This is a genomic window from Sphaerisporangium rufum, from assembly GCF_016863395.1.
Lineage (GTDB): Bacteria > Actinomycetota > Actinomycetes > Streptosporangiales > Streptosporangiaceae > Sphaerisporangium > Sphaerisporangium rufum.
Genome location: NZ_BOOU01000010.1, coordinates 1 through 57,671, shown reverse-complemented (window position 1 = coordinate 57,671; position 57,671 = coordinate 1). Strand labels below are relative to the sequence as shown.

At 71.7% G+C, this 57,671-nt stretch carries 44 protein-coding genes (1 of these 44 running past the window's edge); 22 read left to right on the top strand and 22 right to left on the bottom strand.

The genetic code is table 11. The annotated features are described in order from the left end of the window. Both Sru01_RS03495 and Sru01_RS03490 read left to right on the top strand, forming a co-directional pair. On the top strand, positions 1–4,063 hold the 3' portion of the coding sequence (locus Sru01_RS03495; protein WP_203982370.1) for an nSTAND1 domain-containing NTPase. Its footprint begins 368 nt before the window's first position; only the last 4,063 of its 4,431 coding nucleotides appear in the window; the start codon falls outside the window, past its left edge; its stop codon occupies positions 4,061–4,063. Positions 4,064–4,575: 512 nt separating this feature from the next. Continuing rightward, positions 4,576–5,115, top strand: a complete 540-nt coding sequence (locus Sru01_RS03490) for a nitroreductase family protein (protein ID WP_203982369.1) — start codon at positions 4,576–4,578, stop codon at positions 5,113–5,115. 111 nt (positions 5,116–5,226) lie between these two features. Here the strand turns inward: Sru01_RS03490 and Sru01_RS03485 are convergent, their stop codons facing one another. Together Sru01_RS03485 and Sru01_RS03480 are read right to left on the bottom strand one after the other, a co-directional pair. After that, the gene (locus tag Sru01_RS03485) at positions 5,227–6,579 is read right to left on the bottom strand and encodes an MBL fold metallo-hydrolase (RefSeq protein WP_239136852.1); all 1,353 of its coding nucleotides are present in this window, start codon (positions 6,577–6,579) and stop codon (positions 5,227–5,229) included. A 30-nt stretch (positions 6,580–6,609) separates the two neighbouring features. Further along, positions 6,610–7,071, bottom strand: a complete 462-nt coding sequence (locus Sru01_RS03480) for a hypothetical protein (protein WP_203982368.1) — start codon at positions 7,069–7,071, stop codon at positions 6,610–6,612. A gap of 262 nt (positions 7,072–7,333) precedes the next feature. Between Sru01_RS03480 and Sru01_RS03475 the strand changes: the two genes are divergently transcribed. Then, positions 7,334–7,888 (top strand): hypothetical protein, encoded by a 555-nt coding sequence (locus Sru01_RS03475; protein WP_203982367.1) that lies wholly within the window; start codon positions 7,334–7,336, stop codon positions 7,886–7,888. Between the two features lie 150 nt (positions 7,889–8,038). On the opposite strand, the gene Sru01_RS03470 is transcribed toward Sru01_RS03475, so the two are convergent. The 6 genes from Sru01_RS03470 to Sru01_RS03445 form a co-directional block, all read right to left on the bottom strand. Next, a complete protein-coding gene (locus Sru01_RS03470; RefSeq protein WP_203982366.1) occupies positions 8,039–8,260 on the bottom strand; it encodes a helix-turn-helix domain-containing protein in 222 nt (73 codons plus the stop codon). After that, positions 8,260–8,757 (bottom strand): DUF2975 domain-containing protein, encoded by a 498-nt coding sequence (locus Sru01_RS03465; protein ID WP_203982365.1) that lies wholly within the window; start codon positions 8,755–8,757, stop codon positions 8,260–8,262. Before Sru01_RS03465 ends, Sru01_RS03470 begins: the two co-directional genes overlap by 1 nt. 121 nt (positions 8,758–8,878) lie before the next feature. Then, positions 8,879–9,745 carry a sulfite exporter TauE/SafE family protein gene (locus Sru01_RS03460; RefSeq protein ID WP_203982364.1) on the bottom strand — a complete coding sequence of 289 codons (867 nt, stop codon included), beginning with the start codon at positions 9,743–9,745 and terminating at the stop codon, positions 8,879–8,881. Positions 9,746–9,761: 16 nt separating this feature from the next. Continuing rightward, on the bottom strand, positions 9,762–10,355 hold the full coding sequence (locus tag Sru01_RS03455) for a rhodanese-like domain-containing protein (protein ID WP_203982363.1): 594 nt from the start codon (positions 10,353–10,355) through the stop codon (positions 9,762–9,764). Between the two features lie 42 nt (positions 10,356–10,397). Further along, positions 10,398–11,732 carry an MBL fold metallo-hydrolase gene (locus Sru01_RS03450; protein WP_239136850.1) on the bottom strand — a complete coding sequence of 445 codons (1,335 nt, stop codon included), beginning with the start codon at positions 11,730–11,732 and terminating at the stop codon, positions 10,398–10,400. Positions 11,733–11,924: 192 nt separating this feature from the next. Then, complete coding sequence (locus tag Sru01_RS03445) at positions 11,925–12,194, bottom strand: metal-sensitive transcriptional regulator (RefSeq protein ID WP_203982362.1); 270 nt, start codon at positions 12,192–12,194, stop codon at positions 11,925–11,927. Between the two features lie 515 nt (positions 12,195–12,709). Here Sru01_RS03445 and Sru01_RS03440 point away from each other — a divergent pair. From Sru01_RS03440 to Sru01_RS03400, 9 genes are all read left to right on the top strand, one after another. Beyond that, complete coding sequence (locus tag Sru01_RS03440; protein ID WP_203982361.1) at positions 12,710–13,324, top strand: hypothetical protein; 615 nt, start codon at positions 12,710–12,712, stop codon at positions 13,322–13,324. Positions 13,325–13,498: 174 nt separating this feature from the next. Beyond that, the gene (locus Sru01_RS03435; RefSeq protein ID WP_307811950.1) at positions 13,499–14,548 is read left to right on the top strand and encodes a DUF2293 domain-containing protein; all 1,050 of its coding nucleotides are present in this window, start codon (positions 13,499–13,501) and stop codon (positions 14,546–14,548) included. A 272-nt stretch (positions 14,549–14,820) separates the two neighbouring features. After that, positions 14,821–15,096, top strand: a complete 276-nt coding sequence (locus tag Sru01_RS03430) for a hypothetical protein (protein ID WP_203982359.1) — start codon at positions 14,821–14,823, stop codon at positions 15,094–15,096. Continuing rightward, on the top strand, positions 15,093–15,941 hold the full coding sequence (locus tag Sru01_RS03425; RefSeq protein WP_203982358.1) for a S8 family serine peptidase: 849 nt from the start codon (positions 15,093–15,095) through the stop codon (positions 15,939–15,941). Before Sru01_RS03430 ends, Sru01_RS03425 begins: the two co-directional genes overlap by 4 nt. Further along, the gene (locus Sru01_RS03420; RefSeq protein WP_203982357.1) at positions 15,938–16,213 is read left to right on the top strand and encodes a hypothetical protein; all 276 of its coding nucleotides are present in this window, start codon (positions 15,938–15,940) and stop codon (positions 16,211–16,213) included. Before Sru01_RS03425 ends, Sru01_RS03420 begins: the two co-directional genes overlap by 4 nt. 195 nt (positions 16,214–16,408) lie before the next feature. After that, positions 16,409–17,263 (top strand): cyanobactin maturation protease PatG family protein, encoded by an 855-nt coding sequence (locus Sru01_RS03415; RefSeq protein ID WP_203982356.1) that lies wholly within the window; start codon positions 16,409–16,411, stop codon positions 17,261–17,263. A gap of 46 nt (positions 17,264–17,309) precedes the next feature. Continuing rightward, the gene (locus Sru01_RS03410) at positions 17,310–17,645 is read left to right on the top strand and encodes a hypothetical protein (protein ID WP_203982355.1); all 336 of its coding nucleotides are present in this window, start codon (positions 17,310–17,312) and stop codon (positions 17,643–17,645) included. Between the two features lie 368 nt (positions 17,646–18,013). Then, positions 18,014–19,195, top strand: coding sequence for a cellulose binding domain-containing protein (locus Sru01_RS03405; protein WP_203982354.1), 1,182 nt, complete (start codon positions 18,014–18,016; stop codon positions 19,193–19,195). Positions 19,196–19,562: 367 nt separating this feature from the next. Continuing rightward, a complete protein-coding gene (locus Sru01_RS03400) occupies positions 19,563–20,408 on the top strand; it encodes a fibronectin type III domain-containing protein (RefSeq protein ID WP_203982353.1) in 846 nt (281 codons plus the stop codon). A gap of 270 nt (positions 20,409–20,678) precedes the next feature. Here the strand turns inward: Sru01_RS03400 and Sru01_RS03395 are convergent, their stop codons facing one another. Continuing rightward, positions 20,679–22,097, bottom strand: a complete 1,419-nt coding sequence (locus tag Sru01_RS03395) for an alpha/beta hydrolase family protein (RefSeq protein WP_203982352.1) — start codon at positions 22,095–22,097, stop codon at positions 20,679–20,681. Positions 22,098–22,175: 78 nt separating this feature from the next. Between Sru01_RS03395 and Sru01_RS03390 the strand changes: the two genes are divergently transcribed. The 5 genes from Sru01_RS03390 (at position 22,176) to Sru01_RS03370 (ending at position 25,875) form a co-directional block, all read left to right on the top strand. Further along, positions 22,176–22,739: an ArsR/SmtB family transcription factor gene (locus Sru01_RS03390; protein WP_203982351.1), complete on the top strand. Its 564-nt coding sequence runs from the start codon at positions 22,176–22,178 to the stop codon at positions 22,737–22,739. Positions 22,740–22,951: 212 nt separating this feature from the next. Further along, positions 22,952–23,197: a hypothetical protein gene (locus Sru01_RS03385; RefSeq protein WP_203982350.1), complete on the top strand. Its 246-nt coding sequence runs from the start codon at positions 22,952–22,954 to the stop codon at positions 23,195–23,197. Further along, positions 23,194–23,532, top strand: a complete 339-nt coding sequence (locus tag Sru01_RS03380; protein ID WP_203982349.1) for a YlcI/YnfO family protein — start codon at positions 23,194–23,196, stop codon at positions 23,530–23,532. Before Sru01_RS03385 ends, Sru01_RS03380 begins: the two co-directional genes overlap by 4 nt. After that, the gene (locus tag Sru01_RS03375; protein ID WP_203982348.1) at positions 23,529–23,825 is read left to right on the top strand and encodes a hypothetical protein; all 297 of its coding nucleotides are present in this window, start codon (positions 23,529–23,531) and stop codon (positions 23,823–23,825) included. The genes Sru01_RS03380 and Sru01_RS03375 overlap by 4 nt, the downstream gene beginning before the upstream one ends. A gap of 412 nt (positions 23,826–24,237) precedes the next feature. Further along, positions 24,238–25,875, top strand: a complete 1,638-nt coding sequence (locus Sru01_RS03370; protein WP_203982347.1) for a serine/threonine-protein kinase — start codon at positions 24,238–24,240, stop codon at positions 25,873–25,875. A gap of 77 nt (positions 25,876–25,952) precedes the next feature. Here Sru01_RS03370 and Sru01_RS03365 read toward each other — a convergent pair whose 3' ends face one another. Both Sru01_RS03365 and Sru01_RS03360 read right to left on the bottom strand, forming a co-directional pair. Further along, positions 25,953–26,354: a hypothetical protein gene (locus Sru01_RS03365; protein WP_203982346.1), complete on the bottom strand. Its 402-nt coding sequence runs from the start codon at positions 26,352–26,354 to the stop codon at positions 25,953–25,955. Further along, positions 26,351–26,779, bottom strand: a complete 429-nt coding sequence (locus Sru01_RS03360; RefSeq protein WP_203982345.1) for a hypothetical protein — start codon at positions 26,777–26,779, stop codon at positions 26,351–26,353. The genes Sru01_RS03365 and Sru01_RS03360 overlap by 4 nt, the downstream gene beginning before the upstream one ends. 204 nt (positions 26,780–26,983) lie before the next feature. On the opposite strand from Sru01_RS03360, the gene Sru01_RS03355 reads away from it, so the two are divergent. Together Sru01_RS03355 and Sru01_RS03350 are read left to right on the top strand one after the other, a co-directional pair. Further along, the gene (locus Sru01_RS03355) at positions 26,984–28,309 is read left to right on the top strand and encodes a helix-turn-helix domain-containing protein (RefSeq protein ID WP_203982344.1); all 1,326 of its coding nucleotides are present in this window, start codon (positions 26,984–26,986) and stop codon (positions 28,307–28,309) included. A gap of 323 nt (positions 28,310–28,632) precedes the next feature. Beyond that, positions 28,633–29,334, top strand: coding sequence for a helix-turn-helix domain-containing protein (locus tag Sru01_RS03350; RefSeq protein ID WP_203982343.1), 702 nt, complete (start codon positions 28,633–28,635; stop codon positions 29,332–29,334). Here the strand turns inward: Sru01_RS03350 and Sru01_RS03345 are convergent. The 6 genes from Sru01_RS03345 to Sru01_RS03320 all read right to left on the bottom strand — a co-directional run bounded on the left by Sru01_RS03345 (position 29,324) and on the right by Sru01_RS03320 (position 41,302). Next, a complete protein-coding gene (locus Sru01_RS03345; RefSeq protein ID WP_203982342.1) occupies positions 29,324–29,902 on the bottom strand; it encodes a dihydrofolate reductase family protein in 579 nt (192 codons plus the stop codon). The two genes, Sru01_RS03350 and Sru01_RS03345, sit on opposite strands and share 11 nt — an antisense overlap. A gap of 253 nt (positions 29,903–30,155) precedes the next feature. Next, positions 30,156–30,920 (bottom strand): hypothetical protein, encoded by a 765-nt coding sequence (locus tag Sru01_RS03340; RefSeq protein ID WP_203982341.1) that lies wholly within the window; start codon positions 30,918–30,920, stop codon positions 30,156–30,158. Beyond that, a complete protein-coding gene (locus tag Sru01_RS03335) occupies positions 30,913–31,806 on the bottom strand; it encodes a HipA domain-containing protein (RefSeq protein WP_203982340.1) in 894 nt (297 codons plus the stop codon). Before Sru01_RS03335 ends, Sru01_RS03340 begins: the two co-directional genes overlap by 8 nt. A gap of 197 nt (positions 31,807–32,003) precedes the next feature. After that, complete coding sequence (locus tag Sru01_RS03330; RefSeq protein ID WP_203982339.1) at positions 32,004–32,408, bottom strand: hypothetical protein; 405 nt, start codon at positions 32,406–32,408, stop codon at positions 32,004–32,006. 196 nt (positions 32,409–32,604) lie between these two features. Further along, positions 32,605–34,791, bottom strand: a complete 2,187-nt coding sequence (locus tag Sru01_RS03325; protein ID WP_203982338.1) for a UvrD-helicase domain-containing protein — start codon at positions 34,789–34,791, stop codon at positions 32,605–32,607. 52 nt (positions 34,792–34,843) lie between these two features. Next, positions 34,844–41,302, bottom strand: coding sequence for a DEAD/DEAH box helicase (locus tag Sru01_RS03320; protein WP_203982337.1), 6,459 nt, complete (start codon positions 41,300–41,302; stop codon positions 34,844–34,846). A 113-nt stretch (positions 41,303–41,415) separates the two neighbouring features. On the opposite strand from Sru01_RS03320, the gene Sru01_RS03315 reads away from it, so the two are divergent. Next, a complete protein-coding gene (locus Sru01_RS03315; protein ID WP_203982336.1) occupies positions 41,416–42,048 on the top strand; it encodes an NYN domain-containing protein in 633 nt (210 codons plus the stop codon). A 530-nt stretch (positions 42,049–42,578) separates the two neighbouring features. Here the strand turns inward: Sru01_RS03315 and Sru01_RS03310 are convergent. Genes Sru01_RS03310 through Sru01_RS35290 form a run of 3 tightly spaced genes read right to left on the bottom strand, consistent with a single transcriptional unit; the run spans position 42,579 to position 51,566 of the window. Further along, complete coding sequence (locus tag Sru01_RS03310) at positions 42,579–47,771, bottom strand: dermokine domain-containing protein (RefSeq protein ID WP_203982335.1); 5,193 nt, start codon at positions 47,769–47,771, stop codon at positions 42,579–42,581. Continuing rightward, positions 47,768–50,533, bottom strand: coding sequence for a DEAD/DEAH box helicase (locus tag Sru01_RS03305; protein ID WP_239136848.1), 2,766 nt, complete (start codon positions 50,531–50,533; stop codon positions 47,768–47,770). Before Sru01_RS03305 ends, Sru01_RS03310 begins: the two co-directional genes overlap by 4 nt. A 10-nt stretch (positions 50,534–50,543) precedes the next feature. Further along, positions 50,544–51,566, bottom strand: a complete 1,023-nt coding sequence (locus Sru01_RS35290) for a serine/threonine-protein kinase (RefSeq protein WP_239136847.1) — start codon at positions 51,564–51,566, stop codon at positions 50,544–50,546. Positions 51,567–52,060: 494 nt separating this feature from the next. Here Sru01_RS35290 and Sru01_RS03300 point away from each other — a divergent pair, with 494 nt between their 5' ends. After that, positions 52,061–53,767 carry a hypothetical protein gene (locus Sru01_RS03300; RefSeq protein ID WP_203982333.1) on the top strand — a complete coding sequence of 569 codons (1,707 nt, stop codon included), beginning with the start codon at positions 52,061–52,063 and terminating at the stop codon, positions 53,765–53,767. 105 nt (positions 53,768–53,872) lie between these two features. Here the strand turns inward: Sru01_RS03300 and Sru01_RS03295 are convergent, their stop codons facing one another. Both Sru01_RS03295 and Sru01_RS03290 read right to left on the bottom strand, forming a co-directional pair. After that, positions 53,873–54,097 (bottom strand): hypothetical protein, encoded by a 225-nt coding sequence (locus Sru01_RS03295; protein ID WP_203982332.1) that lies wholly within the window; start codon positions 54,095–54,097, stop codon positions 53,873–53,875. A 182-nt stretch (positions 54,098–54,279) separates the two neighbouring features. Then, the gene (locus Sru01_RS03290) at positions 54,280–55,773 is read right to left on the bottom strand and encodes a glycoside hydrolase family 10 protein (protein WP_203982331.1); all 1,494 of its coding nucleotides are present in this window, start codon (positions 55,771–55,773) and stop codon (positions 54,280–54,282) included. 667 nt (positions 55,774–56,440) lie between these two features. Here Sru01_RS03290 and Sru01_RS35285 point away from each other — a divergent pair. After that, complete coding sequence (locus Sru01_RS35285) at positions 56,441–57,550, top strand: cellulose binding domain-containing protein (RefSeq protein WP_239136846.1); 1,110 nt, start codon at positions 56,441–56,443, stop codon at positions 57,548–57,550. Positions 57,551–57,671 lie beyond the last annotated feature (121 nt).

The following is a 57,671-nucleotide window of genomic DNA, read 5'->3' as shown; positions in this document are numbered from 1 at the left end:
TTTCCCCGCGCAGGCCCCGCCGGGCGGGCATTTCGGGTACGGGATCGCCGGCGACCTGCTGCCCGGTTCGGCAGGGAACGGACCGGTACTGCAGCTGACCGGCGCGAACGATCTGACGACCGGATTCAGCGGCGGCCCGCTGCTGGACGAGGTGACCGGGCGGGTGATCGGAATGGTCACCGCCATCGCCGCCCCAGACGCCCACCTCAAAGGTCTGGGGATCGCCTACGCCACTCCGACCGAGACGCTTCGGGCGGCATGGCCGGAGCTCAGCATCCAGGAGGTGTCCCCCTACCGCCTGCTCGAACCGTTCACCGCCGAGCATGCCCGCTGGTTCCACGGCCGCGACAGTGCCGTCGAGCGGGTGGTGGACGCCCTGCGTGCCCAGCCGGTGCTGCTGCTGCTCGGCCCTTCAGGGGCGGGCAAGTCGTCCCTGGTCCAAGCGGGGGTCCTGTCGGCGCTGGCCGGCGGGGCGCTGCCGGACAGTGACCGGTGGCTGCCCGTCGTCGCCCGGCCGGGGCGTGATCTGCCGGCCGAACTGGAGCGGGCCGGCCTTCCCGGCGTCGCCGCGGACGGCATCGTGGCGGCGGCCGAGCGCCGGCTCGCGGCCGAGCCCACCCGCCGCCGCCTCCTCCTGGTCATCGACCAGTTCGAGGAACTGCTCACCCAGGAACCGGACGGCGAGCGGCCCACCGCTGCCGATCAGGCGATCCAGGCGCGGCTGCTGGAGGCGATCGGCACCGGCGCCCCGCTCGGCGTGATCCTGATCATGCGCGACGACTTCTACCCGCGGCTGGCGGCGCTGTTCCCCGAGCTGCTGGACGCGGCGATCCCCGGCCTGGTGAACATACCCGCCACGCTGAGCGTCGACGACCTGCATGCCATCGTCACCCGCCCGGCGGAGACCGCGGGCGCCCGGTTCGAGGAAGGGCTCGCCGATCGGATCATCACCGACATCCTCGCGGCCGACCCGATGGGCTCCACGACCCGGCAGGCGCCGGTCACGCTCCTCCCGGCGCTCGAGCTGACCCTGAGCCGGCTCTGGGAGCGCCGCCGGGACGGATATCTCACCCATGACGCCTACCAGCGGCTGGGCAAGGTCACCGGCAGCCTGACCACCTGGTGCGACAGCGTGTTCGACCGGCTCGACGCGGGCGACCGGGTCACGGCCAGGCGCGTCCTCACCGCGCTGGTGCGTCCCATGGACGAGACCCGCCAGGTGCCGGCCGCCCGCCAGCAGGTGCCGGTGGCGGCGCTGCGCGAGCTGGCCACCGACCCCCGGCAGGACGGCTCAGCCGATCACCAGGCCGCCGGCCGCGTGCTCGAACACCTGACCCGGTCGCGGATCATCATCGGACGCGGGCTCTCCGAGCCGGACGGCGGCTTCGGCGAGCCGGTGGCCGAACTGGTCCACGAAGCCCTCATCCGGGACTGGGCGCGATTAAGGGAATGGATCGCGCAGGACCACCGGTTCCAGGACTGGCTGCGCCGTGCGGAGGAGAGACGCACGCACTGGCTGGAGAGCGGGAACCCCGGCGACCTCCTCCGCGGAACCGATCTGGCCGACGGCCTGCGATTCGCCGAGCAGCGCAGCCTGCCCAGCCCGATCTCCGCCTTCCTCGCCGCGAGCCGGCAACGGCAGCGCGCCGCGGCACGGCGCCGCAAGCGGATCCGCGCCGCCTTCGCCGGCTTCCTCGCGCTGCTGCTCGCCGCCACGGGCATCACCATCTGGCAGCAGCGGGTGGCGGCCGAACGCCAGGCCCTCATCGCGTCTCGGGAAGCGGCCGCGGTGGCCGACACGACCCGGCCCGGAGATCCCGCCACGGCCCTGCAACTGAGTCTCGCCGCCTACCGGATCGCACCGACGCCGCAGGCCCGTATCAGCCTCCTCGCCTCACTCGGCACCCCCTACCCCACCGTGCTGCGCCTGGCCGGTAAGGAGGCGCCCGGCCTGGTGGTGCGCAGCGTGGTCTTCGCACCCGGCGGCGGGACCCTCGCCACCTCCGGCAACGACGCCGCGATCCGGCTGTGGAACGTCAGCGACCCCAGGCACCCCACCCGCCGGACCATGGTGCGGGTCGACAGCCCTTCGGCCGTGGCGTTCAGCCCTGACGGACGGTTGCTGGCCGCGCAGACCGTCGGCGCCTTCTGGCTCTGGGACGTGACCGACCCGGGTCGTCCGGTGCTGAAGGCCAAGGTCGGCAGTCCCGGATTCCCCACCATCGCGTTCGCTCCGGACGGCACGAAGGTGGCCACCGCCGGCGAGGCGGGCACCCTGCGCGTCTGGGACGTGCGGGATCCGGCCCGTCCGGCGCCGAGGCTCGTCCACGTCGAGTCCGCGACCGTGAGCACCGGACTCGCGTTCAGCCCGGACGGGACCACGCTCGCGGCGACCGGCCGGACGGCGGCCGACGATGGCGGTAAGGGCCAGGTATGGCTGTGGGACCTGAAGGATCCACGCAAGCCCATGGTGTCGCTCGACGTCCACTCCGCGCAGGGTGTGGCGTTCAGCCCGCGCGGGGACCTGCTGGCCGCCGGTGGCGCCCAGGGCGCGCTGGCCGTCTGGAATGTCGGTGATCCTCGCCATCCGACCACGGTCGACAGCCCGGCTATCACCAACAAAGGTGACATCATGGCGATCGCGTTCGCTGCGGACGGCGGGAGTTTCGTCGCCGCGGACCGGACCGGTGCCGTCCAGCGCTGGACGGCCGAGCGTTACTCCGGTGATCTCACGCTGGAAAGAACGTCCGACCTTCCCAATGGCTTTCCCGTCTCCTCGGTCGGACTCAGTCCGGACGGACGGTTCATCGCCGGTGGTGATGAGTCGGGGACGGTCCGGTTCTGGAACACGGTGGGAGCTTCGATCCCCGGTCGACCAGGGACGCTCGTCGGTGTCGACACTTCGGCTTTCAGTCCCGACGGCGGGCTCATCGCCGTGAGCCGATCCCACGCGCAGGGCTCGGGCCTGGTTCAGATATGGGATCTGCGCGATGTCCATCGGCCCGTGCTCGCCGGCGCTCTGCCGCGACCCTGGACGCAGGGCCGGTTCCTGCGCCGAGGCCGGACGCTGCTCACCCGTACCGACGACCGATCGAGGCTCGCACTCTGGGACGTCACCGACCCGCGCCGCCCCCGGATGAAGTCGAGTGTCAGCACCGGAGGATGGGGCATCGGAATCGCCGACATCAACGTCACACCGGACGAACGCACACTCCTGTTCACCGACCTGGACCGGAGAACCGTGTCGATCTTCGATATCACCGATGCCGGCCACCCCGTCAGGCGCGCCGAGATCCCCTTCCGCACCCCGGCCGCCCACTCCACGCCGTACCTTTCCGCGCTCGTCAGTGACTCCGTGCTGCTCACCCAGGACGACGACGGAATGCATCTGTGGGACATCCGTGACCTCGGCCGGCCGAAACGGCTCGGCGATCTGGCCGGCCGGGACGGCGGAGCCCACCTGCGCATCGCCGAGTTGGTCGAGGAGAAGCGCCGGCTCTTCCTGTGGAGCAAGGATCGGGGAGCACTCGTTTGGAGCCTCGACGACCCGCGACGTCCGGTGACACCGGACAACGCGGCGGCCATGAACGGTGGCGACGCGGACTCGCTCGACGACAGCACCCTGGCCGTCCTGCGAGAGAATGATCAGAGCGTCACCTTGTGGGACGTGGGCGGTCGCGACGAGCCGCGTCCGTTCCGGGCGCTGCCCGCCCCCGGCGCGACGTCCGTCACCGCCGGGGATGCCGGGCGAATGCTGGCGCTGACCTCCGATGCCTCCCGGCCGAGAAAGGTCCAGCTCTGGGACCTCAGCGAGCGCGATCAGCCGCTCGACCTCGGCCCCCTCGCCCTGGACGCGATCGTCGCCGAGTTCGGTCCGGACGGCCGCACCCTGGCGCTCCTGCGGAACGAGTTCTCCAGCCGGCCGGAGGTACTGCTGATGGCGTTGCGGCCGGACGAGGTGTACCGGCACTTGTGCTCCGTTGTCCAATGGACCATCACCCCGGAGCGGTGGGACACCCTGATGCGCTCGAACCACCCCTACACCCGGCCGTGTGACGAGTAGTCCGGCCGGCGGAGGCGGCTCCGCCGAACCGTTGGAGCCGGCGGTGAAGGCGTCCAACTCCAGGAGTTCGTAGCCGGCGGTGGCCGCCGGGGCGAGGTCGCGGACCACGCAGCGTACGGCGTCGACGCCGATCCGGGCGAGCTGGGTGACCGGCGGCTTTGCCACGACCTGCCGTCATGTTAACGATATGCCGGAGACGATGACCGCACGCGGCGCAAGCGAATGATGACCCTAGGTCATCAGATTAAACCGTCCAGGAACGGACCAGGGGTGCCAGGAGACGTGGAGCCGTTCCCTTCCGGGTGCGGAATCCCTGCAGTTCCGGTGGGCTGCCGTGCAGCTGGGAGCCCGGTCGGGCTTGGCGAGCATCTCGTCGCCGGCGCGGGTCGCCCGGATCCGCGCCGGACCGCCCGCCGCCGACCTCCCCGTACGGCCCCGGAGAGATCGGCTCGCGCGGATCGGGCGGCCGCCGGCCAAGGAATAGGCACACCGCGACGAGGGTTTCCGACGACGTGAACTCGGCGGACCTCCTCCTGCCCCTGCTGCGCCGGCGGTGGAGCCCGCGCGAGTTCGACGCCGAGCACGTGATCGACGGTTCGCAGGTGGAGGCCCTGCTCGACGCCGCGCGGTGGGCACCGTCCGCGGGCAATTCTCAGCCATGGGCCTTCCACCCGGTGCTCCGGCACGCGCCCGGCTGGCAGGAGATCATCGACTGCCTCGCCGGGAGCTCGCGGCCCTGGGCCCGCCAGGCGGGTCTGCTGGTCGTGAACATCTGCCACCTCCGCGTAGCGGGCACCGACTGGGAGTTCAGCGAGTTCTCGGCCTACGACCTGGGGCAGTCGGTCGCGCACATGACCATCCAGGCGCATTCGATGGGTCTGGCCTGCCGCCAGTTCCGCGCCTTCGACATCGACGCGCTCGCGACGCTGCTCCACGTCCCCGACCACTGGCAGGTCATGACGATGACCGCGATCGGCCGGGTGCGGCCGACCGCGCAACCTGGCCCGCGGGCCGGCGCCCGCGCGGCGAGCATCCGCTGGCCGCGCGAATAGCGCACCGTTGTCCAGGGCCCGAGAACCGGTCGCGGATCATCGTCGGACGCGGGCCTGCCGGGCCGGACGGCGGTCTCGGCGAGCCGGTGGCCGGACTGATCCACGTGACTCTCAGCCGCGACCGGGCCCGGCCGAGGAGCGTAGTGCGGCGACCAGGTCGGGGATGCCGGCGCCGTCCAGGACGGCGGGGGTGTATCCGTGGTCGGCCAGGATGGTGGCGGCGATGGCGGCCCGGCGGCCGGAGCCGCAGGCGACCAGTACCGGGCGGCCGGGGTCGAGTTCGGCGGGGACACCCTCGGTGACCAGGTCGGGCAGGAAGCGTTCGACGGCGCCGGGCAGCCGGGCGTCCTTGAGCTCGCTCGGCATCCGGACGTCCAGCACCTGGGCGCCGGGCCGGGCGGCCCGGGCGGTGAAGGCGTCCAGGTCCAGGAGCTCGTAGCCGGCGGTGGCGGCCGGGCCGAGGTCGCGGACCACGCCGAGCACGGTGTCGACCCCGATCCGGGCGAGCTGGACGACCGGCTCGGTGACGTCCTGACCGGGTTCGGCCACCAGCACGATCGGCGCCTGATACGGCAGCAGCCAGCCGGCCCAGCTGCCGAAGTCGTCGCCGTCCTCGATGCCGGTCGAGCCGGGCAGGAAGCCGTCCGCCTGGGCCTTGCGCGGCCGGCTGTCGACCACGCGGGCGTCCGCCGGGGCGGCGTCCAGGGTCAGTTCGGGCGGGGTGGTAGGGGGCATCGGCGGCACGCCGATCGTGTTGGCCGGTTGCATGTGCTGGTAGAAGGCCGGGATCGGCATCGGGTCGGCCAGCAGTTCCGCGGCAGCCTGGCCGGCGTCCTGGACTGCGAGCAGCGGGTTGGACCGGAGCTCGTCGCCGATGGTGGAGGTGTGCCGGTCCACCTCGCCGGCCGCGCAGAACGACCCGGCGCCGTGCGTCGGGTACAGCCCGACCTGTGGCGGCAGGGCGGCCAGCCGGCGCAGCGAGCCGTATTGCAGCCGGGCCAGCGCCGGTGCCCGCTCCGGGCCGAGCAGGTCGGTGCGGCCGGCCGAGGCCACCAGCAGGCTGCCACCGGAGAACACCGCGACCGGCTCGTCCTCCACCAGCACCAGGTAGCTGGTGTGCTCGGGGGTGTGCCCGGGCGTGTGCAGCGGCCGCAGGATCAGGCCGTTCCCGCCGTCGATGTCCTCCAGGTGGAAGGCGGGGGTGTGCCGGTAGGCGGGGGCGGCGGCGGCCGGCATGACCAGCTCGGCCCCGGTACGGCGGGCCGCCTGCTCGGCGCCGGACAGGTAGTCGTTGTGCAGGTGGGTCTCCAGCACGAACCGCAGCTCCACGTCCCGCTCGGCCGCGGCCCGCAGGAACCGGTCGATGTCGCGCTGCGGGTCCACGAGCACTCCCCGCCCCTGGTGGACGAGCAGGTAGCTCTGGTCGCCGGGGCCGGGCGTACGGAAGGACACGATCTCCACCACGGTCACTCCCCTGCCCGGTCCCCCGGTCGTCTAACGAGAGCCGTCGGACGGGGGCGGCGGGTCGGGGTGGGCGAGGCCGCGCAGGACGTCCTCCAGGGTCGGGCGCAGCACCAGCGAGGCGTCGCCGGGGCCGAAGCGGACGCTGTCGGTCATCTCCAGGGTGTCGTGGTCGGTCTGCGGGTCGAAGCACACCATGCGGTGCTCCCCGGCCAGCCGCAGCACCACGCGGCAGGCCTCGGCGGCGCGCGGGAACACCGCGTCCATCAGCACGAAGTCGTCGCCCACGGTCAGCGGGGTGGCCCACGGGGAGGCCGCGTAGTTCTCCGCGGTGAGGTCGGGCAGCTCGCGGGTCAGGTCCGCGTAGAAGGCGGTGACCGGCGCGGACGGTTCGGTGGCCTCCGGGACGGCGTCGCACCAGGCCAGATACCGCCGTAACGCCTCCTCGGCGGTGATCGGCGGGTCGGCGTACCAGACCCCGATCTCGAAGCTCATCGCGACCTCACCTCCCGTCCGGCGCCCGCGACATCGGGACCTCGCCTTCGGCCCGGCGCCCGCGACACCGGTGATCAGGCGCATCAGGATATGCGCTCCGGCCCCGGGGTGCCGCCCGCGCCCGGCGCCGGGCGGCGAAACTTTCATCCGCCGGCCGCGGCCAACTGCGCGGCCAGGGGTCCCGCGCGGCGAATGCTGGCTCATCCAGCACTTTCCTCGCACATTTGGGGAGCCGCCCCGAAGCGAGGAGGAAGAGCAGCACATGAGAAGGCACGAGACGACATCCCGGTTTCGCCCGTTCACCCGCCGATTAGCGGTCCTGCTGATCACGATCGCGGCCGGGCTCGGGCTCGGCCCGGTGGCCGCGCACGCCGACACCTGGCGCACCGCGACCGGTTCCGGATGGGGGTCTACCCCGGACACCGCCTCGGCCGCCGCGCAGAGCAGCGCGCGTGCCGAGCTGACCCGCCAGGCCGCCGCGCTGGGTGAGGTCTGCACCGGCGTGACCTCGTCGGCGACCCTGTCGTACACGGTGCCCAGCGGCGGCGGCTACGTGTACAGCGGCACCGCGACCGGGTCGTGCGCGCCGGCGCCGCCGTCTCCCTACACCGTGCCGCGCGGCGCGACGGCGCGCGGCGAGGGCCGTACCTACTCGCTGGCCCGGGACAACGGCGCCGCCCGGGCGCGGGCCGACATCCTGGTGGCCGGCGGCGACTGCACCGGCTACCAGGTCACCAACATGGCCCAGGTGTACACCGCCCCCGACGGCAGCTGGTACATCTACGACGTCACCGTCTCCGCCACCTGCGTCCGCTAGTCCGCATCGCACCCGGCCGCCTCGGCATCGCGCCGCGGCGGTCACCCGGAGCGCCGCCGGCGGCACCTCGCCGGCGGCGTCCGGTCTCTCGATCACCACCTGCCGGGTGGGCCGGTACCGTCCGGAAACGATCACGCCGCGGAGGGCCGGTCACCGGCCGGCGTGACCGTCGGTTTCCCAGCGCAGCAGGTCGCCCGGCTGGCAGTCCAGCGCCTCGCAGAGCGCGGCCAGGGTGGTGAAGCGCACCGCCTTGGCGCGGCCGTTCTTCAGCACCGCCAAGTTGGCGGGGGTGATGCCGACCCGGTCGGCGAGCTCGCCGACCGACATCTTCCGCTTGGCCAGCATCACGTCGATGTCGACGGCGATCGGCATCAGATGACCTCCTCCAGCTCGGCCCGCATCCGCGCCGCCTCGACGTCGCGGTCGACGGCCTGGGCGAGCAGCATCCGCAGCACCAGCACGACGAGCGCCACCCCGAGCGCGGCCAGGCCGGCCCCGCCGATCAGCAGCACCATGCCCGGCGGGACGGGGTCGCCCGGCGCCAGCAGCGCCCCGAAGGCGAAGAACAGCAGCGCGGCGGCCACGACGGCGCCGATCACGATGTGCACGTACCGGAAGGCGTCCGGCGAGAACACCGTGCCGCGGCGGACCATCGTCACCAGCCGCCAGACGCAGACCAGCACGACCTCGACCGTCACCATGCCGAGGACGATGATCACCAGGATCGGGACGCGCAGGTACATGTACCGCGGGTCCAGCTCCGCCAGGTCGGACGCCAGCAGCGGCACCATCACCGCCTGGACGAACACCGAACCGGCCAGCAGGGCCACCAGCACGACGCGCAGCGCCAGCACCATCAGCCTTCCCATCGCCCCTCCTTCGATTGAAACACGATGGGAATCTATCGAATTACGATAAGTCCATCAAGAGGGACCCGCCCGACCTCCGCAGCCGAGAGATTCGACACGCCGACGGACGCGAAGGGCCCGCTCAGCCGGTCCGCCGATCCGCCATGAATCGGAGCGGGCACCGCCGGGCGAGCAGGCAGGTGACCGCCGCCGCGACCGCCAGTGCGAGGGCGGCGGCGACCGACCTCGGGCCGAGCAATCCGGGCGGCACCTGCTGGACCAGCACGAACCCGCCCATCACCAGCACGAACCAGCCGAAGGCCCCGCGCAGCCGCTCCGGGCGGACACGAACGGCGAGCCGGCCGCCGACCAGACCGCCGGCGACCGCGGCGGCGGCGACGGGCAGCGCGACCGACCAGTCCAGCTGGACGGCCGCCAGGTAGCCGGCCAGCCCGGCGAACGACTTCATCGCGATGACCACCAGGGAGGTCGCGACCGCGGTGCCCATCGACAGGCCGCCGAGCAGCACCAGCGCGGGCACGACCAGGAAGCCGCCGCCGGCTCCGACCAGCCCGGTGACCAGTCCGACGCCGACTCCTTCCGCGACGATGTGCCAGACCGGCGCGTCCGCGTGCGGCGCCGACGGGCCGGGGGCGTGCGCTGAGCGGATCATCGCGATGCCGGTGGCCAGCATCATCAGCGCGAACCCGGCCAGCAGCAGGGCCGGCGGAAGATGCGGCCCGAGCAGGCCGCCGCCATAGGCGCCGGCCATCCCGGCCAGACCGAAGAGCAGGCCGACCTTCCACCGGATCCGGCCCGCGCGGGCGTGGCCGGCGGCGCTCGCCACGCTGGTCACGCCGACGACGAACAGGGACATCGCGATGGCGGCCCGGGCGGGGACGCCGGCCAGGTAGACGAGCAACGGTACGGTCAGGATCGAGCCGCCGCCGCCGAACAGGCCCAGGGTGAGGCCGACCAGGACGGCGCCGGCCAGGGTCAGGACGGTCATGGCTCCTCCCGGGCGGTCAGGCCGCCCCGCCGCCGAGGGCGGCCAGGGCGGTGTCGACGTCGGCGCCGGCGCCGCGGTTGTAGGGCAGCCGGGCGAGCAGCGAGCCCATGGCACAGGTGTCGGTCAGCGCGGCGCCGACCAGGCCCGCACCGACGAAGGCGCCGGCGGAACGGGCGGCCGGCAGCCACCGGCCGGTGACGATCGACGCCAGCACGACGCCGCCGGCGACCAGCCGGACCTGGCGTTCCATGTCCCACTTCCGCCTGCCGCGCAGCACCGGAGCGCCGGTTGCCGTCCAGGCGTTCATGCCGCCCTCGAGCACGACCGCGCCGGGTGGCCCCGCCTCCGACAGCCCCGCCTCCGACAGCCTTCGGTGCGCCCGGGTCGCCCGGTTGCCCGTCTGGCAGACCAGCAGCAGCGGGCCGCCGATGCCGGCGACGATGCGACTCGCGTGCGCGTCGAGCTGGTCGACCGGCAGGTTGATCGCTCCGCCGATGTGCGCGGTCTCGAATTCCGCGGGAGTACGGACGTCGACGACTCGCACATCCAGGTTCTGGGCGATCAGGGCACGTGCGGTGGCGGGGTCGATGGTGAAGGAATCGGGCTGCATGGCTCTTCTCCGGGTCGGTTGTCGAGGTCTGGACAGGGCCGGTCAGCGTCCGGACCGGGTGCTGACCAGGTCCGGGATGCCGGCGCCGTCCAGGACGGCGGGGGTGTATCCGTGGTCGGCCAGGATGGTGGCGGCGATGGCGGCGCGACGGCCGGAGCCGCAGGCGACCAGTACCGGGCGGCCGGGGTCGAGTTCGGCGGGGACGCCTTCGGTGAGCAGGTCGGGCAGGAAGCGTTCGGCGGCGCCGGGCAGCCGGGCGTCCTTGAGCTCGCTCGGCATCCGGACGTCCAGCACCTGGGCGCCGGGGCGGGCGGCCCGGGCGGCGAAGGCGTCCAGGTCCAGCAGTTCGAAGGTGGCGGTGGCCGCCGGGCCGAGGTCGCGGACCACGCCGCGCACGCTGTCGACGCCGATCCGGGCGAGCTGGGTGACCGGCTCGGCCACCTCCTGGTCCGGACCGGCGACCAGCACGATCGGCGCCTGGTAGGGCACCAGCCACCCCGCCCAGCTACCGAAGTCGTCGCCGTCCTCGATGCCGACCGAACCGGGCAGGAACCCCGCCGCCTGCACCGTGCGCGGCCGGACGTCGACCACGTGCGCCTCCGGCGGCACCGCGTCCAAGCTCAGCTCCGGCGGGGTGACGGCGGGCATCGGCGGCACACCGAACGTGTTCGCCGGTCCCATGTGCCGGTAGAAGGCCGGGATCGGCATCGGGTCGGCCAGCAGCTCGCCGGCCAGCCGGTCGGCGTCCTCGATCGCCAGCAGCGGGTTGGACCGCAGTTCCCGGCCGATGGTCGAGGTATGCCGATCCGCCTGGCTCACCGTGCAGAACGATCCTTCGCCGTGCGTCGGGTACAGCCCGACCTGCGGCGGCAGGGCGGCCAGCCGGCGCAGCGAGCCGTAGTGCAGCCGGGCCAGCGCCGGTGCCCGCTCCGGGCCGAGCAGATCCGGACGCCCCGCCGAGGCCACCAGCAGGCTGCCGCCGGAGAACACCGCGACCGGCTCGTCCTCCACCAGCACCAGGTAGCTGGTGTGCTCGGGGGTGTGACCGGGCGTGTGCAGCGGCCGCAGCGTCAGGCCGTCGCCGCCGTCGATGTCCTCCAGGTGGAAGGCGGGCGTGTGCCGGTAGGCGGGCGCGGCGGCGGCCGGCATGACCAGCTCGGCCCCGGTGCGCCGGGCCGCCTGCTCGGCGCCGGACACATAGTCGTTGTGCAGGTGGGTCTCCAGCACGAACCGCAGCTCCACATCCCGCTCGGCCGCAGCCCGCAGGAACCGGTCGATGTCGCGCTGCGGATCGACCAGCACACCACGCCCCTGGTGGACCAGCAGGTAGCTCTGGTCACCGAGACCGGGCGTGCGAAACCCCAGAATCTCCATCATGATCACCTCTCTTGATACCCCCGGGGGTATCAATCGGACACAGTCGTCTCATCCACCGCAGGCGAGATAGCGCTTATACCCCCCGGGGTATAGGCGGGACATGGCTGACTCATCTGCCACGGGCCACTCGATCGAGCCCCTTACCTGCGGGGATCTACCGCCTGCGGCCCGGAAGGTCGCGCGAGGACCCGATCACGCCAGCGCGAGGAAGAGCTTCTCCAGCTCGGCCACGCTCATCGGCGCCTCCTCGCCGCGCTCCTGCGCGGCCTGGCAGTACTTCAGGCCGCTCGCCACCAGCTTGAACCCGGCGCGGTCGATCGCCTTGGAGACCGCCGCGAGCTGGGTCAGCACCTTGGCGCAGTCTTCGCCCGCCTCCATCATCGCGATCACTCCGGCGAGCTGGCCATGTGCCCGCCGCAGACGGGTCGCCGCGTCGCCGACCAGGGCCTCGTTCATTCGCATGCCCCTGTATACCCCCGGGGGTACCATGAGCGCAAACGCCGGCGACCGATCCCAGGAACCGGCGCACCCCTCGGCCCGATGGCGAGCGTGCCCCTGGACACCGTTACGACGACTCGCCGATGACCGGCATCCCCGGGCCGGCACCCGCGTCCGCATCCGCCCCCTGGTGGCGGAGATCCTCCCCGACCGGCGCGGTCACCTCCGACCGCCCGCGCGCCACCCGGGCCGGCCCGGCGCGGCCCGGTCCGCCCCTGGTGAAACGGCGAAAGCAGGGGCGGGGCCCGAAAACGGTACGCCATGTATCTGAACCTTTCAGATACATGGCGCCGATTCACGCCGCTGACCTCCCCACGACACGCTTCCGGTCATCCGGCGGTTGACCCCGCCACCATCGCGGCCATCCTGGGCGTGGGCGATCGTCCCACCGCCCGTTCCCCGCGTGTCTTCCGCGTGCCGCAGGTCCGAGACGGCACCACGGCCGACGCGCACCACGATTCCGCGTTACGAGGAGAGACATGCGACACGAACCTGACACCCGGCGATTACCCCGCCGATCCCTGCTGGCCGGCGCGGCCGTGCTCGGCCTGTCGGCGGCGACGGCCGAAGCCGCGCTGTCGCCCGCCCCGGCGGCCGCGGAGAACCGCTACTCGCTGAACGGCTGGCGGTTCTGCGTGAACTGCTTCGGGCTGTTCCTGGTCGACTACACCGTCGAGCGCAGTTACTGCCCGCGCACCCGCGGCGCGCACCAGGCCATGGGCTGGATATTCCAGCTGACGTACAACGTGAGCGACCCCGGCATCGGCGAGGGCTCGAAGGTCCAGTCCAACTGGCGGCACTGCTACCGGTGCGCGGGACTCTACTGGGCGCTCACCGACGCACCGAGATGCCCCGCGGGCGGCGCGCACGCCTACATCCGCCCGAGCAGCGGCGGTCCGCGGCAGTTCCTGCTCACGCACGACGTGGGTGAGCCGGCCGGGACCCAGCATCAGTGGCGGTACTGCTTCAAGTGCTCGGTGCTGTTCTACAACGGCTATGCCTACCGGAACGAGTACGGGTTGTGCCCCTACGACTTCGTCTGGGGCCACACCGCCGCGGGATTCGACTTCGCGCTCCCGGTCTCCGCCTACTGAGCGCACGGCCGGCATCATGGCCCGCGGTCACGGCGTCGCGGGCGCGGGCCATGATGATCTCAACCGGTCCGATGACCCGGCGGACGTGAGGTCGCGCGGCCGGCGGCGTGGCGTCCCGGATCTGAACGCCGGAATCGGCACAGGCACCGGTCGCGATGCGGCATGGTGGGACGGGTGGGCGGGAAACTGGGCGGGCGGGTGGCGCGGGCGGCGGAGCTCGCGCTGGCCGGCGACAAGTACGTGACCGCGATCGACGTCCTGACCGGCCTGGGCTGGGTGCACGCCCGGCACGTCGACCTATGGCGGCAGGGCCGCGCCGGCAGCCTGGAGGAGCTCGCGCCGGTGGATGCCGCCCGGATGAGCGAGGCGCTGGCTCACCTGACCGACTGGGCGCGGGCCCGTGACCTGGTGCCCGGCGAGGCGACCTACCAGGCCGGCACCCGTGACCGCCGCCCGCTGCGCTTCACCGCCGGCGGCGACGAGGAGACCGAGCGCGAGTTCCGCGTCCACTGGCTCTCCCCCGACCTGAGCGACACGCGCCGGCGACGGATCGAGGAGCGGCAGAGCAAGGCCCCCGACCTGGTGGTGGTCGCCCCGACGGCCGAGTGGACCTGCGCCGGATGCGGCGACACCGGCCCCTACCTCATCATGGAGGACGACGCCCCGCACTGCCTGACCTGCGCGGACCTCGACCATCTGGTGCTGCTGCCCGCCGGGAACGCCGCGCTGAGCCGCCGCGCCAAGCAGGCCAGCGGCCTGTCGGCGATCGTCGTCCGCTTCAACCGGCGGCGCAAGCGGTACGAGCGGCTCGGCGTGCTGGTCGAGGAGGCGGCGCTGGCCGCGGCCGAGGAGCGCTGCCTGGCCGACGAGGAGGTGCGGGCCCGCCGCCGGGAACGCGACCGGGAGCGCCGGGCCGATGAGGACGCCGAGTTCCAGACCCGGATGGCGGCGGAGATCCGCCGGCTGTTCCCCGGCTGCCCGGCCGGCCGGGCCGAGGCCATCGCGCAGCACGCCGCGCGGCGTGGCAGCGGCCGGGTGGGCCGCACCGCCGCCGCCCGGGCCCTGGACGAGCACGCCGTCACCCTGGCCGTGGTGGCGAGCGTGCGCCACCTGGACACCGGCTACGACGACCTGCTGATGGCCGGCGTCCCCCGCTCCGACGCCCGTGATCGCATTCGGGACCGGGTCGAGGAGGTCCTCACCACCTGGCGCGACATCTCCTGATCGTGCCGCCGGTCCGGCGATGGGGCACGGCGGGCGTCCGGTGACCGTCACCGGGCCCGCCGGGCGTCCCGTCGGCCGGATGATCTCGAAGGGTGGCGATGCGATGACTTTTCGTAACACCACCGGCGGTTCGCGCGATGGAGAGGCAGAACCATCACCACGCGGAGGTCAGGGCACCCATGAGCTTTCCGGGTTTCACCGCTGAGCGTTCGTTAGGCGCGGCCGTCCACCGTTATCGCGGCCGCCGCCACCCGGGGCCGGCCGCCACGGCGGTGGTAGCGGCCGAGCCGTACAACCCATGCGAGGGCTGGGACCACTGCTACTACGACAGCCCCACCTGCGAGGGCAACCAGCTGGTGGTGCAGTGCGTGCGCTTCCTCTACGGGCTGCCGAGCTACGGCACGTGCGCGATCGGCAGCTGCGAAAGCATCGGGACGCACTCCCCCGGTGGCATCACCGTCTCGGGTGAGGCGTGCCACCCCTCCTACGGCGCTCCCGACTGCCAGCCGGTCTACCTGTCCACCCGGCGCCTGGCCGGTTACGCGTGACCGACGGCGCGTGGGCCCGGCTCATCGGCCTGGACGCGGTGATGGCGGTCACCGAAGGCAGCACGGCGATCACGATCGGGCTGCTGGACGGCGCGGTCGACGGCGGCCATCCGGGGTTCACGCCCGGCGCGGTGACCCACCTGCCGTCGCGGGCCGCCGGACCGGACCAAGGACACGGAACGAAGGTGGCCGGGGTCCTGGCCGCCCGGCGGGACAGCGGCGCGCCCGGCGTCTGCCCGGCCGCCCGCCTGGTCGTCCGGCGCGTCCTCGGCGGGCCGGACGGGCGCACCGCCCGGCCGGGCGAGGTGGCCGCCGCGATCGCCGAGTGCGTCGCCGCCGGGGTGCGGCTGGTCAATCTCAGCGCCGCCTTCGTCACCACCACGCTCGCCGACCGCGAGCTGCGCGACGCGCTGGACCTGGCGGCCGGCCGGGGGGTGATCGTGGTGGCCGCCGCGGGCAACGCCGGCCAGGTGACCGGCTCGCCGCTGGTCTCGCATCCGTGGGTGGTCCCGGTGACGTCCTGCGACCGGCACGGGCAGCCGCTCGCGGGCGCGAACCTCGGGTTCTCCATCGGCCGCCGGGGCGTCCGCCCCCCCGGCGAACCGGTGCCCAGCCTGGCCCCGGGCGGCGGGCTCGCCCCGCTGGGCGGCACCAGCCTGGCCGCCGCGCTGGTCACCGGGGCGATCGCGCTCGCCTGGTCGGCCGCCGCGGAGCTGCCGGGCGGTGTGGTCAGGCACGCCCTGGCCGGCGTCCCCGCGGCGCGGCGCGGCATCGTGCCGCCGCTGCTGGACGCGGCCGGCCTGTACCGGGCTCTGTCCCGATCGTCCAGGAAGGGGTGCGCATGACCGCGGACGACCCCGCCCCGTCCAACCGGCGACGGCCGGCACCGGCGGCCGCCGGCGAACCGGCCTTACCCGAGCCGGACGAGGCTCAGGCGCGTGCGGCCGCCCGGCCGGCCCGTTTCGCGGTGCGGCTGCCCGGGTTCCTGGTCGAAGAGGAGATCGGCCTGGGCGAGGTCATCAAACGGGCCACCACCTCGGCCGGCATCCGGCCCTGCGGCGGCTGCGGGGAGCGCGCCGCCCGGCTGGACCGGCTGGTGCGCTTCACCCCCCGCTGACCGCACGGCCGGGCGGGCTCCCCGATACCGGCTCCGAGCCATCCGGCGCCGGGCCGATCCACCAGGCCGATCCACCGAGCCGGTCCGCCGGGCCGGTCCCGGCGCTCGGCGGCTCCGGCGCCGCACTCCGCCGATCCCCCTCTCCTGCTCAACCCCGGCCCGACCGGGACCTGCCACCGCTGAAAGGACACACCCATGCTCACCGCTTCGGAGGAACCGGCCGGGACGCCCGTCGAACCGGCGGCGACCGGCATGCTCGATCCGGCGCCCCCGGCCGCGCGGCCGCGATTCGTGTACGCGATCGGCCGGATCGAACCCCGATTCCCCAGCCTGGGCGTCGAGAAGGAGTTCGCGCAGGCCGTCGGGCGGGCGGACACGCTCGGGCTGACCGACCGGCAGGCGACCCGCGAGGTGCTCGCCGACCCGGCCAACCGGTACCTGGTCCGCAAGCTGTGCTGGGTCCTCACCGTCGAGGGGATGGACACCTACCTGCTGGTGCCCCGGGACGCCACCGACCTGGACCTGCTGATCGACGCGGTCCGGCCCGCGCCGGCGGCGCAGGACGTCGACGTGGTCATCGGGGCGCTGGGGCCGCCGGCGCCCGCGGACCGGTGCAACGGGCTGGTCGTGCCGATGGTGGCCTTCGACCAGATCTACTCGTTCGACACCGAGTCGTTCCTGGCGGCGATCCCGTGCCCGGACGACCTGCCGGAGGACGCCTTCCGTGCCGCCGCCCGGGAGGTTCTCGCCCGGCTCTCCCGGCTCGCCGACAACGCGGGCGCCGCCGACGAGCACCGGGCGCTGAACTACCTGACCGTCCGCTATCCGCTCGTCTACGCGCGGGCGACCGAGCAGTTCGCGCGCGGCTCGGCGCTGACCGGCGTGGAGGTGCTCCCCTCCCGGCTGTCCGGGGTGCGGACGCTGGTGAACGTGGTGTTCACCTTCGCCGACCGCGCCACCGGCGTTCCGGAGCGGTTCGCGGTGAAGGTGGACGTCACCGAGGTGTTCCCCTTCCTGGCCGGCACGCTCACGCCGTACTACGACCGCTGACTGACCGGTACCGCCCCCGGCCCGAAGGGGCGGTAACGTCCGGCGCATGGAGGAACAGATCTGGCGCTTGCGCCGTGGCGGAGAGGTAATAGGCGAGATCCGGGTGGACTCGGGGGATTTCCCGTGGCTGTCCGGACGCTTCGCGGCCCGTGCCGGATACGCGGCGGTGGAACCGCTGTTCGCCGAAGAACTGGCCCTCCTCGAGGTCATCGAATCGGGAGAAGAGATCGATCACGACGCCTGGGAGGCGGCGTACGCGCGCATCGCCGACGAGATGGAGCTGGTGGCTCCGGACGGCCGGCCGGTGGCCGGCTTTCTCCTCCACATCAGCGGGCCGGACGCATGGTTCCGGTGGAGCGACGTGCCGTCGACGGAAGGGTAGGCACCGAAACGGTTCGTTTCATATCTGAAAATTTCAGGCACCAATCAACGACGTACCGCTGCTGACCTCCCTCGACGCGTTTCCGCTCGGGCGACCATTGACCCGATCAATCCGGCGCCAGACGATCTCGGCAGGGCCTTCCCGGGGGATGGCCCGCTACGGGGGAGTCGGCGCGGCGAACGGTGGCCAGGCTCCGGCCGGGCCCGCGGGGCGGATCGCGTCCCGGCGGCCGGCCGCACCGGCGTCGCGTACGCGTCCGACGGCTCCACCCCTCTTGACCGGCACCTCGCGGCCAGGCCCCGCCCAGCATCCTGGCCGCCCGACAAGAGAGGCTAGCCATGCCCTTCGCCCGCCATCGAGGGGCCGCCGTGCGCGGCCTGCTGATCGGCTCGGTCGTGGCGGCCGCCACCGCCGCCGTGCTCGGCGCCGGCCCGGCCGCCGCCGGCTCCACCCCCGCCGCCGTACCCGCCGCCGCCAGGCACGCCGGCGCGCCCGCCGCCGAGCCGGCGGCGCTCGTCCGGGCACGGGCGGGCATGGCCGACGCCGACACCACCCCGCCCAGCACGCCGGGCGACTTCGCCCCCTTCACCGTCTACTCCAACGGCGCGGTCGGCCTGCGCTGGAAGCCGTCCACCGACGACGTGGGCGTCACCGGCTACGAGGTGTACGCCTGGTCGTTCAGCGGCAGCGGGGACGTCCCGTTCAGCCGGGTGCAGACCTTCCCGGTCACCCCGTCTCCGGAGAACGAGGTCCAGGTCTACGCGACCGGCCTGACGCCGTACCAGGACTACCTGTTCTACGTGGTGGCGGTGGACGCCGCCGGGAACCGGAGCGTGCCCACGCTGCTGGCGCAGGCCGAGGCCATGTCGGAGCCGCCGACGCCGCGGCCGAGCCCGGTCCCCGCCACCCCGGTCGCGCCGTCCAACCTGGCCATCTCCTACGGCCCGACGCCGGACCCGGTGTGGCTGTCGTGGAGCGGCAACAACGCCGGGCCCGCGATCACCTACTCGGCCTTCCGCCGCTCGGCCACCGAATGGCGCCACGAGGTGGAGAGCACGCTGCCGCGCACGCAGGCCCGGACCGAAGGCGGTTACGCCTACACCTTCCAGGTGGTGGCACACGACGCGACCGGCACGCTGAGCGGCCCGTCCAACGCCGCCACCTACCAGTACGCCTACCCGACGAAGCCGCCGGGCAGCCCGACCCCGACCCCGACCCCGACGGTCACGCCCGCCTGCGACGTCGCCTACCGGGCGACCGGCTGGGACCCCGGGTTCACCGTCTGGATCACCATCAGGAACACCGGGAGCACGCCGATCATCGGCTGGCGGCTGGGGTTCGCCTTCCCGCTCACCACCCAGCGCCTGGTGTCGGGCTGGTCGGCGACCTGGGCCCAGTCCGGCACGGCGGTCTCGGCGACCGGGCTCGGCTGGAACGCCCGGATCGACCCCGGGCAGTCCTTGCTGATCGGCTTCAACGGCACCTCCGCCGGGAGCAACCCGCAACCCACCGCCTTCACCCTGAACGGCGGTCCCTGCACGGCGAGCTGACGCCGTACCCGGCCCACCGCCCTCACCCTGAACGGCGGTCGGTGCACGACGAGCCGACGCCGTGCGCACCGGGAGGGCCGTCGTCACCCTGGTGACGGCCCGCCCGGTCCGGGCCGGCACCGTGGCCCGCCGCCGCGGGGAGCCGCGCCACCGGCGCCGCCCGCGCGTGGGGTGGACCACGCCGCCGGCGCCCCACCCATCCGTCGACCTCACGGTACGCCGGCCTTCCGGCCGGTGAACCGTTCCCGCCGGGAGCCGGCCCGGCCGGTACCGCTCAAGGACCTGGTACGCGTCCACCGGGACCGCTGAGTCCGGCAGTCAAGGCCAGGGCGCCCAGCACCTGGCCACCCGATGAGAAAGGCATGTCATGCCATCTGCTCGTCACCGCGGAGCCGCGCTGCGCGGCCTGCTGATCGGCGCCGTCGCGGCCACGACCACCGCCGCCGTCCTCGGCGCCGCCCAGGCGCCCGCCTCCGGCACCACCGTCGCCACAAAGGCGCAGGCCGGCGCGGTCGCCGCCGACACCACCGCGCCCAGCGAGCCCATGGGGCTCACCGCCTACAGCGTCCCGCGCAACGGCGCCGTCGGCCTGCGCTGGACACCCTCGACCGACAATGTGAGGGTCGTCCGATACGAGGTGTTCGGCTGGAAGTACTCACCCGACGCCGCCTCCAGAACGTGGAACCCGGTGCGCGCCACCGTCGTCTCCGTCTCGCACGTCCAGGTCAACGCTCTGGTCACCGGGCTGACGCCCGGCACGGACTACCTGTTCAACGTGGTCGCGGTGGACGCGGCCGGCAACCGCGGCCTGGCCTCGCTGCTCGCCAAGGGGACGGCCACCCGGCGGGGACCGGCGCCGAGCCCCACCCCGGGCACGGTGACGCCGGAACCCGACACCGACCTGCGCTACGCCGGCATGGCCGACTACCAGACCATCCTGATCACCTGGAACGGGCAGATCACCTCGCCGATCTCTCACTCCCTGTTCCGCCGGACGCCGACCGGCTGGGTGTACAGCTACGAGCACGGACTCACGCGCACGCTGGCGGGGGTCGACGCCGTTAACACCTATACCTGGCAGGTGGTGGCGCACAACCCAGACGGCACCCTGACCACCCCGTCCAACCCCTACACCTACGTCCCGCCGCGCCCGACCATCCCGCCGACCATAACGCCGACGCCGTCGTCGCCGACCCCGCCGCCGGCGCCGTGACCGGCGGTTCCGGCCTGACGCGCTGACATCGCGCCATCCGGGCGCGTCCCGCCGCGGGCGCGCCCGGCAGGCGGCGCACGCTCGGCGCGCCCCCGCGCGCCGGCACCACCCGTCTCCCGGCCGTCTCCCGGCCGTCTCCCGGCCGTCTCCCGCCCGGCGATCCACAGGCGGTCCGCCGGCCGGTACTCGGGGCCAGGGCTCCCGCTCAGCGGAGCAGACCATGCCACCGGACCGCCGGACCGAAGCCGGATCAACGCCGAGGGCTCACGCTCAAGGCAGCAGCAGGCCCCAGTACAGGGCCCACGGGACGAGCACCGCGCCGCCGGCGAGCAGCAGGCCGAGCCGTACCCGCTCGCCGCGCGGCGCGGCGTTCCGGGCGCGCCGCCAGGCCACCGCGACCCGGACGGCGGCGACCACCGCGGCCACCGCGAGCGCCTGCAGCGCCAGCCAGATGACCGGACGCCCGGCGAGCACCGGCCCGGTGGTGGCGAGCTTGCCGCCGGTCATCATCAGGTATCCCAGGTAGCAGAACCCGCCGAGCACCACGGTGAGCCCGCCGGCGCTGAGCAACCGCCCGGCCCGGCTGATCGGCGTCCGGGATCGGCCGCGCAGCCGCCGGACCAGCGCGACCAGCGGGTAGCCGGCGAACGCGGCCAGCATCAGCACCAGGGCGGCCAGTTGCATCGGCGCCGACTCCCACCACGCGGGCGGCGTGGTCGGTCGGGTGCGCGTGGCCTGCACCGGGGCGGGCCCGGAGGTCCCGGCCACGGGCGGGCGGCCGGCGGTGACGTCGCGGACCCACGAGCCGACCAGGTCGGCGTAGCCGGGGGCCAGTTCCGGCAGCCGGGTGACGCCGCCGTCCGGGGTCTGGTGGGCGGCGTGGTCGGCGCCGGGGAAGAAGCGGAAGGTGTAGTGCTTGTTCCCGCCCTTCTCCAAGGCTTCGGCGAAGATCGGCGGGCTCTCCGCCGGCGGGGTGAGCAGGTCGTGGGTGCCCCATATGCCGAGCACCGGCCGGCGGATGGCACCGATGGTCGGCGCGGGGTCGTAGTAGGGCTCGGGGAACATCCCGCCGTCGGCGATCACCCGGTACAGGTTGTGCTCGGCCCGGTCGACCAGCGAGCCGGACACCCCGGCCTTGCGCAGCCCGGCGGCCACCGCCCAGGTCTGCTGGCGCAGCGGCGGCAGGCCGTTGGCGCCCACCAGCACGACGAAGGCGACGTCCGCTGAGCGGGCGGCCGCGATCGGCGCCACCCAGCCGCCCTCGCTGAGCCCCCAGACGCCGACCTTGGCCGGGTCGACGCCGGGCTGGCGGCGCAGGGTGGCCACCGCGCCGAGCGCGTCGTCGGCGAGCCGCGAGTAGGAGCGGTGGAACAGCGAGTAGCCCGCGACCTGCTTGTCGTAGACCAGCACCGACAGCCCGCGCCGGGCGAACTCGACGGCCTCCCCCATCAGCTTGGTGCGCGGGGTACCGGTGCCGGCGCCGTGCACCAGCACGATGCCGGGCCGGGCGGTCTTGGCACCGGCCGGCGACAGGACGGTGCCGTGCAGGGTGAGGTCGCCGGCGCCGCGGAAGCTCACCTCGGTCGCGGTGAGGTCCGGCGGGACGGCAGGCGGAGGCGCGGACGCCTCGGCGGCCACCGGGACGGTGACCAGGTACAGCGCGGCGAGTAGGGCAAGAAGTCGGGTCATGTGCCGAAGATAGTCTGCAGAGACTTCTCGGCAAAGGAACATCTGCAGATATCCTTCGGCAGGAGTAGGGTGTTCATCATGAAGGATGAGGAGCCGTTCCTGCTCGACGACCCGGCCAGGCTCCGGGCGCTCGCCCACCCGATGCGCCGGCTCATCCTGCGCCACCTCAACGTGCACGGGCCGGCCACCTCGACCACGATCGGCGAGCTGCTCGACGCCAAGACCGGCACCACCAGCTACCACCTGCGGCAGCTGGAGAAGTACGGCTTCATCGAGGAGATCCCGGAGCGGTCCGGCGGCCGGGAACGCTGGTGGCGCCGCGCCGAGGTCCCCCGCGACATGCGGCTGCCCACCCCCGACCAGGTCGCCCCGGAAGACCGCGCGGTGCTCGCCGAGTTCCACCGGATCGGCATGGACGAGGACCGGGTGCTGTTCGACCGCTTCCCCGAGGCCTACCGGCGCGATCCCCAGTGGGCGAAGGGCTCACGCGGGCTCGGCTGGCTGACCCAGGCGGAGTTCGACGAGTTCTTCGAGGCCTACATGGCGCTGCTGAAGAAGTACAGCCACCGCCCCGAGGACGCCCCGCCCGGCTCCCGCCCCATGTACCTCCGCTTCTTCGCCCTCCCCGCCGACGAAGACTGACCCCGCGAGGCTCACTCCGCGCCCTCACCCGCCTGAGAATTGCTTCACGATCGGCAGTCATCGTCCGGAGGTCGAATCGCACATCGGAGGCACTGCGGCCGGAGCCTTCCCTCCTCTGGACAGATCGGCCCATCGAGACCGTCGCCACACTAAGCAAAGCTTCTCTCACAGAAAGTAGTGTCATCGGTAATTGTGCATGACACAATTTGGCGATGCGTAGAATCAGGTTCACGCAGTCAGCTCGGAAGCACCGCATCGGCAAGGGACGAGCCATGCATGTCATGCGCGCCGGCCCGCCCAAAGTAGTGTCGCCGCCCGGACCGCACATGGATGAACAGTGGCACTGGCTGGGCCCGGACGACCGCGGCTTGGAACTGGAGGTCATCGCGGTACTGACGGAGAAGTATCTGCTGGTCATTCACGTCATGCCGACCGCACTCAGGAGGATCAAGCCATGACCGAATACCGCGGTGACTGGCCACCGGACGATGTGGATCTCACCCTGGACGATGCCTCTGATGTCGATCTTGAAACCGAGGCGGTTTATGACCGGCGAGGCAACCGCATTGACCAAGCATACGTGGACGCCGCCGTGGACCATGTCCGGCGATCGGTGGGCCGCCCCTCGCTCAGCGCGCCCGGCGAATGGTCGCCGCAGGTCACCTTCCGCCTCACCGCCGAAGAGAAGGCCGCCGCCAGGGCCCTGGCTGAGCGTCAGGGCAAAACCGTGTCCCAATTGGCGCGAGAGGCCTTCGCCCAGTACATCCATGATCACGGAGACCATGCGGCATGAGTGACGTGGAGCCCATCGACTATGAGGCCGTCCGCCAACGGTTTCCGTGGGTCGGGCTGGGCGCGAGCGGTGACCACGACCTGTCCGCCCGCTACCGCGAGATAATGGCCACCGCCGGGGAGAACCGCTGGTTCTGGGCGAGCCAGCCCGTCACCCCCGAACAGGTGGCGGTGCTCGCCGCCGATGCCGTCACCGTCGGCGATCAGGTACAGCGCCCGCAGGTCGGCGGGCAGCGGCCGGCCGGTGCGGCGCTCGGCGTCGTCCAGCGCCTCGGCGGACGCCGGCGGCGGTAGCCGCTCGGGGCCCCCAGGATCGCGGCGCGCCGCGCCAGGTACGCGTGGAACCGGGCCACCGCCCGCGCGGGATCGCCCGCCGGGGCGGCGGCGCTTCCCTCCTGGCGGGTACTGAGGGCCGGGGAGGCCGGTAGCTCCAGCACAGCCGGCCAGCCGCCGGCCCGCTCGCGCACTCGCCAACCTCGCAGCGGGCGACGACCCAACCGGCGCCGGCCACCTCACCCGCTCGTCCGGGCGCACGTTCGAGCGACGCGTGCATGACCGGCCCGGTCCGAGTGGAGCCGCCAGGCGGACTCCCCCGCCCTCGCCGGACAACGTCGGGCTCCGCGGGCCGGGTTCTCCGGAGGTCACGGTGAGCGCACAGGACGGGACTTTTGACGATTTATCGGTGGATGCGATCTAGGATCGGCTCGTGACGTCCCAAGCGGCCCCGACGGTCATCCCCATCAGCGATCAGGATCCGCGGGAACTGGGCCAGTACCGCGTCGTCGGCCGTCTCGGCGCCGGCGGCATGGGCAGCGTCTACCTGGCGGAGGGCCCGACCGGCCTGGTCGCGATCAAGGTGATCAAGCCGCACCTCGCGCACGACCCCGAGTTCCTGCGCCGGTTCCAGCGGGAGGTCGCGGCGGCCCGCAAGGTCAGCCGGTGGTGCACCGCCCCGGTGCTCGACGCGCAGCTGGACAGCGCCCCGCTGTGGCTGGTGACCGAGTACGTCCCCGGCCTCGACCTGGGCCGGTACGTCGAGACGCACGGGCCGCTGACCGGAGCCGCCGGCGAGTCGCTCGCGGTGGGCATCGCGGTCGCGCTGGCCGCGATCCACCAGGCCGGCATCGTGCACCGCGACCTCAAGCCGGCCAACGTGCTGCTCTCGCCGCTCGGCCCGCGGGTGATCGACTTCGGTATCTCGCGCGCGCTGGACACCGAGCAGACCACCCGGACCGGCCAGATGATGGGCACCCCGGGCTACATGGCGCCGGAACTGTTCTCCGGCCAGGTCTCGCCGGCCGCCGACATCTTCGCCTGGGGGTGCGTGGTGGGCGCCGCCACCTCGACCACCACGCCGGGCCGGTCGCCGTACACCGCCGACAACATGATGAGCGCCTTCCACCGGGTCATGCAGGAGGAGCCGGACCTGGCCGGCGTGGAGCCCCGGCTGCGCGAGCTGGTGCGCGCCGCGCTGTCCCGGGACCCCGCGAGCCGGCCCACCGCCGAGCAGCTGGTCGCCGAGCTGTCCGGCCAGGACGCCAAGGTGGCCGAGGTCGCCCGGACCCTGCGGCTCGGCATGGTGCAAGGCGAGACCGTGGCGCTGCCCCCGGCGCCGGCCGCGGCCGCGCCGCCGCGCCGGCGGCTGCGCGACCTGGCGATCGGTCTTGGGGCCGGGCTGGCGGCCGCGGGACTGGTGGCCGCCGCCATCGCCGGGGTGCGGGCGCTGCCCCCCAGCCCGCCCGAGTCGACCGAGACCCTCTACGAGGACGACTTCGGCGACGCCGGGTCGGGCTGGAACAACAGCGGCTCCCCTTCGCCGACGACCGCGCGCGGCTACACCGGCGACGGCCGGTACACCATGGCGGAGGACTCGTCCAACGACGTCCAGTGGGCGACCGCCCCGGCGAACGCGATCCTCCCCGACCAGGCGCTGGTCTCGGTCAAGATGGACCTCGGCCAGAGCAAGGAGGGCTGGCACGGCGTCTTCTGCGAATACTCCAAGACCGGTGACCGCAAGGACGACTTCGCCTACCTCCTGGAGGTCAGCCCGGCCGGGTTCGCGAAGATCGTCCGGGTGGCCGGCTCGGAGTGGTCCGACCTGACCCCCGACGTCCGCCTCGCCGGCTTCAACAAGAAGGACATCCGGCTGCGCGCCGAATGCGCACGCGGGACCGGCGAGGTGCGGCTGGCGCTGTGGCTCGGCGACACCCGCGTCGCCGAGGTGGTGGACCACGACGCCAAGGCCGCCGCCGGACGGCCCAAGTTCGGGTTCTACATGGAAGCGCGCGACGACTCGGGCAGCCGCGTCTACTACGACGACTTCACCATCAGCCGCCTCCCCTGACCGCTCTCCGCCGATACCGCTCGCTGGGGTGATCCGGCGGTACGTCGTCGAATCACCCCGGTACTCGCCGAGCACGGTCACGTCGGTTCGCGCCCGGTGATGGACCGGGGAGTCACCGGGCTCTCCCGGCCGGGGGCGGTTCGACGGACGGTGACCGCGCCGGCGGCCGCGGCCGGGTCGCTCACGCTGTGCGCCTCGGACGGCAGACCGCCCGGTTCCTTGAGCAGATACCACGCACCGCCACCGCCGGGGACGTCCACCACGGTGACCGTGGCGAGCAGCCGGCCGGCCGCGTAGACGTCCAGCTCGGGCGGCAGCCGGGCCGGCTTGCAGTAGCCGCCGCTCATCGGCAGTTGCAGGCGCTCGACCAGCCGGGTGCGCAGGCCGCGGTGCTCCAGTTCCTTGCGCAGGTCGCGCAGCGCGGTGCGATGCGCCTCGGCCTGCTCCTCCGGCACGCCCCAGATCACCAGTCCGCTCACCCCCGCCACCTCCCGTCCGCGACCGGCCTGTCCATGACCTTGCCGGCCACCCACCCGGCCAGGGGCGGCCCCGCCGGGCGGCCTCGGCAGGGCGCGGAGGTCTCGGCCTGACGCATCCGGGCGCGCAGGCCGTCGACGGTGGCGGCGCTGACCACCGGATCGGCGACGTCCGAGGTGCGGGCGAGCGCGTAGAAGCGGCGGTGGTAGGGGGCGTAGAGCACCAGCCAGCCGGGCTCCAGCAGGCCGAGCCGGGACGCACGGACCCGCTGCGGCCCGTCCAACTCGCGCCGCTCCCGCGACCGGTCCGGGGCCCCGCCGTGACCGGAGCCGGTGGGGTCGGATCCGGCGGGGGTGCGACCGAGGCGGTGCCGGCCGCCGGACGCCCGTTTCGTCGGGTTCGCGAAGGCATATGCCGAGGTGCGCATCGCACTCCTGATCGAGTTCAGGCCGATTTCCGGAACTGGCGTATGGTAACCGGCTCGTCATTTACAGTTACCAAGAGGTTGTTCCGCAGTCGCCCCCGGAGCAAGAGCCGATCCCCTCCGGCGATCTGCCGCTGATTCCGGACCACATCAGGAGGTGGAAAAGGCATGCCCGCACCACGGAAGAACCATGACCGATATCGGTCTATGGCTCACTATTTCGGCGCACTGGTCCGCGATCTCCGGGACAGCTACGAGCTACGCGTCGGCCACCGGCTCACCGTCGACCGGCTCGGCGCCCGCACCGGCTATTCCGCCTCCATGCTGGGCTCCATCGAGCGCGGCGAGTGCCTCCCGGAGTCCGGCACCCGCGTCCAGTCCCTCGACGACGCCCTGCACGCGGCCGGCCAGCTGAAAATCCTATGGCCACTGGTACAGCGACTTGGACATCGGCCTATAGACGAGCTGGTCGAAGCGACAAATTCCGCTTTGCGGAGTTACCGTGAGAACGGAACTCGCTATCTCCCGCAGGGAGAGGACATGGAACGCCGGGAACTATTCCAGATGGCCGCACTCGGCCTGTTCGCGCACAGCCCGCTGATGGACGCGGGCGAGGCGGTCCGCCAGTTGATCGAGCGAAACCTTGCCACAACCGGCGCCCAGGCCGACGACTGGCAGGCCGTGTGTGCCGATCACGTCTATGCGGTCAACCACCGGCCACCTGCCGAAGCACGCGCCGATCTCCTCATCGACATCGCGGCCATCCGCCGCGCGCTCACCGACGCGCCCGCCGAGCGAGTCGCCGATCTTCAACGGACCACCGCCTGGATGTCCGCGCTGCTGGCCAACGTACTGTGCAGACTAGGCGAGCACGGCGGCTCCCGGCGCTGGTGGCAGACCGCACGACACGCGGCGGACGCCTCCGGCGACCGCGACATACAGGTGTGGGTCCGCGGCAGCGAGGCGGTGTTCGGCCTGTACGGCTCCCGGTCCACCGACGCGGTACTGATACTTGCGCGCCAGGCTCAGCAGCTCGCCGGAGAGCGAGTCACTCCCGGCCACATCGGTGCGGTCTGCGCGGAGGCACAGGCCCTGGCGGTCATGGGCAGGAGCCAGGACGCGATGGACCGCCTCGATCGCCTGGATGAACTGGCCGGTCGCAGCGTCAACTGTCAGGAGTTCGGCTGGACCGACGCTTCAGTGTGGTTCACCCGCTCGTGGGTGCTGTCCATGGTCGACACCGGCGAAGGGGCGCGCATGGCACGCGAGCGAACATTGGCCGCCTCATCCGGCATCCAGAACGACGCCAGCGTCCGCCTGCACGAGGCGATCCGGCTCAGCCGGGACGGCGGCCACAACGAGGCACTACTACTGGCCACCGGGATCGTCCACGGACAGGCCCCGGCGTTCCGCACGCATATGGTGCTGCACACGGCCCGCATGGTGCTCGACGCCATCCCCATCGACAAGCGGCCAGCCCTACCCGCCCTTGGCGCATATCAACTGGCCATCAGCGCCCCGCTACCGACCTGACAAGATCGACTGGGCGACATCCGGAACCCGCTGCCGGCCAGATGGGAAGGTGGGTAAGAGGTTCCCCGCAACTGTCATGCTTAACGGCGCCACGTCCCAGCGCGACGGCACGGCGCCGGATCAGTGGTTCGTGGCTGCGAACCGGGAATAGTCATCGTGCACGGCTGTGGTGTGACTGCGCTCAATGGGTCAGCTCGGTTGACGTCGGCACAGCTCATGCGGTCGTGGACGAACCCGAACCGGTCCAGCTCGCACACCTCGCCGAGCGGAAACCGGATGACCCCGGCGAGTTACCGGAACGCGGAGCGACGTATTCTGCGCGGGTGAGACTGCGGTTGGAGACGCGCCGGTCGGACTCGCCGTGGGTGGACACCGTGTGGACGTGTTCGAGCGAGCAAGTCACCGCGATGACGTCCGTCGCCGGGGCGTGCTGGGGCCTGGTGTTCTGGGAGCGGGGCGGCCGGACGTACGCGGGCGTCACCGGCCCGGAGACCCGGGCCGGCACAGCACCGGTGCCGGCGGGCGCGACCTTCACCGGCATCGACTTCGCCGTGGGCACCTCGTTGCGGGCCGTGCCGACACCGGCGCTGGTAGACGGCGGTTTCGGGCTGCCCGACACCGCGCGACGGACGTTCCGGCTGGACGGTGCGCGGTGGGAGATGCCCGGCGCCGATGACGCCGAGGCCCTGGTCGACGCTCTCGTCCGCGCCGGGACCGTGGTCCGTGACCCGCTCGTCACCGAGGTGCTCCGAGGCCGGCGCCCGACCGTCTCGGGACGTACCGTGGAACGCCGGTTCCGCGCGGCGACCGGCCTGACGCACGGCCGGGTCCGGCAGATCGAGCGGGCCCGCACGGCGGCGGAGTTGCTGGCCGCCGGCGACCCGGCGACGGCCGTCGTCGCCAAGCTCGGCTACTTCGACGAACCGCACCTCGCCCGGGCACTGCGTTCCTACGTGGGACGCACCGCCGGGCAGCTGCGCGAAGGTGCCGGCGGTGCGATCGCCCTCGACCTGATCAGTGCTTGACGTCGTAGATCAGCTTGAGGATGCCGTTCGAGTAGCTCTCCGACTCGCGCAGCGTGAGCTGGTACTTGTCCCGGTCGGCCCGGTCGAACAGGCCGGCCCCGGCACCGAGCAGCACGGGAGCGACGAGCAGGTTGTACTGGTCGATCAGCCCCGCCTCCGACAGCCGGCGGGCCAGCTCCGCGCTGCCGTGGATGAAGATCGCACCCCCGTCGGTCTCCCTGAGTGCGGCGACGTCCTCGGTCGAGCGCAGGATCGTCTGCGGCCCCCACTTGTCGACCAGGGCGTCCTCAGGCAGCGTGGTCGACACCACGTACTTGGGCAGTTCCTTGTAGGCCTCGTGGTCCTCGGAGTCGGGCCAGACCGCCGCGAACGACTCGTAGCTGTTCCGGCCGAACATCAGCGCCGTCGTCTCGGCGAGTTCCTCCCCCTTCAGCGCCATGGCCTCCGGGAGGAACTCGATGTCCTGGACCAGCCACCCGGCGCTGCGGTGCTCCTCCCCCGGCCCGCCACCGGGCGAGTCCACCACACCGTCCAGCGACATGAAGCAGGTGTAGACCAACTTACGCATCGTGCTATCTCCTCATGCTCGGGCGAACTGCCAGGTCCACGCTAGACCGCCACCACAGCAGCCGTCTTGGACAGAAACGACAGCAGGCCAAAAGGTACCGGAACAGCGCTGCCACCGAGGGACGCTCTATGAGATCAATACAATTCCCTGAAAATGGAACTACGGGGAAGAACTTCACGAAACACCCATATGCGACAGCCGTCAGGGCGACGCGGTCACTTGGGTCACTAGACGGGCAGCCCGAATCTCGGCTTCAGGCGATCGTGGCCCACTCTTCGCCGTGGAACGGCCGGTAACCGACTGGCACAGTTCCGGTGAGCTCCACCCTAAGGCGTAGGTTCGGCGGCACATCATTACCATTTACCTGTGCGACGAATATCGCTACGTCATCGGTATCACGTACTATGTGAACGTAATTGAGCAGGAGATTAGGAACCCAGCCCAGCTCGTCTCCTCGGTGTGTCACCAGAAGCGCTCGGCTGTTGACAGGATTATCAGGATCGTCCCGCAACCTGAGCGGTTCCCCTACCCGGAGGGTCGCGATCTGCGATTCGGCATCCGCCTTGTACCGTATTCCGTGCACGAAAAAGTCAGCGTGCGTTCGCCCCTTATCGTCCACTTCCGGCTCGGCCATCAGAAAGATGGAGTCCCCGGCACGGCGCCCCTCGGAACGCCCCAGAACAGCCAGCGGCGACGCATTTTCCGACAGACCCAGCGCGGTCAGATAGCGGAGGTAATCGGTCCGGCGAGAGTCCATAAGACGCTGCCTGAAGAGCGGGAAGAGTCCAGGTGACTCGTAGCGGTCTTCCAAACGGTCGAATCCGAAGAGCGGGCGGAAGCCGGCGATGTCCCGCGCCCGCCGCAAGTAGGAGAACGAGAAGCCGTGCGGCGACTGCTCCAAAATCCCGACGGGGAGGATCAGGTGCGTCTGTGGATCTTGCCAGGCGACCAGCAGTCGGGGTGCCGCCACCGTGTCGGCGGCACGCGCGGAACCGGCCCGCCGAGGTGTACTAGGCATCCAACAACCTCCTCCTGTTCGCGAGCACCAGCCTGACCGCGAACCTACGCGCGGCGACCGACATTTCCGGGACTGATGCGGCCAGCGCAGTGAGGTGATCTTCACTCCAGCTCGCCACCCGGTCAAGCCAGTATGACCGCACCGCACCGTCGATCATCCGCAGGGCGCGCAGCGCGAAGTCGACCAGGGTGACCTGGCGGCAACCCTCGAACCGGTGCGCCGTCCCCTTCCTGAGGAACGCTTCCCACTCCCGCGCGTCGCGCATCTTCCGGCTCCGCTCCTCATCGGTGAGACTGAAGCCGAGACTCGTCGCATGATCGTAGGAAGGAGAGAGACATTGATCTCCTCCGGTCGGCCCGCGGAGAACCGACCAATTTGCCGGATGCCTGTCACGGTTCGCGATAAGCGCATCGAGTATCAAATACCCGACGAAGACATCAAAAGCCGTGAAATTCTCAGGCACGTCAAAGCCGGGCGGATGATTATAGCTGGAAAGTACCGTCTCGATATTCGATAATGTGTGCCCGTGATGACGTTTGTCCGTCGGGTCGTGGTCCCCTAGGAGGTCGGCGAGCAACAGCCACCCTGGCTGAAGCTCCCATCCGCCCTCGGGCTTGATGTCGTACGATACGCATCCGCGCCGGCCGTTTCTGACCACCAGATCGATTGCAGCAGCCGGGATTCCCGACAATCCAGCCAACTCGGACGCCAGTTTCTCCGGCCAATGGTCTGCCTGTTCAATATTGTCATGCCGCACATTAGGCTTGAAAAGGGCGCGCTTCTGGCCTGCCGGGTCGGTGATCCATACCTTCTCTTCCGACCCGCCTACCTCGAACAGGACCACGGGCCAGTCCGTGACATCCAGCACAGGGAAGGCATCCTTCATGTCGACACGATATCCAACCCGGTGACGACACGACACCGAACCAACTTCACCAATGGCGCATTTACCTCAAATCCACGTGCAAATCTCGGCTACTCCGGCACGGCCAACATCACCTACTTGGACATATCCGCGCGGTCTGCGGCGTCACACCCGACCCGGTTACGGCCTCGCGGTTAACCCTGGAACTGGTGGGCGGATCAGCCGCCGTTCGCGTAGTGGGCGTGCAGGCCGGTCACCTGCTTGGTCCAGAACTCGTCCTTCTCGTCGGCTGATGGGCGGCGCGGCAGCAGGCCGAGGTCGGCGGCGAGGCCGAAGAAGCCGGGGCCCGGGTCGGACGCTCCCTTGTAGATGACGAGCGCGGAGATCATCATGCCGGTCTCCGGGCGGTTCCGTTCCACGATCAGCCACAGCAGGTGGCCCAGCGCGGCGCGTTCGTCCGGCCGGTTGAAGTCGAAGCCGGGAATGCCGGTCCGCCGCTCCAGCTCGCTGTTCAGGTCGCCGTAGGCGATCAGGTCGCCACGCCGCGCGCATTCGAGCAGCACTTCCAGGCCGGCCTCGGTCAGCTGGTCCCAGGTCAGGTCGTCCCGGCCGTACTTGGTCATCGTGTCGTCTCCCGGAAGTGGTGTGGGCCGCCTTGGCGGCGGTGGCTGAGGTCAAGGAAGGTGGGCGAGGAGGGTGGAGTAGAGGTGGACGGGGGCGGTGGCCCGCTCGGGGTCCACCCGGCCGGGGAGCGGCGGTAGATCGCGTCCCCAGGTGCGCAGCTCCTGGTAGGCGGCCAGGGCGCTGCCGGGGCGATCCTCACGGCAGGAACCGGCTCTTGCGGCCGTGCCAGCTGATCGCGACGCTGTCCCGGGCCCGGGTGGCGGCGACGAACAGCAGCGAGCGGGCCTGGCGCAGCTCCCGCCGGTACCGCAGCGGGTCCTCGGCGGCGTGGTCGAGCACCCGGCCGGCGGGCAGCAGCCCGTCCGCGACCCCGGCGATGATCATGCGCTGGTACTCCAGCCCTTTGAACCGGTGCATCGTGCCCACGTGCACCGGGGAGTCGGGCTTCTTCGGCCCGTCGCCATCGATGGCGCAGGACTCGATGCCGGCCTGGCCGAGCCACCGCTCCACCTCGCCGACCATCCGCCGGGCCGGCACGCAGACCGCGATCGAGCCGCCGCCCCAGGCCCGGACCTGGGCCGCGATGCCGTCCAGCTCGGCGGCCCAGGTCGGGTAGCCGGTGTAGACGGGCTCAGGCCCGTGCAGCACCGAGCGGTAGCCGGTCAGGTCGTCGCGGCCGTCGTCCAGGTCATCCCACTCCTCGGTGCCGAGCAGGCCGGCGGCGGCGCGGAGGATCTCGTGGGTGGTGCGGTAGCTCAGGGTCAACCGGGACGACCGGCCGCGGATGTTGATGCCGAGGCTGCCCAGCGAGACCTGGTGGGAGTAGATCCGCTGGTGGGTGTCGCCGGCGATGAACAGGTCGTCGGGGCCTTCGGGCACCATGGCGCGCAGCAGCCGCCAGTGCGCCGCGCTGAGGTCCTGGGCCTCGTCGACCACGATGTGCCGGTAGCGGGGGCGGTGCCAGATGCCGGATTCGCGCTGCACCTTGGCCGAGCTGACCTGGTCGGCGAGGTAGGCGGCGGTGTCGCGGGCCCGCTCGGCCTCGATGCGGGCCGCCCGCTCGGCGACCTGGCGGATCGTCCACAGACCCTTGTCGTCCAGCCGCATGACGTACCGCTCGGCGAGCTGCCAGATCGCCGCCCGGTCCTCCCGGGTGATCGGCCGGCCGCGGCCGGCCCGGCGGGCGCGGAAGTAGCCGGCCCGGGTGGTGACGCCCTGGCCGAGGATGACCTGGGACCACTCGTCGTGCAGGAACTCGGCGTCCCAGCGGCGCTGGCCGAGCTCGTCGAGGAGTTCCTGCCACTGGACGACGGCCTTGGTGTCGTCGATCCACCGCCGGCCGGCGCCGGCCTCGGTGGGGGTCACGATGTCGCTGGCCAGCCGGTCGATGTTGACGATGTCGACCCGCCGCAGGATGTCCGGCCCGGCCAGCGCGAGCAGCCGGTGCCGCAGGTCGGCGGCCAGGTTCTTGTTGAACGTGGTGAGCAGCACGTCGGTGCGCTCGCCGGGGCCGAGCCGCTCCACCAGGTGGCGCACCCGGTGCAGCGCGACGATGGTCTTGCCGGTGCCCGGCCCGCCGCTGACCCGAGCCGGGCCGCGGTAGGACCGTTCGACGATCTTCCGCTGGGTGGGGTGCAGGAAGACCCGCCAGCGGCCGAAGTCGTCCTCCAGGATCTCCTGCAGCGCGGCGTCCTTGGTGGTCACCGCGGTGGCCGGCCGGCTGAGCGCGCTCTGGTAGTCGTCGGCGTCGATCTCGTCCTCGGCCTTGACCGGGGTGGTGACCTGGTCCAGCACCTCCTCGACGGTCTTGCCGTCGTGCAGCGCGAGCAGCACCTCACCGGTGAGCTGGGGCGCGTAGGCGGCCAGGCCGAGCAGCTCGTCCTCGGTGGTGATCTTCATGATCAGGCCGAGGAGCGGTTCGGCGACGCCGAGTTCCAGCAGCGTCCCGGCGGCGTACCCGGCGAACAGCGGCGCGGGCTCCGGCCGGGGGGCCGGGCCGGGCCGGGGGTCCGGGTCCGGCCCGGGGTCCGGCGGCACGACCTTCTCGATGGTCAGCAGGTCGAGGAACTCGATGCCGCCGGTCACCGGGTTGATCTGGTAGGCGAACTTGTCCAGGTTGTCGTACACCTCCTGGCGCGGCCGGACCGCGACCAGGATGTAATCGTTGCCGCCCGCGTGCAGCAGCAGCGCCCGATAGTCGAGGTTCACCCGGGCCGAGTACAGCCGGGGGTGGCCCTTGAGCTGCTTGAACCGCAGCCCCGGGTTCTCCGGGTCCTGGCGGAAGCGGTGCTGGAAGTCGTAGATCGCGCCCTTCACCGCGCGCGGCAGCTTGAGTATCTCCTTGTCGGCCTTGTCCAGCAGCCGCAACGTCGCCTGGCTCATCGCTCTCCCCTCGCCGGTACGTCGCGCCCGGCGGCGCCGTGATCCCGCGTCCTCACTTCACCGGTCCGATCCGGCCGGCCAGCGACTCGGCCGTCCAGTCCGGGGCGATCCGCACCTCCCAGCCGGCCGCGCCGTAGGCGGCGTCTCGGCGGTGTGCCTCGTGGTCGTCGCCGGCCAGCACGATGGCCACCTTGGCCGCCGGCCAGGCCAGCTCGGCCTGCCAGGCCTGCTCCCCCAGCTCGTAGCCCACCTCGGGCGCGGGCACGCCCTGCTCGGCGAGCGCGCGGGCGAACGCCGCCAGCCCCGGCTCGTCCGGGTCCAGCAGGTCGAGGACCTGCTCCCAGTCGCCCGGCAGGCCCGCCTCCTGATCCACCGGCGCCGGGTCGACCGGCGGGACCGGCTCGATGACCGGCCGGGGGACGACCGGGGTGGCGTCTCCGGGGTCGGTCAGGTCGTCGTCCAGCGGCAGCAGGCTGAGCATGGTGCGGAACCCGTCACCGCCGGCGGCGGCCAGCCGGGCGGTGTCGAAGTCGTCCAGGCCGGTGCGGGCGAGCTGGCCGCCGTCGCCGGCCCCGGCGTCCAGGAGCTGCAGCAGGTTGCCCCAGTACAGCCAGCCCGCCCAGCGCCGCCGGTGCGCCGTCTCGCCGGCGCGGATCGTCTCGTCCCGGTCGTCGACCACGGTGAACGCGCTCCACGCCCGCCCGGCGACGACCAGGGTGAGCGGGCACCCGGCCAGGTCGGCGGCGGTGCACACCATCACCGAGCCGGCCGGGCCGGGCGGCAGCCGGTCGCCGCGCAGCGCCGCGGTGACCCGCTCGGGGACGCCGGCCGGCTCGCACCGGCTGCCGGCGGTGGCGACCGGCAGGACGCCCGCGCACACCGCCTCGGTGCGGCGCAGCCAGACCAGCGGATCGGGCTCGGCGAGGTAGGCGAGCAGGGTCTCCACCGGGTTGCCCCACATGGTGAGGTTCAGCTCGCCGGGGTCACGGCCGGTGGTCCGGCTGTAGTAATCCCGGGCGACCATCTGCGCGTTGTTCAGATAGGGCGCCCGGGACGGCGCCTTGGCGTCGCCGGGGGCGAAGTCCCGCGCCTCCCACTCGTCCAGGTCGTCCCAGGTGAGCTGGAAGACCAGGCCGCGGTGCGCGCGCAGCCGGGCCCGCTTGCCGGCGTCACCGGCCAGCCGGTTGACCTGCGGTGAGGCGTGGTAGGCGTAGCCGTCCAGGTAGACGGCGACCTGCTGCGGCTCGGGGTCGACCAGGTCGAACAGCAGGTCCGGCCGGGTGCCGCGGATGGTGTTCTGCAGGGTCAGCCGCCAGTGCCGGACCAGGCCGTCCGGGCCCTCGACGCGTAGGTCGGCGGTCCGCCGGCCGTTCACGACCTCGCCGCGGGCCAGCGTGCCGGGGGTGTCGGGGCGGCGCGCCCACGCCTCCAGGCCGCTGAGAAAGCGGGCCTCCAGCTCGCTCTCGATCTGGTCCCATAGCGAGATGTCGCCGGTGGTCCGCACCGGGGTGATCCGCCAGTCGGCCAGCAGGTCGCCGAGCATCTCCAGCGCGTCGGCCCGGCTAACCCGGTCGTACATGCTCCCCGGGACGTGCGCGAGCAGGCAGCGGTGGCAGGCGCGCCGGCCGCGTTCCTCCTTGCAGCGGCAGCCGGCGACGATCCGGAACGCCTCGGCCAGCACCTCGTGGAACCCCTCCGGGGAGGCGAGCCGGTGCAGGTAGCCGGTGCCGCCGGGCAGCGTGTCGTGCAGCACCAGGAAGCGGCGGCGGCGCCGGGTCTCCTGGTCGGGCATGGTGGCGGTGACGATGGCCAGGTGGTCGGGGTCGCCGCCGTACCGGGCGGCGATGCCGGCCATCAGCGCGGCCTGGAAGGACGCGGTGCGTTCCTCGGCCAGCAGCGTCGCCACCGGCAGCAGGATGCGCAGCGCCTCGGTGCGCAGCTCGTGCGCCAGGATGAGCTTGACGTGCTCGGTGTCGCGGGCCGCCCGCCGGAACGGGCACCAGGGCCGGTGGTGGCGGCGCGACTGGTCGTAGGAGGAGGTGGCGACCAGGCCGTCGCCTTCGCCGGCCGACGGCGGGCCGTCCACGGTGGTGCCGCCGCAGGACGGGCAGGTGTGGAACGGGTTGGGCCGGACCTCCAGCCCGGCGAACCGCGTCTCGGCCGGCCGGTCCTGGCGGGCGGCGCCCAGGTTGAACCGGCGGACGGCGGCGTCCCGGGTGAAGTCCACCCCGAACACCTCGGTGGCGTGCCGCCAGGAGCCGGCGGCGATGCCGGCCGGGTCGACGTCCACCGCGACCGCGGTCTCGTAGTAGCGCCGGAGCCGGTCGTCGTTGTCGTCGCGGATCTGCGCGTCGTCGCGGCGGTCGTGCGCGGTGACCCGGACCGGGCGCAGCACCTGGTGCAGCGAGCTCACCTCGCCGATGTCGGTGCCGCCGCAGCGCGGGCACGGCGCGGTGTCGTCCTTGGCGTGGAAGGTGCGCACGTGCCCGCAGTCCGGGCAGACCCGCCAGTCCTCGAAGGCCGGCCGGGACGGGGTGCCGGCGTCCAGCCCGGTCACCTCGTGGCGGTAGCCGCGGACGTAGAAGGAGTTGCCGGGCGCCAGCTCGGTGAGGGCCAGCCGGGCCGGCCGCTGGTATTCGCGGACCTCGCTGTGGTAGCGCTTGCCGCCGGGGACCTCCTCCTCCCAGGTGATGGTCGCCTCCAGGGAGGTCGCCGAGTCCAGCAGCGAGTAGTTGGGCAGCAGGCCCAGCTCGACCAGGGCGGCCTGCGCGCTGCCCCGGCCGGTCTCGCCGAGTAATCGGGCCACCGCCCGCCGCTCGGCGACCAGCGACCGCTTGATCCGCTCCTGCTCGGGGTCGGCCTCCACCAGCGCCTCGACCGCGGTGTCGATCACCGCCAGCCGGTCCCGCAGGTCGGCCAGCCGCCGCTCCCACACCTGCTCGGCGCGGCGGGCGGCGCCGGCCAGGCCGGCGGTGGCGAACGCGCGCAGGTCGGCGGCGGCCTCCGGGCTCACCGAGGCGCCGAACAGGGCGAGGAACCCGGTGGCGAGCGCGGCGCCGTCGGCCAGCGCGGCGGGCACGAAGCCGGCCAGCCAGCCGGCCTCGCCGAACAGCGCCGACGCCCGGCGCGGCAGCGGCAGCACGGCGGGGAACCGGCCGCGGGTGCACAGGTCGACCAGGTGCGCGACGTACTGGCGGCGCAGGATCTCCACCGCCGACAGATAGCCGCCCGGCGGCACGATGTCTCCGGCGATCATGTCCCGGGGCTCGTCCAGGAAGTACCGGTCGCGCGGCGAGCCGCCCACCATGGTGACCAGCAGTGCGTTGCCGGTGCGGCGGCCGGCCCGGCCGGCCCGCTGCACGTAGTTCGCCGGGCCCGGCGGCAGCGAGGCCAGGATGACCGCCGACAGGTCGCCGATGTCGATGCCCAGCTCCAGCGTCGGCGTGCAGGACAGCACGTTCGGGTCGGTGTACCGGTCGCCGGCCCGGAAGCGCTGCTCGACCAGCTCGCGCTGGCGGCGGCTCAGCGCGCCGGTGTGTTCGGCGGTGACCACCCGGAACACCCCCTCGCCCAGGTAGAGGCGGCGGTAGTAGTCGGCCCGCCGGTTCTGGGTGCCGCGGTCGGTGAGCCGGCCGCCGCATCGGTAGCGGGGGCACGGCTGGCCGAACCACGCGGCGACCTGCTCGGGCGGCAGGGTCTGCTCCCAGGCGCACCGGTCGCAGCCGATGCCCGCCTCGTCGGCGTGCGCGTCGGCCAGCAGCCGCACCTGGACGTGCCCCGGCTGCAGCCCGTACACGGCGGTGGCCGCGTCGTCGGCGGTGCGCCGGGCGATGACGCCCTCGTCGGCCAGCATGGGCAGCAGCCGGGACAGGTACTCGCCGGCCTGGCCGCGGTTCAGCCGCAGGCAGCGGGTGGCCCAGTCCTGGGTCCAGGCCTGGTCGGCGTCGATCCGGTCGAACTCCGAGTTCTTCTTGGGCCGGTCGATCATGAACGCCGGGGCGCTGAGCCCGCGTGGGAAGGCGGGCATGCCGTCCGGGCGGCGCCCCCAGATCGCGTTGTACCGGCTGGTGCCGGCGTTGCCGAGCCACCGGTCCAGCCAGGCGTGCTTGATCGCCCCCCGATATCGGAGCCTCTCCAGCAGGCCGCGGACCAGCACCAGGTACCGCTCGGCGGCCTGCGGCTCGATCATGCCGGAGGTGGCGGTGTGCGCGTCCCGGGCCAGCTCGGCGATCTTCCACGGGTCGGCCAGCAGCACCTCGGCGGCGGCGGTCCGGGTCATCTCCAGAGTGCGGCCCTGCCGGGAGCGCAGCCCGAACTCCAGCACGGCGGCGAACGCCAGCCGCTCGCCGATCAGCCGCCACGACTCGGCGGTGCCGGTGGTCTCGCCGGCCAGGATCGCGTCGATCTCGCCCCGGTCGTGCAGGTCGGGCGGCACCACCGCGGGCAGCACCCCGGCCTCGCTGGCCGCCGCCGCCAGGTCGGCGATCAGGTCGTTGAGCAGGATCGGCGTCTCGGGGTCCAGCCGCGAGGTGAGCAGCCGGCGTAGCGAGAAGGTGTAGGAGCGGTTGGCCACGAACCCGGCCCGGTGCGCGGCGTCCTGCACCGAGTCGTTGAACAGCAGGGTCTTGCGCTGCCCGGCCGGGAGCTGGTCGCCGGCGAACAGCTGGGTGATGGCCACCGAGGCGAGCGAGGCCAGCCCGGCGCCGAGGAAGCGGATGCCCTGGTCCATCGCGCACGCCGGGCAGCGGTCCTGGGCGGCGGCGTTATCAGCCTCCCGGGTGGTGGCCAGGTCGGTGAGGACGAAGACGGCGTCGCCTTCCCCGTAGGTGTCGGCCGCCGGATCGTAGGGGCGGACCCGCTCGCCGTCCAGCACCGCCAGGTTCGGATCGGCCGCCTCGACCTCGCCGGGCGTGGCCAGGATCAGCGGGCGGACCCGCTTGCGCTCGTTGCCGACGGCGGCGCGGTAGATCTTCTCCGGGGTGGTGACCAGCTCGGCCGGGTCGCGCTCCGGGGAGTACGCCGCCCAGCCGGACCGGCCGCAGTGCCGGCAGTAGATCGCGGGCAGCATCGTGCGGCCCAGCACGTCGAAGGCCGAGTCGGCGTCCACCACCGGCGGCTCGCCGATCCAGGCGAACGCCGGGGTGTGGTGGGCCAGCCGCAGCAGCCGGGACACCGCGCGCACCCACACGTGCGTCTCCACCAGCAGAAACGGCCGCCGCTCGTCCTCGGGGTCGCGGGCGTGCGACAGCAGCGCGACGAACCGGGCCAGCGCGGTCGCCGCCCGGGCCGGGTTGTCGCGGATGTAGGCACCCCAGTTGTAGGCGCCGCGCCGGGGCAGCAGCTCCAGCATCTCCTGCGGCGTGCGCGGGCCGTCGCCGAGCAGGTCCAGCACCGCCTGGGTGAGGATGTGCCGCCGCAGCACCGCGCCCAGTTCGGCCGGGCCGAGACCGTCCTGGCCGGTGACCGCGGCGGCGACCCGGGCCATCGCGGCCGGGTCGCGCAGCGGGTCGCCGCACGCGTACAGCTCGTCCGGGCCGGGCAGCGGCAGGGACACGTCGATGTCGCCGACGAACTCCTCGGCGGTGAGCCGGTCTTCGCCGACCACCGAGGCCGCCGGGAAGTCGGTGCCGAACACCCGGGCGGCGACCTGGCGGATCAGCAGCCCGCCGTCGTCCTCACCCGGCGCGGCGGTGCCGTTCTCGCCCAGGGTGGCGGAGGTGGCGACCGGGCAGATGTCGCCGAGCGGCCGGCCCGGCCGGGAGTGCCCGGTGGCGGCGGCCAGCCGGCGCAGCAGCATCGCCACGTCGGTGCCCTGCGCGCCGTCGTAGGTATGGAACTCGTCCACCACCACGTACGCCAGGCCGGCGTCCTGCCACAGCGGCAGGTCGTCGACCCGCTGGAGCAGCAGGTCCAGCATCTTGTAGTTGGTGATCAGCAGGTCCGGCGGGTTGCGGCGGATCTCCGCGCGCTGCGTCATCACCTTGCGGTAGGCCACCTCGGGGGTGTCGCCGATGTAGAGGCCGGCGGTGACGTCGTGCAGCTCGTCCTGCTGGAGCAGCTCGTTGATGCGGTGCGCCTGGTCGGTGGCCAGCGCGTTCATCGGGTACAGCAGCACCGCCTTCACCCCGGCCCGGCCGGCGGCCCGCGCGCGGCGGCAGTGGTCCAGGACCGGCACCAGGAACGACTCGGTCTTGCCGGACCCGGTGCCGGTGGTGATCAGCGTCGGCTCGGCGGCCTTGCCGAGGGTGCTGAGCCGCCGGAAGGCGCGCGCCTGGTGCAGGTACGGGGTGAACCCCGGCGGCGCCCACCCCAGCACGTCCCGCCAGCCTTCTTCCGCCGGGCGGAACGGGGTCCGGATGCGCAGGTAGGGGCCGCGGAAGATGCCCTGCTCGGGGTCGGTGAGGAACCGCTCCAGCGCCTCGCGCACCGGCGGATCGGCGAGGGCGAACGTCGTGGTGAGGTACTGCGTCAGACTCCGCCGTAACTCCTCAGCGGCCAGGGTCGGTCTCACGCGGCCTCCCGGTAGGGCAACGGCGGCCGGCATGTCCTGACGGGGGCCAGGTGCCGAACCCGGATTCGACCGATCGTGGTGGCTATCACTGATCGTGACATTATATTTACCCTGTGCTTACCAACGTCTACGTGGACGGGTTCAACCTCTACTACGGCTGCCTGCGCGGAACGCCGTACAAGTGGCTTGATCTCGACGCTCTCGCCAGGCGACTGATCCGGGTGGGCGACGTCAACCGGATTCGCTACTTCACCGCGAGGGTCACGGCGCGACCTGACGACCCAGATGCACCCAGCCGCCAGGACATCTACTTGCGGGCGCTGTTGACCATCCCGCACCTGAGTGTCCACTTCGGCCGGTTCCAGACGCGGGTCACCCGGATGCCGCTGGCCTTCCCACCACCCGGTGGCCCTCGAACCGTTGAGGTCTACAAGACCGAAGAGAAGGGCTCGGACGTCAACCTCGCGACGGCGTTGCTCCTCGATGCCTTCCGGCGGGACGGCGATTGTGCCCTGGTCGTCAGCAACGACGCCGACCTTGCGGAGCCGATTCGGGCCGTCCGTCACGCCCTCGGCCTCTCGATCGGGGTGGCCAATCCCTACCCCTACGAGCGGCGGGCGGTCGACCTCATCGCAGCGCGGCCGACGTTCTTCCGACAGATCAACACCGGCATGTTGCGGGCCTGCCAGTTGCCCGACCAACTCCAAGGGGTGGACGGCAAGATCAGACGGCCGCAGCGATGGTGAAAAAGACATAGAGCCCCGTCCACTGGACGGGGCTCCGGGCCACCCACCGAGATGGGTGGTGCAGTTGAGAACAGTTAACCCGCTCGCCTCCGTGGCTGTCAACTCACTCTGCGCAACGAGCGAGCCTCGGCCGGCCATCCGAATCGACCCGCCGGACCGGAGACCCCCCGATCCGCCGCGGGCATCGGCCAACGTGATCGTCAGCAGCACCGCCAAGGCACTTGCCCGTGACGAGGACCCGATGGCGGGCGGGCTGGCGGGAGTGTTGAGCGTGGGCTGCGAACCGCGGTGACCCGGTGACACGCGAAAGCCGGGCCACCACCTGCGGAGGTTAACCCGGCTCCACTTCATGACTCCGAGCGAGCCACGCACCACCCATAGTAGCCGGGCGACATCTGCTGTCAACCCGTTCGCGAACTCGACCGCGACGCCGAAGCGGCTTCCCCGGACAGCCACCACCAGCCGAATCTGCCGGCCGGGGGCCCTCCCACCGGTCACGCCTCGGGCCGCCGGCAGGTGCATGGTGATGGTCACCGGCCATCCTCCCCGCCGGCCCCACCCGGCGCCTGGTAGCCGGATCGGCGCAGGCGTTCGGCGAAGACCGCGTGCGCCTGCCGATACTCGGCCTCCCGGTCCGCCTTGTAGAACGGCGCCGTGTACCCATCGGGCACCGGCCCATTGACCTCCGGATCGAGATGCGCCATCAACTGCTCGAAGTGCTGCTTGGTCTGCCCGTGACCGTAGGCATTGAAGTTCTCCGCGATCTTCCGGCCGTTCGCGTCGAACCACATGGCACTCTCGTAGGTGAGGAGTTGCGGGAAGCGCGAGCGGTAAAGAGCGATCAACTCTTCGGCGTCGATGTCGAGCATCAACGCGACTAGCGCATCCAACTCCACCAGCGCCGCCCGACGCGCCCGCTCTGTACGCAGCGGCGTGCCCCGCTCCCACGAAGGACCGGTCTCGCCAAGCGGCGGAAGTCCCGGCCATTCCGCTGCCCAAACGTCACTAGCCCAGCTGCTCTTGTAGAGCTCACGCCAGAGATTCGCGTAAGCCCTAGTGAGGCAGTTCAATCGCATCGCTCGGAGGAGAAGCGCTTCCGATAACGAGTGATCCGGATCTGGCACAGGTAAAATTTTCGCTTCAGCCACATCCAGGTGAGCTCGGCCAGTAAGTCTGAGCAAATAGTCTATCGGTAATGATGCCCAGTAACCTGCGACAAGCGCAATTTCTCTACCGCTGCGCAGAGCCATGCTCCTAACGCCATGAATATGAGCAGGCCCGGGTGGCATAATCGCAGCAAAAAGACTTTGAGTCGTGTTGTTGGGTATCATCTCCCGCCAGAATAGCCGATAGAATTCAGTATATCGCCTCGGCGCCTCGCGAACGTCCCATAACCACGAATCCTGCGTCGATAGATATGACTTAATATCTATCGAGCGACGATAGTCGGTCGAAGGTATGGCTTCATCACCTAGGGTTGTCAGATCAATGGCCTGGTCATTGCGACCGGTGTTGGGCGGCTGCTTGGCAAAGGGAGTCGCAGCGGTAAATTGCGGCCCCCGAAGGATCACTTCTGACCAATCGTTAGGGCGACCGGTATCCCAAGTAATGATACCGTCCTTCTTGGCATTTGCCTCGTCATACCCGCGACTGATCCGTGGATCCCAGTCCCCTAAACGTCGCTCCACTCGGGAGAGGGCGGCGATTGCTCCTTGCTCCGCCGTGGTCACCGGGTAGAGGAGCTTGGTCTGGTCGATCGGCCTGTCTAGCTCACCGGTCAGCATTCGCCAGTCAGCCAGCACGCCTTCATTCACCGTGACAAGCCGCTCCCGATGCGGACGCAGGTCCCAGTATCCATTGTACTTGATTCCTGGTCGCTCACCAGTCCCATCGTGATCAAACGACTCCATCAATACGCTTGGATCGAAAAGCCAGCTGACATGAGTGAACTCGATTCGCTGAGGGCGACCGTACACCTGCACGCCGTACTGTCTGCTCCAGTCAATGTCCGCGAAGAGCAATCGCTGATTCTGAAAGTGAGCGTGCAGGCGCAGGTGACGGTAGGTTGCGGCGCGCAGGTTACCCTCCTGGGCTCCGGTGAAGTGGCTGTCCGGATGGATAAGGGCGGATATGCCCACCGTGCCGAGGTTGCGCCAGGTTCGGATCATGAAGGCGCGGTAGAGGTTGGGCTGTGTACCGACCAGCAGGTCGTACATCGCCGGAGAGCCCAGCACGGCAACTGCGCCTGTGTTGGCCGCCAACTCGACCTGGACGTAATGCCTGTTGCGCTGATTGCGCTCCAACTCCGCTTGCTTGCGGCGATTCCACTCGGCCACCGGTGGCTTGTCGGACAGCTCGAACCACGGCTCGAACTCAGCAAGGATCGGTCCCTCTTCCCAGCGTGGCCGGTACCACGGAGGGTTGCCAACCTGGAGGTCGAAGCCGCCTTGGGTGAAGATTTGGGCGAACTGGAGTTCCCAGTGGAAGAAGGCCTGGCGGTCGGCGATGGTCTCGACCACCTGGAGCCAGGGGAAGCGGGTGGTGAGGCGGAAGCCGGAGTCCATGCCCATCCAGGACTGGAGTTCGTCCTCGTACTCCTCCAGGGCGGCCAGCGAGGCGAAGTCGGCGACCAGGGAGTCCGGCGGGATGTCGGCGCGGCCGAGGGTGGCTTCGGCGAAGTCGAGCCAGTCGTCCAGGGTGGCCAGCGGGATGGTCTCCCGGAGCGGTTCGAACGCCGGCCGAGTCCTGCGGCCGGCCGGCCGGACAGAGCCGGTGGGCCGGGTGAACCCGGTAGGCCCTGCGGAGCCGATCGGCCGGGCAGAGCCGGTAGACCCTGCGGAGGTGGTGGGCTCTGCGGAGGTACTGGGCCTTGCAGAGGTGGTGGGTGTGGTGGCGGAGGGTTCCTGGGCGGAGACGTCCAAGGGCTCTTGGGTGGAGGATTCCAGGGGTGCCCCGAGGTCGGCGTCCAGGGCGGTCTGCTCGTCGCCCACGGGGAAGAGGGCGTCGGTGACGTAGAGCCGTGCGGTCCGGGCGGGTTCGGCGGCCGGGACGGCGGCAGCGGCCGGCGCTTGGGGAGCGGGCGACGCGGGCGCGGGTGTCTGGTAGATGTCCGCGGTGCCGTCGAGGAGGGCGGTCTGGTCCAGGGGCCAGAACCAGAGGGCGCACCAGGCGTCCATGACCTTCTTCAGCCGCCAGTACGGGGTGCCCGGGGCGGTGAGGTCGGCGTACACCTTCTCCTTGGGGACCGCGTTCTCCGGGTGGTCCAGCCAGTCGGCGCCCCAGACGTCGATCCGCCGGCTGATCTCGCGCTCGGAGATGGTGAGCCGCTGTTTCACCAGGTCCCACAGGTATTCGGCCCGGCCGGCCAGCGCCTGCAGCCGCTGCAGCTGGCTCAGCTTGTGGCCCTGGCGCTTCTTGGCGGACACGCTCTTGTGCAGCTGCCGCCGCCAGGCGGCGAGCTGCTTGGCCTGCTCCGGCGCCAGCTCCTTGGCCTCCTTGGCGCCCGCGACCGCGCCCCAGCCCTCGGCGGGCAGCAGGAAGTGGTGCACCTGGCCGGCCGGCAGGTCGCCCGCCGAGAACGGCAGGTCGTGCGGGGCCTCCTTCAGCCAGCCGCCCTTGGTGAGCCGGTCCGGGTCGTACACCCGGCGGCCGGCGCCGATGAGCGAGTTGCCGCGCCGCAGGTGCAGGCCGAACCACGGGGCCTGCAAACCCGGGTGCATGACGTTCAGCCAGATGGACACCTCGGCCAGCTCGACGGCGGTCTCGTTCAGGTCGACGCCGTAGGAGTTGTGCAGCGCGATGTACGCCTTGGCCTTCTGTAGTTCCTCCTCGTACCGCACCGGGTCGATGGAGACGCCCAGCTCCTGCTGGCGGCGCCGCAGGTATTCGGCGGCGACCTGGTTGATCGCCTCGTTGAGGAACGCGCCGGAGCCGAGCGCCGGTTCGCAGATCTTCCAGCCGAGGATCTCCCGGGCCCCGGTGACCGTGCCGTCCTGGTCCAGCCGGTGCCGCAGGGCGAGCTGTACGGTGACCTGGGTGAGCGACTCGGGGGTGTAGTAGGAGGCGCTGGTCTCCCGGTCCCGGCCGGCCAGCCGGTAGACGAAGGCGCCCGCGCGGTAGCGGACGTGCTCGCCGGTGCGCACGCCGTCCTCGTCCACCGCCGGGACGAACACCTCCTCGGGGTAGTCGGCCGCCTTGGACGCCGGGATCATCCACGAGCCGTCCTTGGGGTCGCCGCCCTTGGCGACCTCGTACAGCTCCTCGGTGGCGATGAACCCGGTGTAGGACATCAGGCCCTCGTACACCGCGCCGAGCTGGTTGATGCCGAGCTGGGCGTAGGAGATGAAGCCGCCGCGCTGCTTGCGCCGGCCCTTGGTGAGCATCAGCTTGCGCAGCACCTTGTAGAGCGTCTGGTTTCGCAGCCGGGTGTCGATGCGCGGCGCGTCCGGATCGTCGTCGTCCAGCGAGACGGCGTCCCGGCCGATGAGCCGGATGGCCGACGGCTCGAACAGGTCCGAGCGCAGCGGCTCGAACCGCAGCCCCTCCCCCGGCGGGTCCGCCGCGGCGTCCGGTCCGGTGCGGCGCGGGTGGCCCTGGTTGACCATGCGGAACAGCAGGTCCAGCGATTCGTACAGGTGGAAGGAGTTGCGGGCCTCCTCGCCGGACAGGTCGCGGACGACCAGGTCGCCGAGCCGGGCCAGGCTGTAGCCCTTGACGTAGTCCTGGTCGTCGGTGGGCAGGATGCCGAGCTCCGGGCGGGCCTCGGCGTACAGCAGGAACAGGATGCGGTACAGGTAGCGCAGCGCCTCGCGGCCCAGCTCTTTGGCCAGCGCGCCGAGCTCCATGACGTCCTCGGGGCGCGCGCCGTGCGCGCGGATGCGGTCGAGCACCTCGTTGGCGATCAGCTCGACCGACTCCTTGAGCCCGTCGCGCAGCTCCTTGGAGACGCCCACCGCGTGGTTGCGGGAGCCGGCGAGCAGGCCGGCCAGCACCTCGGTGCCGCCCTCCTCCGGCGGGAGCAACGAGTCGGCGCCGAACAGCGCGGCGACGGTCTCCAGCTCGGCCGGGTCGTTGCGGCCGAGCGCGACGTCCAGGCTGACCGCCAGGTAGCGGCCCTCGCCCCAGGTGGCCCGGTCGGCCAGCACGACGACGCCGCCGGCCAGCAGCAGCACGTAGCGCGGCGGCTCGTCCGCGGCCATCAGCCAGGAGGCGAGCCGGACCCCGGAGGTGATCTCCGCCCGGTCCTCCACCTGGGCCGGGACCAGCAGCCGGCCGGCCAGGGCGTCGTCCAGCGCGGCGTCCACGTCGGCGGCCCAGCCGCAGTCCAGCGCGACCAGGTGCCGGTCGGCGTGCGCGACCTGGACGGCGTACTCGCGCCCCGCGCGCCGCACCGCCAGCGCGCGCGGTTCGGGCCGGTAGCCGAGGGCGCGCAGGACCTCGCCGTGCAGCTCGGCCAGCTCCTTGTGCAGCTCGTCCCGCTCGTCGGCGGTGATCGGGTCGCCGGCGCGCAGCCGCTCGTCCAGCCCGGCGAAGAACGGGCGGCCGGCGAAGTAGGGCCTGCCCAGCGCGCGCAGCCCGCGGCGCGGGGTGGTGCGGCCGGCCTTCTCCTGCTCGGTCCAGCGGGCGAGCAGGCCGTCCTTCTTCTTCAGGTCCTTGGGCAGCACCTCGGCCAGGTAGTGCGCCGAGAAGTAGTCGCCGCGGTTGACCAGCGAGTCGTAGCTCATCGGGGACCGTCCTGGGGCACGAGTACGGCGAGGACCCGCAGCAGCGGCTCCCCGGTGATCTTGAGTTGGCCGAGGAGGTGTTCCTGCCGTTCGACGGTCTCGCCGACGTGCTCGGCGGCGCGGCCGCGCCGCGAGACGTGCGTGCCCTCCAGGGTGAGCTGCCGCCAGCGCGCCAGCCGGTCCTGGTAGGTGTCCAGCGGTGCCACGACCTCGGCCTCGTAGGCGGCGCGGCGCCGTTCCAGGTGGGCGCGGGCGGTGGCGACCATGGCGGGCACCTGCTCCTGGTAGGGCGCCAGGTCGAACGCCTTGCCCTGGTTGACCATCGCCGGGCCGACACCGGCTCGGGCGAGCACCTCGGTCATCGGTTCGGCGAGCACGCCGCCGGCGGTCACCGCCATCCACTCGACCACGGTGGGCCGGCCGAGCGCGTTGGAGTAGATGCCCTGCACCAGGAAGGTGGGCTCGGTGACCCGGGCGGTGACGGCCGGTGCCTTGAGCCGGCCGAGCCGGGCGAGCACCTTGTCGGTCACCCACTCCACCATCGGGTGCAGGTCGGACAGGTAGGCGATCTCCGGCCACATGGTCTTGGTCGTGCGGGCCTCGGCGAGCTTGCGCTGGGCCAGGCCGCGGTCGAAGGTGACCTTCATCCGCCGCCGCACGTCGTGGGTGCGCAGGTAGTCGGCGGGCAGCACCGAGAGCCGGTGGGCGAGGTCGGGCGGCGGTTCGAAGGCGAGCAGCTGCCCGTCGTCGTCCAGGTCCTTGAGCAGGCCGAGGGTGTGCACCGCCTCCTTGACGAACGCCTCGGAGCCGTCGAACAGCCGGGGCACCTCGGCGCGGGGCGGGTCGGGGTCGGCCGGGCCGGCGCCGACCGCGCCGAGCAGGTCGGCGAGCAGGTCGTCCACCGGGCGTTCCTCGATGGACTGCTCCACGGTCTTGCCGGCCAGCAGGTCCTGGACCAGCCGGCGTTCCTCACGTTCGGCGCGGTACTCGCCGGTGACGGCCTCGGCGGTGCCGAGGCTGCGGTGCGCGGTCTCCTCCTTGGCGAGCAGCTTCTCGGCCACCGTCCGGTCGTCCTTGGCGCCCTCGACGTCGGAGGTGAGGATGAGCGCGGTGAACCGCGGTTGCCGGGTCTGGCCGTAGCGGTCGACGCGGCCGTTGCGCTGCTCGATCCGGATCAGGCTCCACGGCACGTCGTAGTGGACCAGGTGGTGGCACTGGCGGTGCAGGTTGACGCCCTCGGAGGTCACGTCGGTGGTGACGAGCAGCCGGACCGGGCCGTCGGCGAGCCCGAAGCGTTCGATGACCTCCTGTTGCTGCTGGTCGGACATGCCGTTGCCCAGCATCATGTCGACGGCACCCTTGGCGGTGAGGCCGAGGCGGCCGGGCAGCACCCGGGCCAGCCAGCGGACGGTCTCGACGCTCTCAGAGAACACCACGGCCCTGGTCTCGTTGCGCGGGCCGACGCCGATCTCGCGCAGTACCCGCACCAAGGCGGCCAGCTTGGCCGAATCGTCGTCGGTCATCCGGGTGGCCAGCCCGCCCAGCGTCTTCAGCGCGTCCACCTCGGCGGGGTCGGTGGCGTTGCGCAGCCGGTTGGCGACGGCCTTCGCGAGCGCGTGGTGCGAGGAGAGGAACGCCTTGAGCAGCACGTAGGGGAAGAGCCGGTTGCGGTCGGTGGCCGGGCCCGCGGCGGGGCGGCCGGCCGCCAGCCACACCTGGGTGAGCTCTTCGAAGATCTTCTCCTCGGCGGGGGTGGCCGCGCAGCGGACCGGGACCGACGGGCCGCGGTCCGGCCATCGGGCGCCCATCTGGTCGCGCACCTCCGGGCTGATCTTGGTACGCCGGATGTAGAGGTGCTCGATGTCCTTGGCCGAGTAGTGTTCGTCGTCGGCGATGGCGGCCGGGTCCAGCATCCTGATCAGCTCGGCGAACGACCGGCTCTCGCCGTTGTGCGGGGTGGCGCTGGCCAGCAGCAGCGCGTCGGTGCGCCGGGCCAGCAGCCGGGCCAGCCGGTTGCGCAGGCTGCGCTCGCCGATCAGGTTGTGCGATTCGTCGATGACGACCGCGTCCCAGTCCATCTTCTCCAGGTGCCGGCCGTACTTGCCTTCGTTCTTCAGGGTGTCGACCGAGATGATGATCCGCTTGTAGTAGGTGAACGGGTTGCGGCCCGCCGGGATGTCCCGCTGGATACGCTCGATGCCGACCGAGTCCAGCCGGATCAGCGGGATGGCGAAGCGGGTCCATAACTCGTGCTGGAACTGCTCCAGCACCTGCTGCGGGGTGACCACCAGGATGCGCTCGCCGCGGCCGCGCCGGATCAGCTCGGCCAGCACCAGCCCGATCTCCAGGGTCTTGCCCAGGCCGACCACGTCGGCGATCAGGATCCGCGGGCGCAGGCCCTTGAGGGCCAGCTCGGCGGGGCGCTGCTGGTAGAGCAACGGGTCGAGCAGGAAGCGGTCGGCCAGCGCGAGGCCCCGTTCGGTCTGCGGCAGCGGGGTGCGGCGCAGCACGGCCTCCAGAAAGAGCCGGCTCTGCGCGAACCGGCGGGTGCCGTCGTGCTCCAGCACCGTCTCCTCCGGGCGTAGCAGGCCGACCCGGTCCAGCGCGGTGAAGAACACCGCCTCCTCGTCCTGCACGAACTCCGAGGCGCCGATCGCGGTGATCTTGTACCCGTCCTGGCCGGCCTTCTCGCAGTTCCGGACGATCCACTCCGCGTCCCGCACCTCGATCCGGGCCCCGGGGGGATAGGCGGTCTCCTGCACGGTGGTCCTCTCAGAAGCGGGCGGCGGCGGCGTACTGGTCGCGGAGGCGCTCGGCCAGCCGGGCGACCACCGAGCCGGGGGCGACGACCTCCGACAGGTCGCGCGGGCGAGGGCGGGGCGGCGGCCGGTCGGTGTCCGGCGGATCGGTGTCGCGCTCGACATAGGTGGCCACCGCGAGGCGCCGCACCGCGGCCGGCAACGCGACCCCGCCGGCGGTCGCGTGCTCCTTCAGTGCCGCGTACACCTCGGGGACGGTGGGCCGGGCGGCGGGATCGTGGCGGAGCATCGCGGCGAGCAGCGGCTCAAGCTCGGCGGGGACGCCGGTCAGATCCGGCGGGACGTCCGGGTTCACGATGTTCATGAACAGCGCAGCGACGTTGGCGGCGTCGTAGGGGTAGTGCTCGGTGAGCGCGAAGAGCAGCGTCGCGCCGAGGGAATACACATCGGTGGCGGCGGTGACCCGCTTGGGAGTGTTCACCTGCTCGGGGGACATGCAGGCGGGAGTGCCGAGAGTGGACTCGGAGGTGGTGAGGTCGGTGGGGCCTTCGGCGAAGGCCACCAGCCCGAGGTCGATCAGCCGGGGTCCGTCCCGGCCCAGTAAGACGTTGCCGGGCTTGAGATCCCGGTGTAACAGCCCGGCGCGGTGGACGTCGCGCAGCGCGTCCGCCAGCAGCAGGCCGAGCGTGGCGGCGTGCGCCGGGTCCAGCGGGCCACGGGCGTCGACCAGGTCCCGGAGGCTGACGCCGCGGACGTACTCGATGGCCACCCACGGCGGCTCCTCGTCCGGCCCGGAGGCGTCGACCAGCGCGGCCAGGTGCGCGCTGCGGACGGTGCGCAGCGCCTCGGTCTCCCGGGCGAAGCGGGCGCGCACCTCGGCGCGGCCGGCCAGCTCCTCCCGGATGACCTTGACGGCGACCGGCTCGTATCCCTCGGTCACGCCGTAGTAGACCCGGCCCATGCCGCCGCTGCCCAGCCGCCCGCGTAACGTCACGGGACCGATCTCCACCGGATCGGACCGGTCCAATGGCTGCACGCCTGCTCCACCCTCACCTACGACACCCGACGGGACACCGCGGCGACCGGGGTGCGTACCTGGAGAAACCGGGGATGCGCCGTAGCGGTCACCCCAGGTGCCTGCACTCCACACATTCCGCACTGATCGCCTTCCGGACAGTAGTGGATCCCCGCACACCTGTCTACCGACTAGATCTTGTGTACAAGATTCACAAAAGCACGGCTCGACAAGTCAGGGCAGGTTCCGCGGCGAACTTGTCCCCGCGCCCGGCGGCTCCGTGATCACAAGACCTCACTCCAACACGACGGCCACCAGGAGGCAGAGGTTTACCGCCGCCCCGCGGCCGGCGTCAGACACATCTACCCTGCGAGCCCGAGATTTTGGCGCCCCGGCCAGAGGGGCTTACCAGCAGATCGTGGGATATGTCTCTAAGATGTCACGCTGAGCAGCTGATTCCTCATCGATAGTAGCCACGGCCTGATTCGTCCCCTGCGAAAGAAGCCGGAGAAACGATGACCTCTGGACGTTATCGCACCATCTTCCATACGAACCTGGCTCCTGCCGACGCCTTCGCGACCGCGGCGCGCGAGCTCAGAAGCTGGCTCGTTGTGAAAAGCCGCCACAAGCCGATCGATGTCAGGGCCTACGACGATGGCCACGCCCGGCTCGGCCCGGGCATCATGCTGCTGCCCAGCTCCCGCACGGAGCCCGACGGGACGCGAACGCAGCAATGGCAACTTCGCGAACACGATGGGAACGGGTACTGGCTCAGCTCGCTGACCGTGCACGCGCCCGCCAAGCGGAAGGACGGTCACCGTACCTGGTTCTGGCTTGACGTGGAACATGTGCCTACGGCGGACGGCGTGGATGCGGGTGAAGAGCCGCGGTCGCACCGGGCGGCGGTGCCGGGCATCGTCCGCAGCCTGCTCCAGGTGGTCGACGCCTACGATCACTGGGCGATGCTCACTCCGGAACCGGCCCTGGTCCGTACGGATGATGTGGAGACCCTCCTGGAGATCCTCACGGACGAGGATCGCCGCCTGCCGACCGTGGTCGCCTCTCCCCATGACACCACTCCGTTCGAGACCTGGCGGGAGAAGGTCCGGTGCACCACCAAGCATCTTCCCGGGTTGGCCAGCCTCTACATACTGGACCCACCGGCTGCCGAGCAGTTCAACAAGGCGGTCGGCGCCGCGTACTCCGTGCGAGGTGGCGCGATCCGCACCTACTTACCGGCCCTTGATCTGGCCCTCGACGAGGACGCGGCACGGCACCGCGTCCTGTCCGGAGCCAGGATCGAAACAGACCAGCACACCGCCGCCCGATTACTGGCCGGGGCGCCCAGGCGGCTCACCGCCGACGGGCGGCTACCGGATGCGCTCGTCCGGCTGAACCGCACCGCCGTCACCGCATCGCCCGCCCCCGTAACGCGCAAGTCTCCGGTGACGGCCGGAATGGACTTCTCGGTCCTGCTCGGCGAGAACATGCGGTTGAACAAAGAGATCGACGAGCTTCGCGAACTCTTGGAATACGGAGACCACGAGCGAAGGAACTCCGACGAGAAGGCGGCAACGTTAACGGACGATCTGCTGAACACCGTGGCCGAACTGGAGGTGGCCAACCAGGCGATCGCCGAACTGTCCGACTCGTTGCGCGTGCTGCGACGGCGCTTCCATCTCGACGGCCGCCCGGCCGAGGCCTACCTCCCGGAAGGCGAGCCGGTGCGACTGCCCATCCGGCTGCCCGACGTCCTGGACCGGCTCGAAGAGCTGGACCGCATCGAGTTCACCGGCGACCCGGGGACGGTGTGGAAACTGGACAGCAAGGCGCAGTCGTCCAACTGGGCGCAGACCACCTGGATGACGCTGCTTGCGATGCAGGACTACGTGGAGGCGGTGGTGAAGGACGAGTTCAACGGCGATTTCCGGCGATGGTGCGCCGCAACCCCGCCTGGCGCCCGGAGCATCTCCGCGGGCAAGGTCACCCCGGACGAGTCCGATACCGTCAAGAACAACACCAAGATGCGCCGCCAGCGCGAGTTCCGGGTGCCCACTGAGGTGAGTCCGTCCGGGCGGGTCTTCATGTGGTCGCACATTCGGCTGGGCGGGGGTGCCGGGATCAGCGCACCGCGCATGCACTTCCATGACGACGCCCGTGGCACCGTCAAGGTCTACATCGGCTACATCGGCCCGCATCTCGACGTCCGGACGACCAACTGACCTGTTCACCAGGACGACGCGGCGAGTGACGGCTCGCCGGCGTACCAGCATGGTCCGCCGGTCATCACTGGAGGGCTCGTCCGCTGGGGCTACGGCCGACTCTACTCAGAGAGGGGTGACGGCGTTCACCGGAGGCGGGGCGGCGCGGGTGGGGGTTTGGCGGGCGAGGTGGGCGAGGGCGGTGAGGAGGAGTTCAGCGGTGGACCAGTGGCGGCGGCCGCCGTCGCCCAGGCGTACGGCCAGCTCCATGACCTCGCCGGGGGTGCGGCCGAGGGCCAGGGCGACGGTGCGGGCCGCGATCAGCAGCTCATGGTCGCGGGGGGCGTCCACGGTGTCCATGCTCCAGGTTCGCAAACCGGGCGACGAGGTGGCAACGAACGGCAGGTGACTTCATCGCCGGTCGGGCGAGCGGGGGCACTCTCACCGGCCGCCACCGGTGCCACCCGGCGCGGGCGGACGACGCCGCCCGAACTGGCGAAGGTGTGGAAGTCGGGATGAGCCTCGGTGTCCGATCACTTCGCGGCGGAAGCCGGGGCGGCGGCGCAGGTGGCGGTGGGGGTGGCGGCGGTGCCGCGGGCGGTGAAGCCGAAGGTGGTGGAGCCGCCGGCCGGCAGCGAGCCGTTGTAGGGGGCGTTTCGTACGGTGACGGTGGCCCCGGACACGGTGTGGACGGCGTACCAGAGATTGGTGATCGTCTGCCCGCCCGGCCAGGTCCAGCGGACCGTCCAGCCGGACATCGCCGAACCGCCGGCCCGGACGGTGACCGTGGACTGGAAGCCGCCGCTCCAGGCGGCCACCGTCCGCATCGTCGCCGTGCACTCCCCGGTGCCGGGAGTCGGCGTCGGGGTGGGGGTCGGCGCGGGACTCGGCGTCGGGGTGGGGGTCGGCGTGGGGGTGGGGGTCGGCGTGGGGGTGGGGGCGGCGGCGTTGAGGGCGTCGAGGACGGCGTCGTAGGCGGGCTTCTTGGTGGCGCCGCTGAACAGCAGCGGGTTCATGTTGGACCGCCAGGAGTCCTGGTCGCGCACGCCCCACACGGTGATGCCGGTGCAGCGCGGCACCGCCAGGCAGTCGTTGGTGACCGCCGCGTAGGTCGCGGGCGGCGCGCCTTCGATGTCCAGTTCGGTGATCTGCACGTCCACATCGAGCGCCGCGAAGTTCTGCAGGGTGGTGCGGAAGCCGGCGTCGTAGGGAGTGAGGTTGCTGAAGTGCGACTGGAAGCCGACGCAGTCGATCGGCACCCCGCGCGCCTTGAAGTCACGCACCATCGCGTAGACGGCCTGGGTCTTGGCCCAGGTCCAGTTCTCGATGTTGTAGTCGTTGTAGCAGAGCTTCGCCGCCGGGTCGGCGGCGCGCGCGGTGCGGAACGCCCCCTCGATCCAGTCGTCGCCGGTGCGCTGGAAGTTGGAGTTGCGCCGCGCGCCGGAGCCGTCGAGGAACGCCTCGTTCACCACGTCCCAGGCGTAGATCTTGCCCTTGTAGTGGGCCATCACCCCGTTGATGTGGTCGGTCATCGCCTGCCGCAGCGCGCTGCCGGACAGGCTCTGCAGCCACGCCGGCTGCGCCGCGTGCCACAGCAGGGTGTGTCCGCGCACCCGCTTGCCGTTCTGCACCGCCCAGTCGTGGACGCGGTCGCCGGCGGTGAAGTTGAACTGCCCCCGGGCCGGCTCGGTGGCGTCCAGTTTCATCTCGTTCTCGGGGGTCACCATGTCGAACTCGCGGGCCGCGATGGTGGTGTACTGCGCGTCGCCCAGCTTCCACGCGCCGATGGCGGTCCCGAAGTACCGGCCGCTCCGCTCGGCCGCCGCACCGAGCGTGCTCGCCGCGTCCGCCGAGGCCATCGCACCCGCGTGAGCCGCCGAAGCCACCTGGACCGCCGAAGCCGCCGCGCCCGCCGGAGGAGCCGTCATGGCCGGCGCGGACACCGCGCCGAGGACTCCGGCCACGGCGGCCACCAGGGCCCGGGCCGGCCGCCGGATCCGCGGTGCCGGAATCGCGTCGTATCCCATGCCTGAGCCTCCACAACCGGATCACGGACGAAGGACCACGGAGCTCTCCGCGCGGTCGGCGCCGGTGACGCGCGCCGCCGAGGGGCAAAGGCGGCACTCCTCCTGCCGCGCACCACCGCCTGGGGCAGGAGGAGTACCGCCTCGCCGACCAAGTCTGGGAACGAGCCCGAAATACGTCAAGTTGCGGCTGAAAGTTTCGAGAGTGCCGGCGACCAGATCGATTCGACAGGCGCGGCATCCTGTGTCCCGGCCTCGCGAAACTTGCGGACGGAGTGCGCCGCGATGGGCGGCCAGGTGATGAAATTTTCAACCCGCCGTACCGCCCACCGGCCAGGCCCGGCGCGATAACGCCAGATGGTCCGGCGTGCCGGGCCGCCGGGTTCTCCGGGGCGGAACCGGCCGCCTTGACGGCACCTCCGGTCTCGGTATTTGCTCCCCCTCACCAGCATCACCCATCCGTTCCGCCGGAGGCGGGATTCGCCGCACCGGCCGACTGTTAGCGCTCACAATCTGTCGGCCGGCACGGCCCGAGGGCGGTTCCCGGAACACCCGGGGTCCGCCTGCCCGGCGGTCGAGCGCCGATCGATGAGGAGACCGGGAAACGCGGCACGACCGCCGGCACCGCCGCGGGCCGGGCCGGTCCGCCGGTATCGAAGAGAGGTTCATCATGCTTACGTGGAGACGATGGTTCACCGCGGCGCTGCTGGCCGTGGCCATGGTCGCGCTGGGTACGGTCCTCGGGGCCGGGTCGGCGGGTGCGGAGTCCAACGGCGGGGTGCGGGTGATGCCGCTGGGTGACTCGATCACCGAGGGGACCCAGGTGCCGGGCGGGTACCGGATCGGGTTGTGGCAGCGGCTGGTGAACGGCCGCTACACCGTCGACTTCGTCGGCTCGCAGTTCAACGGGCCGGGGAACCTGGGCGACCACGACCACGAGGGGCACCCGGGGTGGCGGATCGACCAGATCGACGCCAACATCGTGCGCTGGCTGCAGTCCTCCACCCCGCGTACCGTGCTGCTGCACATCGGGACCAACGACATCCTGCAGAACTACAACGTCTCCTCCGCGCCGCAGCGGCTGTCGAACCTGATCGACAAGATCACCTCGACCGCGCCGAACGCCGAGGTGTTCGTGGCCACGCTGATCCCGCTGTCCAACTCCGGCCAGGAGAACAACGTCCGCACCTTCAACGCGGCCGTCCCCGGCATCGTGCAGAACAAGGTGAACGCCGGCAAGCACGTCCACCTGGTCGACATGCACGCCAAGCTCACCACCGGCGACCTCATCGACGGCATCCACCCCACCGCCGGCGGCTACGACAAGATGGCCGCCGCCTGGTACACCGCCCTGCAGGCCGTCCCGGGCAGCATCAGCCAGGGATCCCCCTCGCCCAGCCCCAGCCCGTCCCCCTCCCCGAGCCCGTCCCCGAGCCCCAGCCCGTCACCCAGCCCCAGCCCGAGCCCGTCGCCGGGCGGTAAGGGGTGCACGGCCACCTACGCGCTGGCCGGCCAGTGGCAGGGCGGCTTCCAGGCCACGGTGACCGTCACCGCAGGCGGCTCGGCCATCTCGTCCTGGACGGTGACCTGGCGGTTCGACGACGGCCAGACGGTCACCCAGTCCTGGAGCGCGGAGATCACCTCCAGCGGGGCGAACGTCACCGCGCGCAACGTGAGCTACAACGGCGCGCTCGGCGCCGGTGCGAGCGCGCAGTTCGGCTTCCTCGGCAGCGCGAACGGCGCCAACCGGGCACCCGCCCTGACCTGCACCGCGGCCTGACCTGACGCCCCCGGCCGCCGGCTCCTCCGAGCCGGCGGCCGGGGGTGTTCGCGTGACATCCCGAGACGTGACATCCCGAGACGGCGGCGGCCCGCCACCGCCCGTACCACGAAAGGAACCA

Coding starts and splice junctions, on each gene's coding strand:
- Sru01_RS03480 (WP_203982368.1), bottom strand. CDS start 7,071: ATGAGCTTCGAGATCGGGGTCTGGTACGCCGACCCGCCGATCACCGCC.
- Sru01_RS03475 (WP_203982367.1), top strand. CDS start 7,334: ATGAGAAGGCACGAGACGACATCCCGGTTTCGCCCGTTCACCCGCCGA.
- Sru01_RS03470 (WP_203982366.1), bottom strand. CDS start 8,260: ATGCCGATCGCCGTCGACATCGACGTGATGCTGGCCAAGCGGAAGATG.
- Sru01_RS03465 (WP_203982365.1), bottom strand. CDS start 8,757: ATGGGAAGGCTGATGGTGCTGGCGCTGCGCGTCGTGCTGGTGGCCCTG.
- Sru01_RS03460 (WP_203982364.1), bottom strand. CDS start 9,745: ATGACCGTCCTGACCCTGGCCGGCGCCGTCCTGGTCGGCCTCACCCTG.
- Sru01_RS03455 (WP_203982363.1), bottom strand. CDS start 10,355: ATGCAGCCCGATTCCTTCACCATCGACCCCGCCACCGCACGTGCCCTG.
- Sru01_RS03450 (WP_239136850.1), bottom strand. CDS start 11,732: ATGATGGAGATTCTGGGGTTTCGCACGCCCGGTCTCGGTGACCAGAGC.
- Sru01_RS03445 (WP_203982362.1), bottom strand. CDS start 12,194: ATGCGAATGAACGAGGCCCTGGTCGGCGACGCGGCGACCCGTCTGCGG.
- Sru01_RS03440 (WP_203982361.1), top strand. CDS start 12,710: ATGCGACACGAACCTGACACCCGGCGATTACCCCGCCGATCCCTGCTG.
- Sru01_RS03420 (WP_203982357.1), top strand. CDS start 15,938: ATGACCGCGGACGACCCCGCCCCGTCCAACCGGCGACGGCCGGCACCG.
- Sru01_RS03415 (WP_203982356.1), top strand. CDS start 16,409: ATGCTCACCGCTTCGGAGGAACCGGCCGGGACGCCCGTCGAACCGGCG.
- Sru01_RS03410 (WP_203982355.1), top strand. CDS start 17,310: ATGGAGGAACAGATCTGGCGCTTGCGCCGTGGCGGAGAGGTAATAGGC.
- Sru01_RS03400 (WP_203982353.1), top strand. CDS start 19,563: ATGCCATCTGCTCGTCACCGCGGAGCCGCGCTGCGCGGCCTGCTGATC.
- Sru01_RS03395 (WP_203982352.1), bottom strand. CDS start 22,097: ATGACCCGACTTCTTGCCCTACTCGCCGCGCTGTACCTGGTCACCGTC.
- Sru01_RS03390 (WP_203982351.1), top strand. CDS start 22,176: ATGAAGGATGAGGAGCCGTTCCTGCTCGACGACCCGGCCAGGCTCCGG.
- Sru01_RS03385 (WP_203982350.1), top strand. CDS start 22,952: ATGCGTAGAATCAGGTTCACGCAGTCAGCTCGGAAGCACCGCATCGGC.
- Sru01_RS03380 (WP_203982349.1), top strand. CDS start 23,194: ATGACCGAATACCGCGGTGACTGGCCACCGGACGATGTGGATCTCACC.
- Sru01_RS03375 (WP_203982348.1), top strand. CDS start 23,529: ATGAGTGACGTGGAGCCCATCGACTATGAGGCCGTCCGCCAACGGTTT.
- Sru01_RS03360 (WP_203982345.1), bottom strand. CDS start 26,779: ATGCGCACCTCGGCATATGCCTTCGCGAACCCGACGAAACGGGCGTCC.
- Sru01_RS03355 (WP_203982344.1), top strand. CDS start 26,984: ATGGCTCACTATTTCGGCGCACTGGTCCGCGATCTCCGGGACAGCTAC.
- Sru01_RS03345 (WP_203982342.1), bottom strand. CDS start 29,902: ATGCGTAAGTTGGTCTACACCTGCTTCATGTCGCTGGACGGTGTGGTG.
- Sru01_RS03340 (WP_203982341.1), bottom strand. CDS start 30,920: ATGCCTAGTACACCTCGGCGGGCCGGTTCCGCGCGTGCCGCCGACACG.
- Sru01_RS03335 (WP_203982340.1), bottom strand. CDS start 31,806: ATGAAGGATGCCTTCCCTGTGCTGGATGTCACGGACTGGCCCGTGGTC.
- Sru01_RS03330 (WP_203982339.1), bottom strand. CDS start 32,408: ATGACCAAGTACGGCCGGGACGACCTGACCTGGGACCAGCTGACCGAG.
- Sru01_RS03325 (WP_203982338.1), bottom strand. CDS start 34,791: ATGAGCCAGGCGACGTTGCGGCTGCTGGACAAGGCCGACAAGGAGATA.
- Sru01_RS03310 (WP_203982335.1), bottom strand. CDS start 47,771: ATGAGCTACGACTCGCTGGTCAACCGCGGCGACTACTTCTCGGCGCAC.
- Sru01_RS03300 (WP_203982333.1), top strand. CDS start 52,061: ATGACCTCTGGACGTTATCGCACCATCTTCCATACGAACCTGGCTCCT.
- Sru01_RS03290 (WP_203982331.1), bottom strand. CDS start 55,773: ATGGGATACGACGCGATTCCGGCACCGCGGATCCGGCGGCCGGCCCGG.
- Sru01_RS35285 (WP_239136846.1), top strand. CDS start 56,441: ATGCTTACGTGGAGACGATGGTTCACCGCGGCGCTGCTGGCCGTGGCC.